Source organism: Streptomyces sp. NPDC006655, from assembly GCF_040703965.1.
Classification (GTDB): Bacteria; Actinomycetota; Actinomycetes; order Streptomycetales; family Streptomycetaceae; genus Streptomyces.
Genome location: NZ_JBEYJU010000051.1, coordinates 1 through 57671 on the forward strand (window position 1 = coordinate 1; position 57671 = coordinate 57671).

The 57671-nt window shown below is 73.0% G+C and carries 45 protein-coding genes (1 of these 45 running past the window's edge); 17 read left to right on the forward strand and 28 right to left on the reverse strand.

The features are described 5' to 3' along the window. Nucleotides 1-90: 90 nt before the first annotated feature. The gene (locus tag AB0958_RS26790) at nt 91-561 is read right to left on the reverse strand and encodes a DUF3017 domain-containing protein (RefSeq protein ID WP_366893013.1); all 471 of its coding nucleotides are present in this window, start codon (nt 559-561) and stop codon (nt 91-93) included. Next, nucleotides 551-1405 (reverse strand): bifunctional methylenetetrahydrofolate dehydrogenase/methenyltetrahydrofolate cyclohydrolase, encoded by an 855-nt coding sequence (locus AB0958_RS26795; protein WP_366893014.1) that lies wholly within the window; start codon nt 1403-1405, stop codon nt 551-553. Before AB0958_RS26795 ends, AB0958_RS26790 begins: the two co-directional genes overlap by 11 nt. Before the next feature lie 230 nt (nt 1406-1635). On the opposite strand from AB0958_RS26795, the gene AB0958_RS26800 reads away from it, so the two are divergent. Next, nucleotides 1636-2235 carry an RDD family protein gene (locus AB0958_RS26800; protein WP_366893015.1) on the forward strand — a complete coding sequence of 200 codons (600 nt, stop codon included), beginning with the start codon at nt 1636-1638 and terminating at the stop codon, nt 2233-2235. Between the two features lie 80 nt (nt 2236-2315). Here AB0958_RS26800 and purH read toward each other — a convergent pair whose 3' ends face one another. Then, on the reverse strand, nt 2316-3899 hold the full coding sequence (purH, locus tag AB0958_RS26805; protein WP_366893016.1) for a bifunctional phosphoribosylaminoimidazolecarboxamide formyltransferase/IMP cyclohydrolase: 1584 nt from the start codon (nt 3897-3899) through the stop codon (nt 2316-2318). Beyond that, a complete protein-coding gene (gene purN / locus AB0958_RS26810) occupies nt 3896-4525 on the reverse strand; it encodes a phosphoribosylglycinamide formyltransferase (protein WP_366893017.1) in 630 nt (209 codons plus the stop codon). The genes purH and purN overlap by 4 nt, the downstream gene beginning before the upstream one ends. 360 nt (nt 4526-4885) lie before the next feature. On the opposite strand from purN, the gene AB0958_RS26815 reads away from it, so the two are divergent. After that, nucleotides 4886-5653, forward strand: coding sequence for a hypothetical protein (locus tag AB0958_RS26815; RefSeq protein ID WP_366893018.1), 768 nt, complete (start codon nt 4886-4888; stop codon nt 5651-5653). A gap of 12 nt (nt 5654-5665) precedes the next feature. Here the strand turns inward: AB0958_RS26815 and AB0958_RS26820 are convergent, their stop codons facing one another. Next, a complete protein-coding gene (locus tag AB0958_RS26820; protein WP_366893019.1) occupies nt 5666-7273 on the reverse strand; it encodes a DUF6350 family protein in 1608 nt (535 codons plus the stop codon). 101 nt (nt 7274-7374) lie between these two features. On the opposite strand from AB0958_RS26820, the gene AB0958_RS26825 reads away from it, so the two are divergent. Continuing rightward, complete coding sequence (locus AB0958_RS26825) at nt 7375-8220, forward strand: sigma factor-like helix-turn-helix DNA-binding protein (RefSeq protein ID WP_366893020.1); 846 nt, start codon at nt 7375-7377, stop codon at nt 8218-8220. Between the two features lie 245 nt (nt 8221-8465). Here AB0958_RS26825 and sucD read toward each other — a convergent pair whose 3' ends face one another. From sucD to AB0958_RS26860, 7 genes are all read right to left on the reverse strand, one after another. Beyond that, a complete protein-coding gene (sucD, locus tag AB0958_RS26830; protein WP_046733150.1) occupies nt 8466-9350 on the reverse strand; it encodes a succinate--CoA ligase subunit alpha in 885 nt (294 codons plus the stop codon). Between the two features lie 27 nt (nt 9351-9377). Then, nucleotides 9378-10559 (reverse strand): ADP-forming succinate--CoA ligase subunit beta, encoded by a 1182-nt coding sequence (gene sucC / locus AB0958_RS26835; protein ID WP_046733149.1) that lies wholly within the window; start codon nt 10557-10559, stop codon nt 9378-9380. 415 nt (nt 10560-10974) lie between these two features. Next, on the reverse strand, nt 10975-11565 hold the full coding sequence (locus AB0958_RS26840; protein WP_366893021.1) for a hypothetical protein: 591 nt from the start codon (nt 11563-11565) through the stop codon (nt 10975-10977). Between the two features lie 224 nt (nt 11566-11789). Continuing rightward, nucleotides 11790-12641: a hypothetical protein gene (locus tag AB0958_RS26845; RefSeq protein WP_366893022.1), complete on the reverse strand. Its 852-nt coding sequence runs from the start codon at nt 12639-12641 to the stop codon at nt 11790-11792. Between the two features lie 236 nt (nt 12642-12877). Beyond that, nucleotides 12878-14080, reverse strand: a complete 1203-nt coding sequence (locus AB0958_RS26850) for a VWA domain-containing protein (protein WP_366893023.1) — start codon at nt 14078-14080, stop codon at nt 12878-12880. Next, a complete protein-coding gene (locus tag AB0958_RS26855) occupies nt 14077-16539 on the reverse strand; it encodes a DUF5682 family protein (protein ID WP_366893024.1) in 2463 nt (820 codons plus the stop codon). Before AB0958_RS26855 ends, AB0958_RS26850 begins: the two co-directional genes overlap by 4 nt. Next, complete coding sequence (locus tag AB0958_RS26860; protein WP_366893026.1) at nt 16536-17654, reverse strand: AAA family ATPase; 1119 nt, start codon at nt 17652-17654, stop codon at nt 16536-16538. The genes AB0958_RS26855 and AB0958_RS26860 overlap by 4 nt, the downstream gene beginning before the upstream one ends. 132 nt (nt 17655-17786) lie before the next feature. Here AB0958_RS26860 and AB0958_RS26865 point away from each other — a divergent pair, with 132 nt between their 5' ends. Continuing rightward, nucleotides 17787-19142, forward strand: a complete 1356-nt coding sequence (locus tag AB0958_RS26865; protein WP_366893027.1) for an SWIM zinc finger family protein — start codon at nt 17787-17789, stop codon at nt 19140-19142. Between the two features lie 50 nt (nt 19143-19192). Beyond that, nucleotides 19193-20809, forward strand: a complete 1617-nt coding sequence (locus AB0958_RS26870; protein WP_366893028.1) for a DUF5691 domain-containing protein — start codon at nt 19193-19195, stop codon at nt 20807-20809. Nucleotides 20810-20899: 90 nt separating this feature from the next. Here the strand turns inward: AB0958_RS26870 and AB0958_RS26875 are convergent, their stop codons facing one another. Continuing rightward, on the reverse strand, nt 20900-21316 hold the full coding sequence (locus tag AB0958_RS26875; protein WP_366893029.1) for a cobalamin B12-binding domain-containing protein: 417 nt from the start codon (nt 21314-21316) through the stop codon (nt 20900-20902). Nucleotides 21317-21562: 246 nt separating this feature from the next. Here AB0958_RS26875 and AB0958_RS26880 point away from each other — a divergent pair, with 246 nt between their 5' ends. Together AB0958_RS26880 and AB0958_RS26885 are read left to right on the forward strand one after the other, a co-directional pair. Next, nucleotides 21563-22453, forward strand: a complete 891-nt coding sequence (locus tag AB0958_RS26880; protein ID WP_366893030.1) for an alpha/beta fold hydrolase — start codon at nt 21563-21565, stop codon at nt 22451-22453. A gap of 186 nt (nt 22454-22639) precedes the next feature. Continuing rightward, nucleotides 22640-24097 carry a M23 family metallopeptidase gene (locus AB0958_RS26885; protein ID WP_366893031.1) on the forward strand — a complete coding sequence of 486 codons (1458 nt, stop codon included), beginning with the start codon at nt 22640-22642 and terminating at the stop codon, nt 24095-24097. Nucleotides 24098-24171: 74 nt separating this feature from the next. Here the strand turns inward: AB0958_RS26885 and pcrA are convergent, their stop codons facing one another. Beyond that, entirely contained in the window at nt 24172-26658 is a 2487-nt protein-coding gene (gene pcrA / locus AB0958_RS26890; RefSeq protein WP_366893032.1) for a DNA helicase PcrA, read from the reverse strand. 482 nt (nt 26659-27140) lie between these two features. Here pcrA and AB0958_RS26895 point away from each other — a divergent pair, with 482 nt between their 5' ends. After that, nucleotides 27141-28301, forward strand: coding sequence for an NlpC/P60 family protein (locus tag AB0958_RS26895; protein ID WP_366893033.1), 1161 nt, complete (start codon nt 27141-27143; stop codon nt 28299-28301). A 67-nt stretch (nt 28302-28368) separates the two neighbouring features. Further along, complete coding sequence (locus AB0958_RS26900) at nt 28369-29337, forward strand: tellurite resistance/C4-dicarboxylate transporter family protein (protein WP_366893034.1); 969 nt, start codon at nt 28369-28371, stop codon at nt 29335-29337. A gap of 16 nt (nt 29338-29353) precedes the next feature. On the opposite strand, the gene AB0958_RS26905 is transcribed toward AB0958_RS26900, so the two are convergent. Continuing rightward, on the reverse strand, nt 29354-29707 hold the full coding sequence (locus tag AB0958_RS26905) for a hypothetical protein (RefSeq protein ID WP_366893035.1): 354 nt from the start codon (nt 29705-29707) through the stop codon (nt 29354-29356). Between the two features lie 466 nt (nt 29708-30173). On the opposite strand from AB0958_RS26905, the gene AB0958_RS26910 reads away from it, so the two are divergent. Beyond that, entirely contained in the window at nt 30174-31250 is a 1077-nt protein-coding gene (locus AB0958_RS26910; protein ID WP_366893036.1) for an NlpC/P60 family protein, read from the forward strand. Nucleotides 31251-31421: 171 nt separating this feature from the next. Here AB0958_RS26910 and AB0958_RS26915 read toward each other — a convergent pair whose 3' ends face one another. Continuing rightward, nucleotides 31422-32135, reverse strand: coding sequence for a response regulator transcription factor (locus AB0958_RS26915; protein WP_366893037.1), 714 nt, complete (start codon nt 32133-32135; stop codon nt 31422-31424). After that, a complete protein-coding gene (locus tag AB0958_RS26920; RefSeq protein WP_366893038.1) occupies nt 32132-33424 on the reverse strand; it encodes a PspC domain-containing protein in 1293 nt (430 codons plus the stop codon). Before AB0958_RS26920 ends, AB0958_RS26915 begins: the two co-directional genes overlap by 4 nt. A gap of 209 nt (nt 33425-33633) precedes the next feature. On the opposite strand from AB0958_RS26920, the gene AB0958_RS26925 reads away from it, so the two are divergent. Next, nucleotides 33634-35064, forward strand: coding sequence for a PspC domain-containing protein (locus AB0958_RS26925; RefSeq protein WP_366893039.1), 1431 nt, complete (start codon nt 33634-33636; stop codon nt 35062-35064). Further along, a complete protein-coding gene (locus tag AB0958_RS26930; RefSeq protein ID WP_366893040.1) occupies nt 35051-35275 on the forward strand; it encodes a hypothetical protein in 225 nt (74 codons plus the stop codon). The genes AB0958_RS26925 and AB0958_RS26930 overlap by 14 nt, the downstream gene beginning before the upstream one ends. Nucleotides 35276-35300: 25 nt before the next feature. On the opposite strand, the gene AB0958_RS26935 is transcribed toward AB0958_RS26930, so the two are convergent. After that, entirely contained in the window at nt 35301-35834 is a 534-nt protein-coding gene (locus AB0958_RS26935) for a DoxX family protein (protein WP_366893041.1), read from the reverse strand. A gap of 188 nt (nt 35835-36022) precedes the next feature. Beyond that, nucleotides 36023-37300 (reverse strand): hypothetical protein, encoded by a 1278-nt coding sequence (locus tag AB0958_RS26940; protein ID WP_366893042.1) that lies wholly within the window; start codon nt 37298-37300, stop codon nt 36023-36025. Nucleotides 37301-37488: 188 nt separating this feature from the next. On the opposite strand from AB0958_RS26940, the gene AB0958_RS26945 reads away from it, so the two are divergent. Next, nucleotides 37489-38376 (forward strand): DUF4429 domain-containing protein, encoded by an 888-nt coding sequence (locus AB0958_RS26945; protein ID WP_366893043.1) that lies wholly within the window; start codon nt 37489-37491, stop codon nt 38374-38376. Between the two features lie 5 nt (nt 38377-38381). On the opposite strand, the gene AB0958_RS26950 is transcribed toward AB0958_RS26945, so the two are convergent. Continuing rightward, on the reverse strand, nt 38382-39176 hold the full coding sequence (locus AB0958_RS26950) for a class II aldolase/adducin family protein (RefSeq protein ID WP_366893044.1): 795 nt from the start codon (nt 39174-39176) through the stop codon (nt 38382-38384). A gap of 139 nt (nt 39177-39315) precedes the next feature. Here AB0958_RS26950 and AB0958_RS26955 point away from each other — a divergent pair, with 139 nt between their 5' ends. Next, the gene (locus AB0958_RS26955; RefSeq protein WP_366893045.1) at nt 39316-39795 is read left to right on the forward strand and encodes a pyridoxamine 5'-phosphate oxidase family protein; all 480 of its coding nucleotides are present in this window, start codon (nt 39316-39318) and stop codon (nt 39793-39795) included. Between the two features lie 28 nt (nt 39796-39823). Here AB0958_RS26955 and guaA read toward each other — a convergent pair whose 3' ends face one another. Then, nucleotides 39824-41404, reverse strand: a complete 1581-nt coding sequence (gene guaA, locus AB0958_RS26960; protein ID WP_132892992.1) for a glutamine-hydrolyzing GMP synthase — start codon at nt 41402-41404, stop codon at nt 39824-39826. Nucleotides 41405-41687: 283 nt separating this feature from the next. On the opposite strand from guaA, the gene AB0958_RS26965 reads away from it, so the two are divergent. Continuing rightward, complete coding sequence (locus AB0958_RS26965; protein WP_366893046.1) at nt 41688-42011, forward strand: chorismate mutase; 324 nt, start codon at nt 41688-41690, stop codon at nt 42009-42011. A 756-nt stretch (nt 42012-42767) separates the two neighbouring features. Beyond that, nucleotides 42768-43793, forward strand: a complete 1026-nt coding sequence (locus tag AB0958_RS26970) for an LAETG motif-containing sortase-dependent surface protein (protein ID WP_366893047.1) — start codon at nt 42768-42770, stop codon at nt 43791-43793. A gap of 130 nt (nt 43794-43923) precedes the next feature. On the opposite strand, the gene AB0958_RS26975 is transcribed toward AB0958_RS26970, so the two are convergent. The 3 genes from AB0958_RS26975 to AB0958_RS26985 form a co-directional block, all read right to left on the reverse strand. Continuing rightward, the gene (locus tag AB0958_RS26975; RefSeq protein WP_366893048.1) at nt 43924-45702 is read right to left on the reverse strand and encodes a GMC family oxidoreductase; all 1779 of its coding nucleotides are present in this window, start codon (nt 45700-45702) and stop codon (nt 43924-43926) included. A gap of 106 nt (nt 45703-45808) precedes the next feature. Continuing rightward, a complete protein-coding gene (locus AB0958_RS26980) occupies nt 45809-47434 on the reverse strand; it encodes a succinic semialdehyde dehydrogenase (RefSeq protein WP_366893049.1) in 1626 nt (541 codons plus the stop codon). 104 nt (nt 47435-47538) lie between these two features. Then, nucleotides 47539-48462, reverse strand: coding sequence for a serine/threonine-protein kinase (locus tag AB0958_RS26985; RefSeq protein ID WP_366893050.1), 924 nt, complete (start codon nt 48460-48462; stop codon nt 47539-47541). 133 nt (nt 48463-48595) lie between these two features. On the opposite strand from AB0958_RS26985, the gene AB0958_RS26990 reads away from it, so the two are divergent. Further along, complete coding sequence (locus tag AB0958_RS26990) at nt 48596-50509, forward strand: glycosyltransferase family 2 protein (RefSeq protein ID WP_366893051.1); 1914 nt, start codon at nt 48596-48598, stop codon at nt 50507-50509. Nucleotides 50510-50566: 57 nt separating this feature from the next. Here the strand turns inward: AB0958_RS26990 and AB0958_RS26995 are convergent, their stop codons facing one another. The 4 genes from AB0958_RS26995 to AB0958_RS27010 all read right to left on the reverse strand — a co-directional run. Continuing rightward, entirely contained in the window at nt 50567-52174 is a 1608-nt protein-coding gene (locus tag AB0958_RS26995; RefSeq protein WP_366893052.1) for a serine/threonine-protein kinase, read from the reverse strand. Nucleotides 52175-52268: 94 nt separating this feature from the next. Beyond that, nucleotides 52269-54092, reverse strand: coding sequence for a serine/threonine-protein kinase (locus AB0958_RS27000; protein ID WP_366893053.1), 1824 nt, complete (start codon nt 54090-54092; stop codon nt 52269-52271). Between the two features lie 181 nt (nt 54093-54273). Further along, nucleotides 54274-57078, reverse strand: coding sequence for a protein kinase (locus AB0958_RS27005; RefSeq protein WP_366893054.1), 2805 nt, complete (start codon nt 57076-57078; stop codon nt 54274-54276). A gap of 137 nt (nt 57079-57215) precedes the next feature. Continuing rightward, on the reverse strand, nt 57216-57671 hold the 3' portion of the coding sequence (locus AB0958_RS27010) for a serine/threonine-protein kinase (protein ID WP_366893057.1). It continues 1692 nt past the right edge of the window; only the last 456 of its 2148 coding nucleotides appear in the window; its start codon lies beyond the right edge, outside the window; its stop codon occupies nt 57216-57218.

A 57671-nucleotide genomic window follows, 5' to 3' on the forward strand; every position in this document is an offset into this window, starting at 1 on the left:
GGTGGCTCCGCCACATGACCCGCCACCCCGCACGCCGATCGCACGCACCGAACGCCGCTCCTTCTTCCACGGAGATCCATCAGAAGGGCCCTAGCTCTTCATCGTGAAGTGCAGGGTGTCCTTCAGATAGGGGATCACCAGCCACGGCTTCGGCTGCGCCATCAACGCCAGCAGCACGATCACCAGCCCCAGCACCCCGTACGTGGCGATGTCGGTGAACCGCGACCGGACGGCCAGCATCCCGACGCTCGGCAGCACCCACCGCAGCACGCCCCCGGCCAGCAGCGCCGCCCCGATCAGCAGCGCCCCCACCCGGAACTGGTCCAGCGAGGTCAGCAGCAATCCGACCGCGACGGTCGCCAGCACGATCAGGATCGGCCACTGCCGGGCCGGCGCCGGCAGATCCCCCGACGCGGCCCGGCCGCCCCCTTCGGGGCGCGCCGTGTCCCGGGTGAACAGCGGGAAGCGGCGCGTGGTCCGCCGGGGCCGCCCCTGCGCGTCCGGGGCGCTGATCGCGTCGCGGACGGTCAGCTCGTCGTCGTGCGCCTGCTCAGCCGACACTGCGCTCCGCCGCCTCGACCACGTTGACCAGCAGCTGCGCCCGGGTCATCGGCCCGACGCCGCCGGGGTTCGGGGAGAGCCATCCGGCGACCTCGGCGACTCCGGGGTGGACGTCGCCGACGATCTTGCCGTCCGCGGCGCGGGAGACACCGACGTCGAGGACGGCGGCGCCCGGCTTGACGTCCTCGGGACGGATCAGGTGCGGGGAGCCGGCCGCGGCGACGATGATGTCCGCGCGCCTGAGGTGCGAAGAGAGGTCGCGCGTACCGGTGTGGCACTGCGTGACCGTCGCGTTCTCGCTGCGCCGGGTGAGCAGCAGCGGCATCGGGCGCCCGATGGTCACGCCGCGGCCCACGACCACGACCTCGGCACCCTTGATCTCGACGCCGTGGCGGCGCAGCAGGGTGAGCACGCCGTTCGGGGTGCAGGGCAGCGGGGCGGGCTCGCCGAGCACCAGCCGGCCGAGGTTCATCGGGTGCAGGCCGTCCGCGTCCTTGTCCGGGTCCATCAGCTCCAGGATGCGGTTCTCGTCGATGCCCTTGGGCAGCGGCAGCTGGACGATGTAGCCGGTGCAGGCGGGGTCGTCGTTGAGTTCGCGGACGACCGCCTCGATCTCCTCCTGGGTCGCGGTGGCCGGGAGTTCACGCTGGATGGAGGCGAGGCCGACCTGCGCGCAGTCGCGGTGCTTGCCGGCGACGTACTTCTGGCTGCCGGGGTCGTCCCCGACCAGGATCGTGCCGAGGCCGGGCGTGACGCCCTTCTCCTTCAGGGCCGCCACGCGGGCGGTCAGATCGGACTTGATCGCGGCTGCGGTGGCCTTGCCATCGAGAATCTGGGCGGTCATGGGTCCATCCTCGCGGATGCCGGTCTCCCGGTTCCAGTCGGGTGTGCGGTCATGATCGATGATGTTGCACTTGCACAACACATCGCTAATCGGACTGGACAACCACTCCGCGGTACTTGACGATGAGCGGCGCAGTATCGCGGTCCGGTTGGGGGGCAAACCGCTCAGTTCGTGACGTACCTCCGTCCCTGTCCGCGTCGTCCCCGCAGGTCCAACGGAGGAAGACCGCCATGAGTTTCGGCTCGCCCAACAACCCCTACGGTCAGCCGCAGAACCCGCAGCAGGGTCAGCCCGGCTACGGCTACCCCCAGCAGGGTCAGCCCGGCTACCAGCAGGCCCCGCAGGGCGTGCCGCCGCAGCAGGGCTACGGCTACCCCCAGCAGCAGCCCGGCTACCCGCAGCAGGGCGGCTACGGCTACCCGCAGCAGGGTTACGGCGCGACGCCGCCGTACGCGAACTGGGGCCAGCGCTTCCTGGGCACCCTGGTCGACGGTCTGGTCTTCCTGGTGCCGTACATCCTGGTGCTCTTCAGCAGCAAGGCGGCGGTGCTGGGCGTCATCGGCGGTCTCGCGTTCCTGGGTCTCGCGATCTGGCAGCTGATCCAGGAGGGCCGCACCGGCCAGACGATCGGCAAGAAGGCGCTGGGCATCCGTCTGCTCAAGGAGGCCACCGGGCAGCCGATCGGCGTCGGCATGGCCTTCGTGCGCCGCATCGCGCACGTCCTGGACAGCCTCGCCTGCTATCTGGGCTGGCTGTGGCCGGCGTGGGACTCCAAGCGCCAGACGTTCGCCGACAAGGTCTGCGGCACGATCGTGATCCGCAGCAACTGAGCGGCCGTCCGCACGTCGAGGGCCGTGTCTTCCGCAGGGGAGACACGGCCCTCGTGTTTGTGTGGCCGGGCGACCGCGGCTCAGTGGAAGAAGTGCCGCGTCCCCGTGAAGTACATGGTGACGCCCGCCTTCTCCGCGGCTTCGACGACCAGTTCGTCGCGGACCGAACCGCCGGGCTGCACCACGGCCTTGACGCCGGCCGCGGTGAGGATCTCCAGGCCGTCGGGGAACGGGAAGAAGGCGTCGGAGGCCGCGTAGGAGCCGCGCGCCCGCTCCTCACCGGCCCGCTCGACCGCCAGCTTCGCGGAGTCGACGCGGTTGACCTGGCCCATGCCGACGCCCACCGAGGCGCCGTCCTTGGCGAGCAGGATGGCGTTGGACTTCACGGCCCGGCATGCCTTCCACGCGAAGGCGAGCTCGGCCAGCTCCTCGGGGCTGAGCGCCTCGCCGGTCGCGAGGGTCCAGCCGGCCGGGTCGTCGCCGTCGGCCTGGAGGCGGTCGGTGACCTGGAGCAGCACACCGCCGTCGACGGGCTTGACCTCGACGGGGTTCGCCGGGGCGCCCGGTGCCTTCAGGACCCGGATGTTCTTCTTCTTGGCGAGGGCTTCGAGGGCGCCGTCCTCGTAGTCGGGCGCGACGATGACCTCGGTGAAGATCTCGGCGACCTGCTCGGCCATCTCCCGGCTCACCGGCCGGTTGACGGCGATGACCCCGCCGAACGCGGACAGCGGGTCGCAGGCGTGCGCCTTGCGGTGCGCCTCGGCGACGTCCGAACCGATCGCGATGCCACAGGGGTTGGCGTGCTTGATGATCGCGACGCACGGCTCGTCGTGGTCGTACGCGGCACGGCGCGCGGCGTCCGTGTCCGTGTAGTTGTTGTACGACATCTCCTTGCCGTGCAGCTGCTCGGCCCTGGCGAGGCCGCCGCCGCTCGGGTCGACGTAGAGCGCGGCGGGCTGGTGCGGGTTCTCGCCGTAGCGCAGGGTGTTCTCGCGCTCCCAGGTGGCGCCCAGGAAGTCCGGGAACCGCGACTCGTCGACCGGCGCGTACTCCGAGGCGAACCAGGAGGCGACCGCCACGTCGTACGACGCGGTGTGCTGGAACGCCTCGGCGGCGAGCCGCTTGCGGGTGGCGAGGTCGAAGCCGCCCTCGGCGACGGCGGCGAGGACGTCGGCGTACCGCTGCGGGCTGGTGACGACGGCCACCGAGGGGTGGTTCTTGGCGGCGGCGCGGACCATCGAGGGACCGCCGATGTCGATCTGCTCGACGCACTCGTCCGGGGTGGCGCCGGAGGCGACGGTCTCGCGGAACGGGTAGAGGTTGACGACGACGAGGTCGAACGGCTCGACGCCGAGATCCTCGAGCTGCTTGCGGTGGCTGTCCAGACGCAGGTCGGCGAGGATGCCGGCGTGCACCCTCGGGTGCAGGGTCTTGACCCGGCCGTCCAGGCACTCCGGGAAGCCGGTGAGCTCCTCGACCTTGGTGACGGGGACGCCGGCGGCGGCGATACGGGAGGCGGTGGAGCCGGTGGAGACGAGCGCGACACCGGCCTCGTGCAGTCCACGGGCGAGCTCTTCGAGTCCGGTCTTGTCATAGACGCTGACGAGCGCGCGACGGATGGCCCGCTTGCCGCTCTCGGCCGTGACAGTGCTCTCGGCGGTCACTGGATAACTACCTTTCGTCCCTCAATGCGGTGGCCGTTGCGGGCGATCCGCCCCACGACCTCGACGAGCAGCCTTCGCTCGACGTCCTTGATGCGCTCGTGCAGAGCGCTCTCGTCGTCCTCGTCCCGGACCTCCACCACGCCCTGAGCGATGATCGGCCCGGTGTCGACGCCGTCGTCGACGAAGTGGACGGTGCAGCCGGTGACCTTGGCGCCGTACGCGAGCGCGTCGCGTACGCCGTGCGCCCCCGGGAAGCTGGGCAGCAGGGCGGGGTGGGTGTTGACGGTCCGCCCCCCGAACCGCGCCAGGAACTCCTTGCCGACGATCTTCATGAACCCGGCGGAGACGACGAGGTCGGGCTCGTGGACGGCGACGGCCTCGGCCAGCGCGCGGTCCCACTCGTCCCGGGTCGCGAAGTCCTTCACCCTGGTCACGAAGGTCGGGATGCCGGCGCGCTCGGCACGCGCCAGTCCCTCGATGCCGTCGCGGTCGGCGCCCACGGCGACGACCTGGGCGCCGTAGGCCTCGACGCCGGTCTCGGCGATCGCGTCGAGCAGCGCCTGGAGGTTGGTGCCGGATCCGGAGACCAGCACGACGAGGCGCTTGGCCACGGGCTTGGCGGCCACGGTGGGGCCCTTTCTCGGGGGAGCGTCGGTACGGCGGCCGGTCTCGCAGCGAGTTTGTACATTCGTACGAGTGCTTCGCGCCCCGGGATACGGGGAAGTCTACGAAGCAGCCGACCGTCAGCAACGATACCGGCACACCGGGCGGCCCCCACGGGACGGGGGCGTGGCCGGAAGGTAGCGTCTGCGGGGGTGCTGCGGCGGGAACGCGTCCGGGGCACGACGCGTTCATCAGGTGACCGGCGTTCCTCCGCCGTACTGCTCAGCCGTACCGAGCAGCCGTGTTCGTCCGTCGCGCTCACCAGCCGTACTCACCAGCTGTACTCACCAGTCGTAGTCGATCTAGGGGAAGACGCTCAGTTGATGCCGGACCGCAGCCTGGGACTTCGCATGCTCCCCCCGCAGTCGGTACAGGACGGGACGCGTTCCGCCGTGCTGTTGCGGGAGCGGCCGGCCTCGCCGCCGGACGCGCCCTCGGACCGGCCGAAGGGCGATCAGCAGGACGACAACCCGTTCGCACCGCCCCCCGAGGGCACACCGGACTCGCCGTGGCGGCCGCGCCGCCCCGCCGGTGACGGTGACGGTGACGGTGAGGGCGGTCAGGGACCGGGATCGCCCTGGGGCAGCCAGTGGAGCGACCGCCAGCCCGGACGGCAGTCCGGCGGCTTCGGCGAGCGCCGCCCCGAGGGCGGCGGGCCCGGCGGGGGCGGTCAGGACGGCGGCCCCGGCGGGCCCGGTATGCGCTGGGACCCCACGGACCCGGTCCAGCGGCGCGCCCGCTACGCGCTGCTGTGCGGCATGTGGGCCTTCTTCTTCGTGCTCTTCGGCTGGCCGTACGTGGCGCTGCTGCTGGGGGCGCCCGCGGTCTACTGGGGCGTCAGCGCGCTGCGCGCGAAGCCGCGCGGCGACGACGGGACCACCGCCGGCCGCCCCCAGACGACGGCGGCGATCAGCGGCCTGGTCACGGCGTCCCTGGCGCTCGCCCTGGTGGCGGCGAACTTCACGGTCCAGATGGTCTACCGCGACTACTACACCTGCGTGTCGGACGCCCTGACCAACGAGGCCAGACAGTCCTGCGACCACCTGCTCCCCGAGAACCTCCGCCCCTTCCTGGGCAGCGCGAACAGCTGACCCCGCTGCCGCTCAGGCGGACGGGTCGGGTGGTTCGGCGGACGTGCGGGGCGCTTCGGTGGGCGTGCGGGGCGCTTCGGTGGTGGGGAGGGGCGCTTCGGTGGTGGGGAGGGGCGCTTCGGTGGTGGGGAGGGGCGTGGGCAGGGGGAGGGGGTCGTCGGCAGGGTCGGCGGGAAGGAAGTCGTAGGCGTCTTCCGGGTCCGACGGCGGGATCGGTGCCGGTCTCGGGGTCGAGGTCGGCGCCGTGGGCGCGGTCGCTGTTCCTGTCGCCGTCGGCCCGGCGGGGTCCGGCTTCGGGGGGCGCGAGGTCCGGACGCGCCATGCCCTCAGTACCGGCGCCGTGGGGAGGCCCACCGCGAGGAGCCAGGCCCCGGTCGCCGCGCCCGTCTGCCACCACAGGGGGCCGAAGCGGGCGAGCGCCGCGACGCCCAGCGGACCGCCGGCCAGTTCGGCGAGCGCCGCCTGCGACAGTCCGCACAGCAGCGCCGCCAGCGTCACCACCCCGGCCGTGCGCCCACCCGTCCACCCGCGCCGGACCGCCCTGCCCACCACGAACCACGTCACCGTCACCCCGGCCGCCACCGGCACCGCCACGGCCGGCCAGTCGGCCGGCGTGCCCGGCCCGGCGTCCGGCACCGCCGCCAGCAGCGGGAAGGGCGGCAGAAGCGGCGCCGGATGCGACGCCAGCGGGTTCACCAGGTGCCCGGCGCCGAGCGCGAAGCCGGGACCGACGGCGTACGACGCCGACCACACCGCCGCGTTGGGGACGAGGCAGACGCAGAGCAACAGCACCGCGAAGCGGCCCGTCCACCCCTCCGTCAGCTGCAGGAACGACGTCCGCGCCGCATCCCCGTGCCCCACCAGCGACACCGCGAGCAGCAGGGTCCCGCCGCCGAAGAACACGGCCGTCCCGGCGAGGGACGCGCGCACCGCCGTACCCCACCGCACCCTGGTGTCCCGCCCGCGCAGCCGCCGTCGTACCGGGCCCGGCAGCAGCGCGGCCAGGGCCAGCAGCGGCCCGCGCGGACGGCCGTACGCCGTCCACACTCCGCCGCCCGCCGCACCCGCGACGAGCAGTGGCAGACACGCCGTCACCCAGCCCCACGCGGGCCGCAGTTCCCCGCCGGACGCGTACAGCGCGGCGCACCCCCCGACGCCGAGGTAGCCGGTGACGACCCCGGCCCACGCGGTGGGGGCGGGGACCGGCGGCGGCGCGTCGGCGGCGTCGCCGTCCGCCGGGTCCGCCGCGTCCACGGCGTCCCGCGCCCCCCGGTACACGAGCAGCACCGGCACCGCCACCAGCAGCAACGGTGTGATGCCGACCGGGGCCGGCACGCCGGAGAGGGTGCCGGTGCGGACCAGGTCGACGCCGTGGGCGAGCAGCCACAGGGCCGCCGCGACGTGCAGGGCGCCGCCCGGACCGCTGTCGGGATACGGCGAGCTGACCCAGAGCGCGATCGCCAGGACCGCGAACGCGCCGAGCCCGAGCCCGGCCGCGAGCGCACCGGCCGCCAGGCTCGCGGCGAAGCCGGGGGAACGGTCGCGCACCCGGTCGCGGACCGGGCTGAGCCACAGGGACAACGACGGTCGGCGGGCGGTCATCCGAATCACGCTCGCCATGCTCCCAACGACACGCGCTTTTCCGGCGTAACAGGCGAACCACCGTAGTGTCGCTCAATATACGTTTATGTGTTTTTTCGTAGATAGATAGGAAGATAAGCATGGTGACGCGGAGTCCTGCCCCCACCGACGAGGCCGTCTCCTCACCGGCCCTGACGCCCGCTCAGGCCTTCGACGCGCTCTACGCCTTCTGCGCCCCAGCCCTGGTACGGCAGACCTACCTGCTCACCGGACGCCGGGAACTGGCGCAGGAGGCGGTCGAACGGGCCTTCCAAGTGGCATGGCAGAACTGGCCGGAGGTGGCCCGTGACCGCGACCCGGCCGGCTGGGTGCGGGCCGTGGCCCACGAGTGCGCGCTCTCCCCCTGGCACCGCTTCCGGCTGCGCCACCGCCACCCGGAGCCCCCGCCGGCCGACGCGGCCGACCGCGCCCTGCTGGACGCGCTGCTGAAGCTGCCGCCGACGTACCGCCGGACGCTGCTGCTGTACGACGGCATCGGCCTCGACCTGCCGGAGACGGCGGCGGAGACGGAGGCGAGCACACCGGCAGCGGCCGGCCGGCTGACGCGCGCGCGGCGGCTGGTCGCCGACCGGGTGCCGGAGCTCTCCGACCCCGCCGCGCTGCACCGCCGGCTCGCCGAACTGGCCTCGACCGAGCGGTTGCGGGCGGCCCAGCCGCCCACCGTGCGGACCTGCGCCGAACGCCGGACCCGCTTCTGGACCCGCTCCGCGCTCGCCTTCACGGCGACGATCGTCGCGGCGACGACGTTGACGCTGCGGACGGCGCCGACGCACTACGAGGCACCGATCGGCCCGGCCCAGGCGATCAGCGGGGTGCCGCCGGAGGTGGGGCTGGGGCCGCTGTCGGAGGGGGAGCGTCGACTGGAGGCGAAGCTGCGGAACTCCGCGGCGAACGGACCGGAGAGGGTGGTGCCGGTGGCGAGGTAGTGCGTTCGGCCGCGGGCCGGTGGGGGTTGCTCGCGCAGTTCCTCCCCCAGCCTCCGGCCGGGGGTGCCCCCAGCGCCCCTGACGGGGCGCTGCAGTCGCGTCGGCTTCCCAGCCGCGGGCAGTCGTGCCGCTGGGGCGGCACGGGTGGGCGCGGGCGGCGCCCACCCGGCGTGGCCGGCGCAAACGCCGGTAGGCCCGCCCCCACCCCGGGGAACGGGCCTACCGGCGTACAGTCACGGAGTTGTTCAGCCGGCCAGGATCTCGCGCGCCAGCTTCGCCGTCTCCGTCGGGGTCTTGCCGACCTTGACGCCCGCGGCCTCCAGGGCCTCCTTCTTCGCCTGGGCGGTGCCCGACGAACCGGAGACGATGGCACCGGCGTGGCCCATGGTCTTGCCCTCGGGGGCGGTGAAGCCCGCGACGTAACCGACGACCGGCTTGGTCACGTTCTTCGCGATGAAGTCCGCGGCCCGCTCCTCGGCGTCGCCGCCGATCTCACCGATCATGACGATCAGGTCGGTGTCGGGGTCGGCCTCGAACGCGGCGAGCGCGTCGATGTGCGTGGTGCCGATGATCGGGTCGCCACCGATGCCGACGGCGGTCGAGAAGCCGATGTCGCGCAGCTCGTACATCATCTGGTACGTCAGCGTGCCGGACTTCGAGACCAGGCCGATACGGCCCGGCTTCGTGATGTCGCCCGGGATGATGCCGACGTTGGACTGGCCGACGGTGATGATGCCGGGGCAGTTCGGGCCGATGATCCGGGTCTTGTTGCCCTTCTTGCCGGCGTACGCCCAGAACGACGCCGAGTCGTGCACCGCGATGCCCTCGGTGATCACGACGGCCAGCGGGATCTCGGCGTCGATGGCCTCGACGACCGCGTCCTTGGTGAACTTCTCCGGCACGAAGATGACGGAGACGTTGGCGCCGGTGGCCTCGATGGCCTCCTTGACGGTGCCGAAGACCGGTACCTCGGTGCCGTCGAAGTCGACCTTCTGACCGGCCTTGCGCGGGTTGACGCCGCCCACGACGTTGGTGCCGTCACCGAGCATGAGCTTGGTGTGCTTCATGCCAGTGGCGCCGGTCATGCCCTGGACGATGACCTTGCTGTCCTTGTTGAGCCAGATAGCCATGGTGTGTTGTGTCCTCGTCCTGAGTGCTTACTTGGCGGCGTGGGCCAGCTCGGCGGCCTTGTCGGCCGCGCCGTCCATGGTGTCGACGCGCTGCACCAGCGGGTGGTTGGCGTCGGTGAGGATCTTGCGGCCCAGCTCGGCGTTGTTGCCGTCGAGGCGGACGACGAGCGGCTTGGAGACGTCCTCGCCGCGGTCCTCCAGAAGCTTCAGGGCCTGCACGATGCCGTTGGCGACCTCGTCACACGCGGTGATGCCGCCGAAGACGTTGACGAAGACCGACTTGACGTCGGGGTCGCCCAGGATGATCTCCAGGCCGTTCGCCATGACCTGGGCGGACGCGCCACCGCCGATGTCGAGGAAGTTGGCGGGCTTGACGCCACCGTGGTTCTCACCGGCGTACGCGACGACGTCCAGGGTGCTCATGACGAGACCCGCGCCGTTGCCGATGATGCCGACCTCGCCGTCGAGCTTGACGTAGTTGAGGTTCTTCTCCTTGGCGGCGGCCTCCAGCGGGTTGGCCGCGGCCTTGTCGTGGAGCTCCTCCCAGTCCGCGTGGCGGAACTCGGCGTTGTCGTCCAGCGACACCTTGCCGTCGAGGGCGATGACGTCACCGGAGGCGACCTTCGCGAGCGGGTTGACCTCGACGAGGAGGGCGTCCTCCTTGATGAAGGTGTCCCACAGCCTGACCAGGACGTCGGCGACCTTGTCGGCGACCTCGGCGGGGAACTTCGCCGCGGCGACGATCTCCTTGGCCTTGGCCAGGTCCACACCGTCGATCGCGTCGATCGGCGTCTTGGCGACGGCCTCGGGGCGGGTGGCCGCCACCTCCTCGATCTCCATGCCGCCCTCGACGGAGGCGATGGAGAGGAAGGTGCGGTTGGCACGGTCGAGGAGGAAGGAGACGTAGTACTCCTCGAGGATCTCCGGGGCCGTCTCGGCGATCATCACCTTGTGGACCGTGTGGCCCTTGATGTCCATGCCGAGGATGTCCGTCGCACGGGCGACGGCCTCGTCCGCGGAAGCGGCCAGCTTGACGCCACCGGCCTTGCCGCGACCACCGACCTTCACCTGCGCCTTGACGACGGACTTGCCGCCCAGCCGCTCGGTGATCTCGCGCGCCGCCTCAGGCGTGTCGATGACTTCACCGGCCAGCACCGGTACATCGTGCTTGGCGAAGAGGTCCCTCGCCTGGTACTCGAACAGGTCCACGCGCTTCCGTCCCTATCAGTGATCTCGCGGTTCGTTGGATGCGTGGGCGTGCCGCGAAGGGCAACGTGACGTCCGCATGGGTCACAGGGGAAGCGCACACGGTGTCCGAGCGCGCGGCATGTCCGTCTCGCAGGTTATCGCCGCTTGCAGGGGGTCCCTAAATCGAGGGTCACACCTGAGCGGTGATACCTGTCACATGATGCCGGGTATCCCAGGTTTTCCTGGCACGGCGTGCCGCTTCGGTGATGTGCGAGGCCTCACCGGGTTGGGGTTGGCCCGGTGAGGCCTCAGCCCCCTCCTCAGGGGGTGGGCGGCCGGTCCCTGCCCAAAGGGACCGGCCGGCCCGTCCCGAGGGGCGCCCCGGCCCGGACGGACCGACGGCGTTCGGCCGTCCGGGCCGGGCGCCCCACGGAGATCAGAGGGAGTGGGTCCGGGCCTGCTGCGGCCCGTGGACGCACTCCGGGACGGCCGGGAACGCGAGCGGCCCGGTGGCCGCCACGACCGGCTGCGCGTCGCCGCCGCCCAGCACCGGCCCGGCCAGATCCTCGGCGTACGTGGCCACCTGCCCGCCCACCGGCCGGACACCGCCCGACGCCTGCTCGTCCTCGGGGGCGAAGGGCTGCGCGGCAGCGACGACGGGGGCGGCGGGCTGCGCCGGGGCCGGGGCAGAGACGGGGCGCGCCGGGGCCGGAGCCGAGGGGTGCGGCGGGGCGGGGGTGGATGCGGGGGTAGCGGCGGGGGTGGATGCGGGGGTAGCGGTGGGCGTGGGGTGCGGGTGTGTGGGTGCCTGGGTCGCGGCCGCGGCCTTCGCCGCGCGGGCGGCTCGGGCTCCGTTGATGGCCTCGGCGCCCCTGATCCTGGCGGCGAGGGCGTGCCGGGCCGGGTCGGTGCCGGTGGCCGCGGTCCCGGTGGCGCGCAGGGCGGACCGGGGGGCGGCCTGCACGGTGCTCCTCACGCCGAAGACGTCGGCGGCTGTCACCACGGGACGGTCGATGTTCTTGTTCATACGTGCGTCAGTCCTTCAGGGCTCCGATGCGCTCGGCAGGCGTGCGCCGGAGCCGGGAGGGCTTCCGGTGCGTCCGGAAGCGCGGCTGGGGACAAGGCCGTCCGGAAGAGTCCGAGGGGGCCGAGAGAGAGGGGGCCCTCGGGAGTCCTCGGGGTCCGGACGGACGGGCAGACCTGTTCCGCCCCCGCGCGCCAGGTCTGTGCGGGGTGAGGGGGTCGCCGGTCCTAGCCGGGGAAGACGGGGATGTCCCGGTACCGGTCCGGGGTCCCGGCCGCGTCGACGCGCGCGACGGCACCGGGCACGAGCCGCAGCGGCGCCCGGTCGACGAAGGTCACGGCGTACATGTCACCGTGCCGGAAGGCGGTGCCGTCCACCGCCGACTTGCCCAGCACGCCGTCCGGATCCCCGGTGGGCGCGGGACGTTCGGGAGCCCCGCCGGCCCGGGCGGCACGATGACCGGCGTGGTGCGTCACCTGCTCCGCGGCGGCGGGCACGACGCCGTACCGCGGCCCGTACGACACCGCACCGGCCACCGCCGCCACCGCCGACGGCCGGGACTTCTCGTGCCCGGCGGCGTGCGTGACCGGCTGCCGCGGCTCGACGGGGCGAGGCACCGAGGTGACCGGTGCCGGGAGCGACGACCCCGGTGACCCGGAGACGACGGGCGGCTCCGGCACCTGGACCACCGGCGTGGCGGGCAGCGTGACAGGGAGCGTCGGCAGCCGCGTCGGCAGCTCCGAGACCTGCTGCAGGGTGTCACCGAGCGTCTGGGTCAAGGTCGAGGCGACCGAACCGGTCACCGTCCGCACGACGTCGCCCACGCCGTCCACCACCGGCACCACCGCCACGGGCACCACCGGCACGCTCCCGGTGACGGGTTTCCGCGGCGGGGTCGCCCGGTGCGGCGTCAGCAGCTCGTGCGGCGGCGCCTCCTGCGTCACGACCGGCGTCGACGACGGTGTCCCCTCGGCCGCCTGCGCCCGCCCCCCGCAGAGGAAGCCCAGCGCGAGCAGCCCGCCCACCAGCAGCGCCAGGTGCAGCGCACGCCGTCCCGTCACCGTGCGCAGCACACGCACGGCGGCACCGGACAGAACTGCTGGCGAGGTCAAGGCGGGGAGGACCCTCCCGTGCGGCGGAACGGAGCAGAGGTCACGCATGGCGTGAAGACCGGTGAAAGACCGGTGGAGACGTCGATCCTTGCACGGGACTCCCGCGATCGCGCAAGCCCCCCGTTACCGATGGGTACTCATGTCCCGTTTGATGCCGGGAGACCGCTGTCACCGAGTCGACAAGTCCCCCGCGGGATCCGGCCTCACGCGGTGTCCGGAACCGGTAGGGGCCGCTTCTCGATCGCCGCCGCCATCACCTCGGGAAAGAGGTCGGGCGTGCACGCGAACGCCGGTGCCCCCAGCGCCGCGAGTGCCGCCGCGTGCTCGCGGTCGTACGCCGGCGCCCCCTCGTCGGACAGTGCGAGCAGCGCCACGAACTGCACCCCCGACGCCCTCATCGCCGCCACCCGCTTGAGCATCTCGTCGCGTATGCCGCCCTCGTAGAGGTCGCTGATGAGCACGACGACGGTCTCCGCGGGCCGGGTGATCCCCGACTGGCAGTAGGCCAGCGCCCGGTTGATGTCGGTGCCGCCGCCGAGTTGGGTGCCGAACAGCACGTCCACCGGGTCGTCCAGCTGGTCGGTGAGGTCGACCACCGCGGTGTCGAAGACGACGAGTCGGGTGTCGATCGACCGCATGGACGCCAGCACCGCTCCGAACACCGACGCGTACACCACCGACGCGGCCATCGATCCGGACTGGTCGATGCAGAGCACGACTTCCTTCTTCAGCGACTGCGACGCCCGCCCGTATCCGACGAGCCGCTCCGGCACCACCGTCCGATACTCCGGGAGGTAGTGCTTGAGGTTGGCCGAGATCGTGCGGTTCCAGTCGATGTCGTGGTGGCGGGGCCGGTTGATCCGGGCGCTGCGGTCGAGGGCGCCGGTGAGGGTGGCCCGGGTGCGGGTGGCGAGTCGCTTCTCCAGGTCCTGGACGACCTTGCGCACGACCGCCCGTGCCGTTTCCTTCGTGGTCTCCGGCATCGCCTTGTTGAGCGAGAGCAGCGTGCCGACCAGGTGGACGTCGGCCTCCACCGCCTCCAGCATCTCCGGCTCCAGGAGCAGCGAAGCCAGCCCCAGCCGGTCGATGGCGTCGCGCTGCATGACCTGGACGACGGAGGACGGGAAGTACGTCCGGATGTCGCCGAGCCAGCGCGCCACCGACGGCGCCGACGCCCCCAGTCCCGCCGACCGCTCCCGCCCCGACTGCGGTCTGTCCCCCTTCCCGTACAGCGCGGCCAGCGTCCCGTCCATCGCCGCGTCCCGCCCCGCCAGCGCACAGCCGGTACCGTCCGCGGCCTCGCCCCCGAGCACCAGCCGCCACCGCCGCAACCGCTCCCGCGCGGCGTCGTCGCCACCCGGTCCGATGCCCGGCGCGGTGCCGGTGTTCGTCGCGTCGGTGGTCATCTGCCCGCCCCCACAAGGTCGTCGTCCGAAGTCGTGTCGTCGAGGCCGAGCAGCAGTCGCAGCACCGGCAGTACGGCGTCGGCCCGACCGGCGTCCGTGTCGGCACCGAACCCCGGCGTCCCGCCGGTCCGCCCAGGCCCCCGCAGCCGGTCCCCCGGTCCCCGGCGCACCAGTTCGCCGATGGTCCTGCGCACCCCCGGCTCGTACACCGAGAACGTCCGCCGCAGCAGCGGCAGTACGTCCGTGAACGCCTCCGCCGGCACGCCTGTCAGCCAGGCGTCGACCAGACCGAGCAGCCGCTCGTCGTGCACGAGCAGCATCCCGCCCCCGCCGCCGCCCCCGACGAACCCCTCGATCCAGGCGGCCGCGTCCGAAGGAGGCGTCCCGGGCGAGAGCACCAGCCCCATCAGCCGGGCCGCCTCCGCCGGCCCCAGCTCCCCCTCGTCCAGCAGCAGCCGCACCGCCCGGCCGCGCAGTACCCCGGGCACACTGTCCCGCCCGCACAAGGTCCGCAGCACGGCCCGCCAACGCCGACGAAGGCCACGGGGCCCGGAATCGGCCCCCGCCGCAGTCGCAGCCGGCGCCCCGGTCGCCGTCCCCTTCCCCTTCCCCATCCCCGCCCCCGCCCCCGCCCCCAAGCCCGTCTCGCCGAGCAGCCCCACCGCCGTGTGGACCGCGTCCACGTGCCCCCGCATCTCCTCGGCCGCGTCGGCGTCGAGGGCGGCGCAGGCCGGTGGGAGCCCGACGAAGACCCGTTCCGCGAGTCCCTCGGCGACCTCGGCGAGGGCTCCGACGTCGGTGCCCCGGACGTCGCCGTAGCGCAGCGAGCGGACCAGGGCGGGCAGGGCCTGAGCCAGTCGGCCGACGTCCGTGTCCAGGGCTGCCCGGTCGGCGAGCGTCCGCATCACGACCGGCAGCGCCTCCGGCAGCCCGGCCAGCAGGCAGTGCTCGGCGAGCGCGGTGACCTCGGCGAGCGCGGTCGCGCCCACCGCGTCGGCCTCGGCCCTGGCCGTCGCCGCGCCGTGCACGGTCGTCCCCCACACGCCGGCCTCGGCCACCCGCACCGACAGCTCCGGCTCCCAGCACAGCCGCCAGGTCTCCCGGAACGTGCCCCTACTCCCCCGGGACCGCACCTGCTCCCCCCATCCGACGCCGAGCAGCCGCAGCCGGTGCAGCAGCCGACTGCGCCCGGCGTCGGTCTCCTTGCGCAGGTCGAGATCGACTTCCCGCTCCAGGGCCTCCGGCTTGAGCCTCAGCCGGCGCTGCTCCCGGGCCAGGTCCCGCTGCAACGGCACCGCGGGCGCCGCCTCCGGCACCTCCCCCAGCGCGTCCCCGACCACCAGCCGGTCGTGCACCAGCGCCAGCGGGACGTCCGAGCCCTCGCACAGCACCGCCCGCACCGCGTCGGTCGTCTCGCCCAGGCCGGGCAGCGGTCGCCCGCGCATCACCGCCAGCGTCTCGGCCAGCCGCACGGCCTCGATGACATGGGCCGTGGAGACGATCCGGTCCTCCTCACGCAGCAGTCCGGCCACCGTGGTGAGCCAGCGCTCGACGGGCCGGTCCGGGGCGCGGAACAGGTGCCCGTACCAGCCCGGCGAGTCGATGCCCGCGCCGTATCCGCTCGCCCGGGCCAGCCGGCGGTTGGTCCACGGCACCCAGGTCATGTCCGTCCGGAGCCTGGGCAGCCCCCTGAGCAGCTCCCGGTCAGCGGCGACGGAGCTCCTCGCTCGCAGCGCCGGCACGTGCCAGGCCCCGCACACCACGGCGACCTCGTCACCGAACTCACGCTGTGCCGCGCGCAGTCGGATCCGCATGTGAGCCTCCCGCACGGGGTCGCGGTCCCGCCCCTCGTCCCCGTACCTCTCCCGCAGCGCCGTCATCGCCTCCTCCACCGCGGCGAACGGCGCGAACACGTCCCGTTCCCCGGCCCTGCCCCGGTGCTCGACGACGTCCTCCCACCAGCGCTCGGGGTCGTCGTGACCGGCGGCCTCGGCGAGGGCCCCGAGGGGGTCGACGCGCACCCGCGGTCCGGCGCCGCGCTCCCCGGGACCGGGCTCGTCGCCGGCCGGTTCCTCGCTCTCGGCGCCGGGGAACGCGGCCGCCTCCTCCGCAGCCTTCCGCAGCGCCAGCGTGTGCGTGGCCGGCAGGTCGATGAAACGGGCCGGGACCTCGTGCTCCAGGGCCCAGCGGACGGCCACCCACTCGGGGCTGAAGTCGGCGAACGGCCAGAACGCCGAGCGGCCGGGCTCGTCCACGGCGTGCGCGAGGAGCGCGACCGGTGGCCGCATCCGCGGGTCGGCGGCCAGCGGGATCAGCGCGTCCGCCTCGGGCGGCCCCTCGATCAGCACCGCCTTGGGCCGGGCGGCCGCCAGCGCGGCCCGCACCGCCCGCGCGGAGCCGGGCCCGTGGTGCCGCACCCCCAGGAGCAGCGGACCGGGCCGCCGCGCGGTGTCGCTCACGCGCTCACCTCCCGGCAGGCGCGGTAGAAGTCCTTCCAGCCGTCGCGCTCGCGGACGACCGTCTCCAGGTACTCCTGCCAGACGAGCCGGTCGGCCGCCGGGTCGCGGACGACCGCGCCGAGGATGCCGGCCGCGACGTCACCCGCCCGCAGCACACCGTCCCCGAAGTGGGCGGCGAGCGCGAGGCCGTTGGTGACGACGGAGATCGCCTCGGCGGTGGACAGCGTGCCGCTGGGCGACTTCAGCTTGGTGCGGCCGTCGGTGGTGATGCCGTCGCGCAGCTCGCGGAAGACGGTGACGACGCGGCGGATCTCCTCGATGCCGTCCGGCGCGGTCGGCAGTTCGAGGGAGCGGCCGATCTGGTCGACGCGGCGCGCGACGATGTCGACCTCGGCCTCCGGGCTGTCCGGCAGCGGCAGCACCACCGTGTTGAAGCGGCGGCGCAGGGCGCTGGAGAGGTCGTTGACACCCCGGTCGCGGTCGTTGGCGGTGGCGATGAGGTTGAAGCCGCGGACCGCCTGCACCTCCTCGCCCAGCTCCGGGATGGGCAGGGTCTTCTCGGACAGGATCGTGATCAGCGTGTCCTGGACGTCGGCCGGGATCCGGGTCAGCTCCTCCACTCTCGCCGTCATGCCCTCCGCCATGGCCCGCATGACCGGGCTGGGCACCAGGGCGTCCCGGCTCGGGCCGTGGGCCAGCAGGCGCGCGTAGTTCCAGCCGTAGCGGATCGCCTCCTCGGGGGTGCCGGCCGTGCCCTGCACGAGCAGGGTCGAGTCGCCGCTGACGGCGGCGGCCAGGTGCTCGGACACCCAGGTCTTGGCGGTGCCGGGCACGCCGAGCAGAAGCAGGGCTCGGTCGGTGGCGAGGGTGGTCACGGCGACCTCGACGATGCGGCGCGGGCCGACGTACTTCGGCGTGATCACCGTGCCGTCCGGCAGCGTGCCGCCGAGGAGATAGGTGGCCACCGCCCACGGCGACAGCTTCCAGCGGGCCGGGCGCGGCCGGTCGTCCTGCCCGGCCAGCGCCGCGAGTTCGGCGGCGAAGGCGTGCTCGGCGTGCGGTCGCAGCGCACTCCCGACGGTCGTCGGATCGGTCGGTTCCACGGACACAGTCATGGCTGAGGCCCCCTCCAGCTCGGCCGGTTCGGATCTGGTGTCCACCGTGCACCACACCACTGACAATCGCTCTGACCTGCACAGACACTCTCGTCGGGGCGATTGTCAGTGGCGGGATCTACCTTCGATGGCATGACTCAGCAGGGGGTGCGCTGGAGTGCGGACCAGGTGCTGGCCCTGGCGCCTGACACCGCGTCACGCAAGGCGGGAAGCAAGCTCGGGGCGGCGGGGCCGTGGTCCGGGGCGGGGAGCAGCGAGGAGGGGACGGTATGGGGACTGTGCAAGGGCAGCGGCAGCAAGCCGTACCAGACGATCGTCGATCTGGCGGACCCGGCGGGGGCCGCGTACAAGTGCAGTTGTCCGAGTCGGAAGTTCCCCTGCAAGCACGCCCTCGGACTGCTCCTGCTGTGGGCGGGCGGGGACGACACGGTGCCCACGGTCGAGCGGCCGCCGGACTGGGCCGAGCAGTGGCTCACCGGCAGACGACAGCGTGCAGAGGACAAACGCCCGGCGGGCGGCGGGAGTTCCGCGGCCGCCGCTGACCCCGAGGCGGCCCGGCGGCGGGCGGAGAAGCGGGCCGAGCGGGTCACGGCGGGTGCGACGGAGCTGGAGCAGCGCCTGTCCGACCTGCTGCGCGGCGGCCTGGCCGCGGCCGAGCAGGCGGGGTACGGACTGTGGGAGGAGACGGCGGCCCGCATGGTCGACGCCCAGGCCCCCGGACTGGCCGCCAGGGTGCGCGAGTTGGGCTCGATACCGGCCTCCGGCCCCGGCTGGCCCGTGCGGTTGCTGGAGGAGTGCGCGCTGCTGCACCTCCTCGACCAGGGCTGGCTGCGCCGCGAGCGGCTGCCGGACGAACTCGCGGCCACGGTCCGCTCCCGGGTCGGCCTGCCCACGGCCGCGGACGGCCCGCCGGTGCGTGACCGCTGGCTGGTCCTCGCCCAGTACGACACGGTGGACGCCAAGCTGACGACCCGCCGGATCTGGCTGCACGGCGCGGACTCGGGCCGCACGGCGCTGCTCCTCTCCTACGGCGCGGCGGGCCGTGCTCCCGAACTGACGCTGCCGGTCGGCCTCGCCCTGGAGGCGGAGCTGGCCGCTTATTCGGGGGCGGCGCAGCACCGGGCCGCACTGGGCGAGCGGTTCGCCGCGCCCGCACACCTGCCGATACGGCCGCCGGGCGTGACCACGGCACAGGCGGCGGCCCGGTACGGCGAGGCGCTGCGCGAGGACCCCTGGCTGGAGTCGGTGCCGGTGACGCTGGACCGGGTCGTCACCGTCCCGGACGGAGACTCCTGGCAACTGGCGGACGCCGACCAGGAGTCGGCGCTGCCGCTCACCTCCGCCGCCCGTTCCCGCCCCGGTCTGTGGCGCCTGGTCGCGCTCTCGGGCGGCGCCCCGGTCACCGTCTTCGGCGAGTGCGGCCACCGGGGCTTCACACCCCTGACGGCCTGGCCGCAGGGAGCAGGCGAGGCGGTGCCGCTGTGCTGACCCGACCGCGTTGCGGCGACGACCGGCCCGACTCGCAGAAGGGAGACCCCGTGACCGCTTGGGAAGATCTCGTCACCACGGCCCTGCTGGGCACGGACCGGCGGCCGGCCGTCACCGGCGGGTCCGGCCGGGAGGCCCCGGCGGCCCTGCTGGACGAGGCCGCCGTCGCGACCGTACGACGACGGGCCGGGCTACGTCCGGCGCCGCCCGCGCAGCGCCTCGAGCCGGCCCCCGAGGACCCGCGCCCCGCGCTCCCGGCCGCCGCGGCACGCAGACTGACGATGCTGCTCTCCGACCGTCCCGGCACCGGGACCGGCGGACGCCGGGGCACCTCGCCCGACCTGATGGAGCTGCTGCCGCAGTGGCTGGCGGCGGCCGACGCGCGCGGGTTCGCGGCACCTCCGGAGACCCTGCCCGCGCTGCTGGACGCGGCCCGGGGCCGTACCGACCTGCGACCGGCCGTGCTGGCCTTCGCCGGGCCGCGGGCCCTGTGGCTGGCCCGGCTCAACCAGGAGTGGCGGTTCGCCCTGCGCGCGGCGCCGGGCGGTGGCGCGGCTCTGCCCGATCCCGAGGACGCCGCCGCGGTACGGCGGTTGTGGCAGGAGGGGTTGTTCGCCGAGCGGGTCGCGCTGCTTTCGGCGCTGCGCGCCCGTGATCCCGAGGGAGCGCGCGAGCTGCTGGCCGGGACCTGGGCGACGGAGCGGGCCGAGGACCGGCTGATGTTCCTCGACTCGCTGCGCACGGGACTGGCCGCCGGGGACGAGCCGTTCCTGGAGCACGCGCTGTCGGACCGGAGCCGTAACGTGCGGACGACGGCTGCGGAGTTGCTGTCCGCGCTGCCCGGCTCGGCGCTTGCCGGGCGGATGGCGGTGAGGGCCGCGGCGTGCGTGGCGGTCGATCACACCGGAGACGGGCCGGTGCTCGCGGTGGAGGCGCCGCCGGAGTGCGATCCGGGGATGGAGCGCGACGGGGTGGTGGCCAGAGCACCGACCGGGCGTGGGGAACGGTCCTGGTGGCTGGGTCAGTTGGTGGAGGCGGCCCCGCTCGCCACCTGGGCGGCGCGGCTCGGTGGGCGTACGCCCCAGGAGATCGTGGCGCTGCCGGTGGCGGACGGCTGGCAGGCCGAGTTGCACGCGGCGTGGTGCCGGGCCGCGGTGCGGCAGCGGGACGGCGCGTGGGCGCGCGCCCTGCTCGGGGCGCCGGCCGCGCCGGAGGCGGGCGGCCCGGGGGCGGTGTCCCTGGCCGAGCGGGCCAAGCTGTTGGGCACGCTGACGGCGGCGGAGCGGGCCGACTGGGTGGCCGGCTTCATCGCCGCCCATGGTCTGTCGGAGGCGTTCCAGTTGCTCGGCATGTGTGCCCTGCCGTGGTCCGCGCCGCTCGGGCAGGCCGTGGTGGACGCGCTCGACATCGCGCGGGACGCGGGCAGTTACCCGTGGAGCTTCAGCGGGGTGATGGGGCTGGCCGAACGCTGCCTGGACCCCGCGGAAGCCGGCCGTCTCGACGCGCTGCTGGCGATACCGGACGAACGGGAGGACGCGGCGCCGGGGGCCGGCGGGTACTGGGCGGAGGCGTTCCAGCGTCTGGTGACGACACTGAGACTGCGCGCGACGATGCTGGCGGAACTGGACGGCACCTCATCGACGAACGCAAGAACCAGCGCCCCCTGAGGGGCGCGGGGAACTGCGCGACGAGCCACGACGGCGCCGCACTCGACCACACACCCCAGCTCTGAAAGCTGGCGCACCGCGAACCCGGAATTAGGCCTCCGTCGGCTGCCGGACGTTGCCCCGGACCCACTCCACGATGGACGTCGTGGTCGCGCCCGGTGTGAAGATCGCGGCGACACCCTTCTCCTTGAGGGGGGCGATGTCGTCCTCGGGGATGATCCCGCCGCCGAACACCAGGATGTCCTCGGCTTCGCGCTGCCGGAGCAGGTCGAGGACCGCGGCGAACAGGGTGTTGTGGGCGCCGGAGAGGATGGAGAGACCGATGGCGTCGGCGTCCTCCTGGATGGCCGTGTCGACGATCTGCTCGGGCGTCTGGTGGAGCCCGGTGTAGATGACCTCCATACCGGCGTCGCGCAGCGCCCGCGCGATCACCTTCGCGCCGCGGTCATGACCGTCGAGCCCCGGTTTGGCCACCACCACGCGGATCGGACCGGCTGCCACACCCATCACTGCCTCCATGACCAGAAGTGAACGAACGTTATCTCCAGCATCCCGCAACCGGCAGTTTCGCGGAGGTTACCGAGGGGGAAATCACACACAGTGGGACACGTCAGGGAGCCGCAGCGTGGTCCGCGGGGGCGACAGGGGCACGCGACGCGGCCTGCCGTCGTACCCGCGCGACCTCCGCCCGGCCTCCCGCAAGGGCATACGGGGGACGGAGCCGCCCTCCGCGTGCCGACAGGAGGTCGGCCGATGAAGGTCACCGGGGTCTTCGACCCCTTTCTCCCGCTCTGCCGCCGCCTCCTGCCGGGCAGACTCGCCGGACTGTCGGTGGCCCTGCTGAAGTCGACCGCCCTGGAGGCGGCGATCCTCGCCGGGCACCTGCTGCTCTATCCCACCGGTCTCACCCCGGAGCGCCGCCCACCCGCTCCCGTCACTCCCGCGGCTCCCGTCACTCCCGCCGCTCCGCCCGCCGAGCACGACGGCACCGCCCGGCTGCCGGTCCGCGCGGTCCCGCCGGTCGTGCTGCTGCACGGCTTCATCGACAACCGCTCGGTCTTCGTCCTGTTGCGCCGCACCCTCGCCCGGCACGGCGGCCAGCGTGTCGAGTCGCTCAACTACTCACCGCTGACCTGTGACATCCGCACCGCGGCGGAACTGCTCGGCAGGCACATAGAGGAGATCTGCGAGCGCACGGGCAGCCCCCGGGTCGACATCGTGGGGCACAGCCTCGGCGGGCTGATCGCGCGCTACTACGTCCAGCGCCTCGGCGGCGATCTGCGCGTGGGCACCCTGGTGACGCTCGGCACCCCGCACTCCGGCACCCGGGTGGCACCGCTCGCCGACGCGCACCCGATCGTGCGCCAGATGCGCCCCGGTTCCGAGGTGGTCGAGGAACTGGCCCGTCCGGCGCCCGGCTGCCGCACCCGGTTCGTGAGCTTCTGGAGCGACCTCGACTCGCTGATGGACCCGGTGGAGGCGGCCCGTATCGAGCACCCGGACCTCCTGGCGACGAACGTGCGCGTGACCGGGATCGGCCACCTCGCCCTGCCCGTCCATCCGGCGGTCGCCGTCGGCATAAGGGAAGCCCTCGACGAGGCGCACTCGGAGGAGCGGACGGCCGGCGGTCTGACGGTGGCGTGACCGGCCCCAGCCTCGAACACCCCTCGAACACAAGGCCAAACCCGCGCCCGCCGTCCCCCGAAACACGGCCGAATGCCCCTTTCCCGCAGCCACGAAACCTGTTGAAGATTGTCGCGCCCGTATACCGCCGGGTACAGTCGCCGCACTGCTCTGCCAGCCCCTGTTGTCGAGGCGAAAGAGAAGTTGGTGAACGACCGTCACCCGTCGGGGACCATGACCACCCCGGCTCCGGCTTCCGACGCCGGCCCGGCGCACTACGCGTCGTACGGCACCCAGGAAGCCCAGTACGGGGACTTCACCACGTACGGCGACCACACCGCCACCGCGTTCCACAGCGACCCGCTCTTCGGCAACCTGCCCGACCAGGGCCAGGGCACCGGCGCGTACGACACCACGCAGTGGCGGACGGCCGACGACCGGACACCCCCCTACGACACGTACGCGGCCCAGCACCACGCCGCCTACGACTCCGGTGCCTACGACAGCACCGCCTGGACCGTCCCGGCACAGGGCACGCAGGAGTCGGTCACCGACACCAGCGGTCACTGGGACGCGAACGCGTGGCTCCAGCCCGACCAGTCAGGCATGGCAGGCGCCACCCAGCAGTGGGAGTGGGGCACCCAGACCTTCGACACCGGCGCGTACGACGCCACGCAGTGGAACTCCGACGGCACCCCGGCGCAGGCCGCCGAGCCGGCGCAGGAACCGCACACCACGGGCTCCTTCGAGCAGCTCCCCTACGAGGAGGGCGCCTACGACGAGCCGGCGTACGACGAGGCCCCGGCCGCCGAGGGGGAGTTGTCGGCCACCGGTGAGCTACCTGCAGTAACGCCACTGCTGGAAGACCAGGAAGAGGTCACCCCGGCGGTCGCGGCGTCCGCGACACGCGCCGGCTCCCGTGCGGGGGCGCGTTCCCGTCGTCGTACGCCCCCCAAGCGGTCCGCGCTGCTGACCGTCGCCGTGCCGTCGGCCTGTGTGATGGGGGTCGCCGGGATCGCGGTCGCCTCCGTCGGGGGTCTGACCGACGACGGCAAGGACACCACGGCCTCGGCCTCCGACGCGCAGACGGTGAAGCCGTCCGCCGCCAACAGCACACTGGACGCCCAGCTCAGGACCCTCTCGGCGGGCGCCGACGACTTCGCCGACCGGGCCAGCCGGACCCAGGAGCGCATCGACCTCAAGGCCCAGCAGGAGGCCGAGAAGAAGAAGGCGGCGGCGGAGGCGGCCCGCAAGGAGCGGCTGCGCCCCAAGTACGTGCTCCCGGTCACGCAGCGGGGGCTCAGTGCCTACTTCGGCCAGGCCGGCGTCAACTGGATGTCCGTCCACACGGGCATCGACTTCCCCGTCTCGTACGGCACGACGGTGATGGCCGCCACCGACGGCGTCGTCTCCACCAAGTGGAACAGCGCCTACGGCAACATGATGATCGTGACGGCGAAGGACGGCACGGAGACCTGGTACTGCCACCTCTCCTCGTACCGCGTCGCCTCCGGTACGACCGTGAAGGCCGGCGATCCGATCGCGTACTCCGGGAACTCCGGCAACTCCACCGGCCCGCACCTGCACTTCGAGGTCCGGCCGGCGGGCGGCGCCGCCATAGACCCGCTGCCGTGGCTGCGCAGCCACGGACTGGATCCCACCTGATCGCCCGCTGAGCCCCCGTCCACGGCGGGGGCTCAGGCGTCCACGGCTTCCCGGCGCCTACGGCTTCCCGGCGTCTACAGCTTCTCCACCGGCGCGTACCGCAGGAGCAGGCGCTTCGGCTTGTCGTCGCCGAAGTCGATCGTCGCCTCCGCGTTCCCGCCGGTGCCCTTCACCGCGACGACCGTGCCGAGGCCGAACTGGTCGTGGGTGACCCGGTCGCCGACGGCCAGCGAGACCACCGGCTTCTCCGCCGTCCGCCGGGTGGCGAAGCCCGAGGCGCCCGACGCCGAGGAGCGCGAGCGGGTCGAGGACAGCGAGGCGGCCACGCCCGACGCCGGTCCCGATGACACCGGCGCCATCGCCCCGGTCCGCTTCCACTCCAGATAGGCGCCCGGGATCTCCTCCAGGAAACGGGAGGGCGGGTTGTACGACGGCTGGCCCCAGGCGCTGCGCATCGACGACCGGGTGAGGTACAGCCGCTCCCGCGCGCGCGTGATGCCGACGTACGCGAGACGCCGCTCCTCCTCCAGTTCCTTGGTCTGCCCGAGGGCCCGCATGTGCGGGAAGACGCCGTCCTCCATGCCGGTGAGGAACACCACCGGGAACTCGAGGCCCTTCGCGGTGTGCAGGGTCATCAGGGTGATGACGCCGTCGCCGTTCTCGTCGTCGTCCGGGATCTGGTCGGAGTCGGCGACCAGGGCGACCCGCTCCAGGAAGTCGGCGAGCCCGCCGGTCGCCTCGCCCTCCTCGGACTCCTGCTCGAACTCCAGGGCCACGGAGGCGAGCTCCTGGAGGTTCTCGATACGGGTCTCGTCCTGCGGATCCGTCGAGTTCTGCAACTCGGCCAGGTACCCGGTGCGTTCGTAGATCGCCTCCAGGACCGTGGCCGGTCCGGCGCCGGACTCCACGACCGTACGCAGTTCCTCCATCAGCGTGTTGAACCGCTTGACCGCGTTCGTCGACCGCGCGGCCATGCCGTACGCCTCGTCGACGCGCCTGAGCGCCTGCGGGAAGCTGATCTTCTCGCGCTGGGCGAGGGCGTCGATCATCGCCTCCGCGCGGTCGCCGATCCCGCGCTTGGGGACGTTGAGGATCCGGCGCAGCGGGACGGAGTCCTCCGGGTTGGCCAGCACCCGCAGGTAGGCGAGTACGTCCCGGACCTCCTTGCGCTCGTAGAAGCGGACACCGCCGACGACCTTGTAGGGCAGGCCGACGCGGATGAAGATCTCCTCGAAGACACGGGACTGGGCGTTGGTGCGGTAGAAGACCGCGACATCGCCCGCCTTCGCCTCGCCCGCGTCCGTCAGCCGGTCTATCTCGTCGGCGACGAACTGGGCCTCGTCGTGCTCGGTGTCGGCGACGTAACCGGTGATCTGCGCGCCCGCGCCCGCGTTGGTCCACAGGTTCTTCGGGCGGCGGGACTCGTTGCGCTCGATGACCGCGTTGGCGGCGGAGAGGATCGTCTGCGTGGAGCGGTAGTTCTGCTCCAGGAGGATCGTCGTCGCGTTCGGGTAGTCCTCCTCGAACTGGAGGATGTTGCGGATCGTCGCGCCCCGGAAGGCGTAGATCGACTGGTCGGCGTCACCCACCACGCACAGTTCGGCGGGCGGCAGGTCGTGCTCGGCGGGCGGCACGTCCTCGGCGTGCGCACCCGTGCCGACCAGCTCCCGCACCAGGGCGTACTGGGCGTGGTTGGTGTCCTGGTACTCGTCGACCAGGACGTGCCGGAAGCGGCGGCGGTAGTGCTCGGCGACGTCCGGGAAGGCGCGCAGCAGGTTGACCGTCGTCATGATCAGGTCGTCGAAGTCGAGGGCGTTCGCCTCGCGCAGCCGCGACTGGTACAGGGCGTAGGCCTGGGCGAGGGTCTTCTCGAAGCCGTCGCTCGCGCGGGCGGCGAAGTCCTCCTCGTCAACCAGCTCGTTCTTCAGGTTGCTGATCTGGGCGCTGAAGGACTTCGGCGGGTAGCGCTTGGGGTCGAGGTCCAGGTCACGGCAGACCAGGGCCATCAGGCGCTTGGAGTCGGCCGCGTCGTAGATCGAGAAGGAGGAGGTGAAGCCGAGCTTCTTGCTCTCCCGGCGCAGGATCCGCACGCAGGCGCTGTGGAAGGTCATCACCCACATCGCGTTCGCGCGCGGGCCGACGAGCTGCTCGACGCGCTCCTTCATCTCGCCCGCGGCCTTGTTGGTGAAGGTGATCGCGAGGATCTGGCCCGGGTGGACGTGGCGCTCGCCGAGCAGGTGGGCGATGCGGTGGGTGAGCACGCGCGTCTTGCCGGAACCGGCGCCGGCCACGATGAGCAGCGGGGAACCGGCGTGCACGACGGCCGCGCGCTGGTTCTCGTTCAGCCCCTCCAGGAGGGCGGCCGCGTCCAGGGCGGGGCGGGCGGCGCCGTCGCGGTAGTAGGCGTCCCGGTCCGGGGGCGTGTCGAACCGCCCGCCGAACAGGTCGTCCGGAACCGGCTCGGGTCCCTGCTCGTCCTCGGGCGGCGGCGGGGGTTCCTCCTCGTGGCCGCGGGGGGGCTGGAGGCTCGCCAGGAAGCTGTCGTCAAAGAGGCTGCTCATCGCTCTCCGAGTCTAGGGCGCCCCACCGACAACCGGCCCCCGCCCCGGAAACTCGCCCCGGCCACCCGAAGGACTCGGCCCCTTACCATCAGTGATTCCGACAGGTCGCCACACATCGACGCGAACCACCCGCAGCCGGGGGACTCAACACTCAGGTCACGAAAATGTATCGGGCATATCGCACATCAACCTTCACACGGAGCACACGAGTTGGCTACCGTGCCGGGCAGGCCGCACGACCCCCACCGGCGAACGTCGCCGGGCCGCGCGGCCTCCGCCGAGTCCGGGATGCCGCCACGCATCCGGAGCCGGGGACCCACACCGACCTTGGGGTGAATCGGTCCCACCTCCTCTCCGGGGGAGGAACACCGTAGGGCAACCCTTCCGAACCACCCGCCCGAACCCTCCCCCAGAGCCTTAAGGGCCTGGGGGTGCCCCCACCGCCAACCCGGTAGGCGGAACACTGGAAGGAGTCGCCTCCCTTGGCGTCGCACCGCAGGTCCCGCCCCTCCGCAACGCGCGCAGCGGGCATACGCACCCCCGCCCTGGCCACCGCCGCCCTCACCTCCGTGGCCCTCCTCTCCCAGACGGCCGACGCGGCGCCCTCCGAGGACGGCAGGCCGAGCCTGGAGGAGGTGGAGAAGAAGGTCGACGACCTCTACCGGCAGGCGGAGTCGGCGACCGAGAAGTACGACGCGGCCAAGGAGCGGACCGGCAAGCAGCGCAAGCGCGTCGACACCATGCTCGGCGACGTGGCCGAGCGCACGGACCGGCTGAACAGAGCACGTGAGGAACTGGGGTCGTTCGCCGCGGCGCAGTACCGGACCGGGACCGAGGTCCCCCGGACGGCGACCTTCCTGCTCGCGAACGACCCGCAGGACTACTTCGACCAGTCGCAGCTGATGAACCGGCTGACCTCGCGCCAGAAGGACGCGGTCGACGACTACGTCACCCAGCAGTCCGCGACCATGAGGAAGCGGCAGGAGGCCGCGAGGAGCCTGGAGACGCTCACCGAGACCCAGGACGACCTCAGGACCGCCAAGGCCACCGTCCAGTCGAAACTGGCCGCCGCGCGGCAGCTGCTGTCGAAGCTGACGGCCGAGGAGAAGACGCGCCTCGCGCAGATCGAGAAGGAGAGGCAGGAGGAGGCGGCGCGCAAGGCGGCGGAGCTGGCGAAGCAGCAGGCGGCGGCCGCCCGGCAGGAGGCCGCGTCGTCATCGGCCGGCAGCTCCTCGTCCGCCACCTCGTCGCCCGCGTCCTCGTCCTCCTCCGACGCCGCCTACGCCACGAAGGCCGCCAAGGCGATCGCCTTCGCCCGCGCGCAGATCGGCAAGCCGTACGTCTGGGGCGCGACCGGCCCCGGTTCCTACGACTGCTCCGGCCTCTCCCAGGCCGCCTGGAAGGCGGCCGGCGTATCCCTGCCGCGCACCACCTACGACCAGGTGACATCCGGCACCACCGTCTCCCTCGCCGACGCCCAGCCCGGTGACCTGGTCTTCTTCTACGACGACATCAGCCACGTGGGTGTCTACACCGGCAACGGGATGATGATCCACGCCCCCAAGCCCGGCGCGTACGTCCGGGAGGAGTCGATCTACTACGGAGGCGAGTCGATCATCCACAGTGTGGTGCGACCGGCCTGAGGAACCCACCCACGCGCCTGCGCGTGGCCCGCCGGCACGGCGCCCGGCGCTCCTTAGCATCGGCACCATGTCCGGCATCTCCTCCGTTCGCGCCTGGTGGGCGCGGCGTCCGCCGGCGGCCGGGGCCGCCGTGACGGCCACCGGCATCGTGTCGGTGGGGTTGCAGCAGGCGGGGGCGGAGACCCTGTCCCGGGTCGCGCTGGTGCTGGCCTGTGCGGCGTGGGTGGGACTGGCCGCGGACTTCGTCGTACGGTTGCTCGCCGACCGCCGGCGATGGCTGACGGAGGCGAGGAAACCGAGCGCCCTCACGGCCGTGGCGGCGACGAGCGTACTGGGGACGCGGTTCTCGCTGCTGGGCCGGCAGCCCCTCGCCGAGGCGCTGCTGGCGCTGGCGACGCTGCTGTGGCCGCCGCTGCTCGTCCTCGTCGTACGGCACTGGAAGAAGCGGATGCCCGGCTCCGTGTTCCTGGGCTGCGTGGCCACCGAGGGGCTCACCGTGCTCGGCGCGACGCTGGCGGCGGCCCTGGGCACGGCGTGGCTCGCGCACCTGGCACTGGTGCTCTTCTGGCTGGGGCTGGCACTGTACGGGCTCGCGGTGCCGCATTTCGCGGGGCGGCAGGTCGTCGTGGGGCCCGGCGACCAGTGGGTGGCCGGTGGCGCCCTGGCGATCTCGGCGCTGGCCGGGGCGGAGCTGCTGGCCGCCGACAGCGCCCGGCCGTACCTGTGGAACGACGACGACCAGGGCGTCCTGCGCACGGTCACCGTGGCGCTGCTGGTCCTGGCCCTGGCCTGGTACGCCGTCCTGCTGGCCGCGGAGGTGGCCCGGCCCCGACTCCGTTACGACGAACGGCGCTGGGCGACCGTGTTCCCGATGGGGATGACGGCGGCGGCCGTGCTCTCGGTGGCGACCGCCGTCGGCGTCCCGTTGCTGACCTGGCCGGGGCGGGTGCTGGTGTGGATCGCGGTGGCGGCCTGGCTCGCGGTGGCCGCCGGGGCGGCGGTGACCGCCCGTGCCGCCCTCGGGACGGCGTCCTGAGAAGGCTCCGGGACGGTCACGTCCACAGCACGGCGATGAAGATGTTCGCCGTCGTCAGCAGACCCACCAGCCCGAAGGCGTTCTTCGCCACCTTCTCCTCGTCGCGCTGCACGTAGACCAGCCCGAGGATCACGATCAGCAGGGCGAGCTTCACGCCGATCTTGACGGTGTTCACGTGGTGGCCGTCGGCCTCGTTGAGGCCGACCAGGATCACGCCGGTCGCGAGCATGGTGAACGCGCCGTGCAGCATCCCGGGGACGAACCGGGCCGTGCCCCGGCCCATCGCCTTCATCTGGGTGAGGAAGCCGCCGAGCAGCGCGGCGATGCCGATGATGTGCAGGCCGAGGAAGAGATGGATGAGTACGTCCATGGCTCCGGAGCCTAATCAGGGCCCCGGACGGCGCTGTCCCCGGCCCCGCCCCGGCCTCGCCCCGGCCCCACCTCGGTGCCGTCTCGTACCGCCTCGGTACCGCCTCGGTGCGCGCGCGTCGTCGCATATATGCACCCCATAGCAGCCCGCGGCCCCCGCCCGCCCCGGAACCGCCACTTCGGTCATCCCGCCCCGCTAAGCCGACGGCTCCGGATCGGAACTCCGGCCACATACCGTCAGGTAACGATCCGGTCACGCCAATTCCGTGCATCGCGTTACCAGGCCGACACATCCGGGCCTAGCGTCCTCCCCCAGGTGACCGACTCCCCACCGCCGCCCGGACCAGGGGCGGCCGTCGGGCACCACCGCCGAAAGGTGTCCGGCGGCGGCCCGCTCCCCTGTGCGGCCCGCCGCCGGACGCGCACCCGCTCCCCCGCGGCCGGACGAAAGGACGTGAACAGCCCAGGTGGCAGCGCACCGCAAGCCCCGGCAGAGTCCCCTCAGCGGTCATACGGCCCGCGCGGCCGTCACCGTCGCCCTCGCGGGCGCGGCCACCGCGACGTGCTTCGACGGGACCGGACACGCCGAGCCGCGACTGACACCCGCGCAGGTGAAGGCCAAGGTGGACCGGCTGTACCAGGAGGCCGAGGCGGCCACCCAGAAGTACGACGGCGCCAAGGACCAGGCCGACGCGGCCCAGCGACGGCTGAAGTCGTTGCAGGACCAGACCGCCCGCCGGCAGGAGCAGCTCAACTCCGCCCGGGACGCGCTCGGGGCGACGGCGGCGGCGCAGTACCGCGACGGCGGTATCGATCCGGCCTGGCAGCTGGTGCTGTCCGGCGATCCCGACCGGTACCTGGACGACGCCGCGTTCGCCGAACGGGCCGGTGACCGGCAGGCCGCCGCGGTGGCGCGGGTGCGCGGGCAGCTGCGCGAGATCGAGCAGCTGCGCGGTGCGGCGCGTGTCGTGCTGACGGGACTGCGGTCACGGCAGGCCGAGCTGAAGCGGCAGAAGGCCACGGTCGACGCCGAACTCGGCGAGGCCCGGCGGCTGCTGTCCGGCCTGTCGCCCGCGCAGCGGGCCGCCGTCACGGCGGACGGCACCGGCCGCGCCTCCCGCTCGGCGTCCGACGGCCGCGACCCCCTGACCCAGGGCGGTGTCGCCGCCCCCGACGCCCGCGCCGCCGCCCCCGACTCCCGCGCCGCGGCCGCCGTCGCCTACGCCTACTCGAAGCTCGGCAGCCCCTACGTGTGGGGCGCGACGGGCCCCGACGCCTTCGACTGCTCGGGCCTGGCCCAGGCCGCCTACCGCTCCGCCGGGGTCTCCATCCCGCGCACCACCTACGCGCAGATCAACGCCGGCCACCGCGTCTCACGCTCCGAACTCCAGCCGGGCGACCTGGTGTTCTTCTACTCGGGCATCAGCCACGTGGGCATCTACATCGGCAACGGCCAGATGATCCACGCCCCCAACCCGTCGGCACCGGTACGGATCGCCCCCGTCGACGAGATGCCGTTCGCGGGGGCGACGCGGGTGGCGTGAGATGCCTCTCGAAGCTCGAGCGCCGCTACGGGCGCAGGCGAGGGAGACGGTCCAGGAGGCCCCTGTGTCGGCGAAACGGGGGCTTCGGGAGCGGGGGTGCGGGATCGGGAAGGAGGCGCGGTCCGAACGCTCGCGGTACCCGCCGTGATCGTCAACGCGCCCGGCGGACGGTCACACCAGGCGGCGTGCCGTCGCCCAGCGGGTCAGTTCGTGCCGGTTGGACAGCTGCAACTTGCGCAATACCGCCGAGACATGGGACTCGACCGTCTTGACCGAGATGAACAGCTGCTTGGCGATCTCCTTGTAGGCATAGCCGCGGGCGATGAGGCGCAGGACCTCGCGCTCGCGCTGGGTGAGGCGGTCCAGGTCCTCGTCGACCGGCGGGGCGTCCGTGGAGGCGAAGGCGTCCAGGACGAACCCGGCGAGCCGTGGGGAGAAGACCGCGTCGCCCTCCTGGACCCGGAAGATCGAGTCGACCAGGTCGGTGCCGGTGATCGTCTTGGTGACATAGCCGCGGGCACCGCCGCGGATCACGCCGATCACGTCCTCGGCCGCGTCCGACACGGACAGCGCGAGGAAGCGCACCGGCTGCTCGGCGTCCGCCATCAACGGGGCGCACCGGCGCAGCACTTCGACCCCGCCGCCGCCCGGCAGATGCACGTCGAGGAGGACCACCTCGGGCCGGGTCGCGGTGATCACGGAGACCGCCTGGTCGACGTCGGCGGCCTCACCGACCACCTGGACGCCGGTCTGCTCGGTCTGGCCGATCTCGGCCTGGACACCCGTACGGAACATCCGGTGGTCGTCGACGAGGACCACCCGCACGCGGCGGCCCGCCTTCTCCGCGCCCTCCGCCGGACCCTTCGCCTCGGTCGCGTCGCTCATGACGTGTTCTCCACCCTCTCCATCTCCAGCTCGACCTCCGTGCCGCCGCCCGGTACGGACCGCAGACGTGCCGTGCCGCCGTGGCGCTCCATCCGGCCGATGATCGATTCTCTGACACCCATGCGGTCGGCGGGTATCGCGTCGGGATCGAACCCGGGTCCGCGGTCGCGGACGGACACGAACACCGTTCTTCCCTCGACTTCGGCGTAGACCTGGACGGCACCGCCCTCGCCACCGTACTTGGCGGCGTTGACCATCGCCTCGCGCGCGGCCTGCATCTGTGCGCCGGTCCGTTCGTCCAGCGGGCAGTCCCCGACCACCACGACCTCGATGGGGACGCCGTGCTTGTCCTCGACCTCGGCGGCGCTGCGGCGGACCGCGTCGGCGAGGGTGGTGGGTTCGTCGGCCTCGTCCTTGCCGGTGCCCTCCGGTTTGTAGAGCCAGGTGCGCAGGTCGCGCTCCTGGGCGCGGGCGAGACGGCGCACCTCGCCCGCGTTCTCCGCGTTGCGCTGGATCAGGGTGAGCGTGTGCAGCACGGAGTCGTGGACGTGGGCGGCGACCTCGGCCCGCTCCTGGGCGCGGATGCGCATCAGCCGCTCCTCGGAGAGGTCCTGGGTCATCCGCACCAGATACGGTCCGGCGAGCAGGGTGATGCCGACGACCACGGCGAGCGCGGCCTGGAGCACCGCGCCGATGTGCGCGGCGGAGCCCTGCATCAGGAAGACGCCCGTGACGCCCGCGGTGACGAGGAGGACGCCGAAACCCGCCCGCAGCAGGCTCAGTGTCCGCCGCCGGCTGCCGACCTCGACCCAGCGGGCCCGGCGGGCGTTGTCCGCCTGGCGCCAGACGAGGGCGACACCGGCGGCGACCAGGACCACGGGCAGGAGATAGGCCTTGGCACCGTTGGTCAGGTTGACGCTGCCCACGAACACCAGGGACACGACGACCATGAGCAGCAGGGCGACGATCTGGCCCCGGTCCGGTCTGCGGGCGACGAGGCGGCGGCGGCCGTCCGCCGAGGTCTCGGTGGCCACCAGGGAGGGCGGCTTCTGACCGCCCACCCCGCCCACGCCGAGCGGCACGAAGAACCAGAACGCCGCGTACAGCAGTGCGCCGAGGCCGTTGGCCATGAACAGGCCGACGAAGACGAGCCGGACCCACACGACGGGCAGGCCGAGATGCCCGGCGAGGCCCCGCGCCACTCCGCCGAGCCAGCGGCCGTCGCTGCTGCGGTAGAGCTTGCGCGGCGGCCGCGGGCCGTCGAGGGGCACTGCTGCGGCTTCCGGCATGCCATCGATGTTCACACGCCCGCAGGTGCGAAGCATCAGGGTCGACCCCCGAGACTCCCCTGATCTTCGGATTTCCCCGTGGCGACGCACGTTTCCCATGGCTCCGGGACCTTTCGAACGTTTCCCGGTCCGGTCTCGGGGCGGATTTCAGGGTTCGGCCAGGGTCATCCCGACTGCCGCCGGGGCGGCACGGCCGTCACCATGGACTCATGACTGATCACGAGCACGCCGCGACGGGTCCGGGACCCGGCCCCGGCCCGCGGCCCGCCCCGGGCTCCGGACCGCCGGATGCCGCGCCCGCCGCGACGGACACCACGGCGCCGGGAGCCGACGTCGGTGCGTCGACGCGGACCGTCGACGAGGCGCTCCCCCGGTTCCGGCGGGACCGCGGGCACAAAATGATCGCGGGCGTGTGCGCGGGGCTCGGGCGCCACACCGACCTGGACCCGGTGATCTTCCGCATCACCCTGGCCGTCCTGGCGGCGACCGGCGGCGTCGGCCTCCTCTTCTACGGCTTCGCCTGGCTCTTCGTGCCGTACGAGGACGACGAGGAGAACGAGGTCCGCAAGCTGCTGACCGGCCGGGTCGACGGGCAGGCCCTGGCGGCCGTGCTGTTCGCCCTGGTCGGCTGCGGAGTGCTGCTGACGATGATCAGGAACGGCGGGGTGCTGGCCTTCGCGGTCGTCCTGTCCGTACTCCTCGCGGGCGCCGGGTACTGGTCACGGCGCCGGGGCGCCCCCGACCCCGATCCGCTGTCCGCCCAGGCGGTCGCCGACGCCCCGCCCGAGGCCCAGGCCCCGCCGATCCCCGTCTCCTTTCCCTCATGGTGGCGCGACCCGATCGTCAAGGACGGCACCCATGTCGGAGGCACCGGCTACCTGTGGGGGCCGGCCGACGTGCGCGGCCCCGACGCCCCGGGGTTCGACTTCCGGCTCGGCACCCCATGGATCCACGGCCAGGACGTCTCCGCCCGGCGCGGCACGCCCCCAGGACCGCGCGCACCACGCGGACCGCACTGGATCAGCGGCTGGATCTTCCTGCTCGCGCTGCTGGTGGGCGTCCTGGGCACGAGCCTGACGTGGGGCACGCACCCGTTGGGCACCAGCCTCCAGACGGGTCTGGCCGGTGCGCTGATCGTCTTCGGACTGGGCACGGCACTCAGCTCCTTCCTGGGACGCACGGGAGCGGGCTCGCTGTTCCTGGCGCTCCTCACGGCGGCGCTGCTCGCGGGGGCGACCGCCATGCCGTCCGACATCAGCACGCACTGGACACGCGTCTCGTGGACCCCGGCCACGGCGGCACAGGTGGCCCCGGCGTACGACCTGGGGACCGGCGTCGGCACCCTGGACCTGCGGCACATACGCGTGGCCGACGGACGGACGGTGTCGACGTCGGCCGAGGTGGGCGCGGGCCGGCTGAGGATCGTCGTGCCGGCGGACGTGACGGTGCGGATGAGCATCGACGTGGGGGTGGGCGACATCCAGTTGCCCGGTGACGACAAGAAGGACGTGGATGTGGAGCCGGGCAGGCACAAGGACGTGACCCTGCCGCCGGTGAGCGGCGCGAAGCAGGCGGGCACGCTGGACCTGGACCTCCAGGTCGGCGCCGGACAGGTGGAGGTGACCCGTGCTGCGGCATGAGTTCCAGCCGGGGCGGCTGATCGTCGGTGTCTTCCTGACGGCCGCGGGGATCGCCTACGCCGGTGACGCGGGGGGCCTGTGGGAGACCGAGTGGTTCGCGGTCATCCCCATCATGGTGGCCGGCCTCTTCCTGGCGGCGGTGACGGCGTCCATGACCCGGGCGATACGCAAACGCCGCCGCCCGGGCGCTCGACCGGACGGGACGTCATAGCGCCGCGGCACCGAGCCCGGACGGCTCAGTGGCCCAGTCCCCCGGATCGCTGCCGTCGCCGGGCTCGGAGCATCGCGTCCAGGGAGAGGTAGGGGGCACCGGCGAGGACCAGGGGAAGCCAGGCCATCAGGTAGGCGAGGTCGTTGCCGTAGTAGTAGGGGGAGTTGGCCCAGCTCACGGTCAGCCAGAGGCTGAGCGAGATCAGCGCGCCGCCGAGGGCGGCGAGGCGGGCCAGCAGGCCGAAGAGGGTGCCGAGGCCGACGGCCACCTCTCCGATGGCGATCGCGGTGCCGAAGCCGACCGGGTTCTTCAGAGCCAGGTCGACCAGGGCCGGGATGGCCGCGGTGTCACGGACGGCGCGCATGGTGTCGCCGATGGAGCCGGAGCCGCCCGACTTCAGGAAGGCACTGTCGGTCAGTTTGTTCAGCCCGGCGTAGACGAAGGTGACGCCGAGGAAGATCCGCAGGGGAAGGAGGGCATATCGGGTGGCGACGTCCCGCAGGCCGCGGTCACCGTCGAGATAGGAGGAGTGCGTGTCCGTACGAATGCTGTGAGTCATCGCCAGTAGCCGCCTCTCGCCGCTGTGCCCAGGCCCTCACCAGACCATACGTACGACATCGGCGCCCGGCTCAATCCTTCTCCGGACGTTTTTCCGATTTTCGGCTGGTCTCCGTCACCCAGGACAGGGGGAAAGGTGGGCAAGACGGGTCAGAGGTGAGGGTGCCCGCCGATCCGCTCCGCTCGTCCTCAGTCTGCCACCTCGACCACGCACCGGTTCGTGGCCACTCCGGCCGCCGTGACCACCTGGACCTCCACCGATCCCGGCTCCACCTCGGCGGGTACGGGGACGGTCAGGACGTCGTCCGCGGGGTTGCTGAAGCCGCCGGTGACGGGGACCAGGGGGACGTGGACGTTGACGGCGCCGATGCGGACGACCATGCGGGAGAGGCGGTCGGCCGTCTGGGCGCCGGGCGGCACGAAGCCGGTGCCGCGGATCTCGATGTCGTCTCCGGTGCGGATCGGGCCGTCCAGGTCACCGGCCTCGCGGGCGCGGACGACGGAGAGGATCACCGGGCGGCCGCCCTCGGCGTACTTGCCGGCCAGGTAGGTCGCGGCGGAGATCAGTACCACCGCCGCGAGGCCCCAGGGCAGGTCGGGGAGCTGGTCGGGACGGCGGGCGAGACGTACGGCGGCGAAGACCAGGGCGACGACGCTGATCACGACGTACTGGATGTCGGCGAAGGTCCCCCGGCCCGCGTCGTCGGTCAGCAGGTCGGCGGCGCGGGGGCGGTGGGCGCGGACCTTCTGCAGGCGCTGGCCGAGGATCCGCAGCCCCACCACCCGGCGCACCAGGACGGCGATGCCGCTGACCGCGGCGAGGACGGTCACCACGCCGGCGCCACGGGCCAGGTCGAGGCCGGAGACGAGGGCGTCGCGTTCGGCGGGAGAGGAGGCGGCGGCCAGGCGGCCGGCCAGGACGAGGACGGCGTAGGCGACGAGCAGGACCCAGGAGGCGGCGACGGTGCGGGAGGTGGACATGCGGTTGTCCTCGCCGATGACGGGGGCGAGCACCCCGCCGCGCGCCCGGTGGAACCAGGAGGCGGCGCTGACGGCGAGGGCCACGGTCACGGCGGCGAGCAGCCCTGCGGTCCGGGCGCTGGTCCAGCCCGCGCCGATCGCGGTGAGGGCCTGGACGAGGAGCAGTACCAGGACGGCGCCCCACACGGTGGCCACGGTGCGCAGCCAGAGGCGGGCGAGCCAGGCCTCGCCCTCGGCCCGGCCGCGGTCGGCGACGACCTCGGCGGACTGGGTCAGTTCCTCCGAGACCCATTGGCGGGAGGCGGAGACCGAGTGGGCCACCGCCGCCGGCAGCCCCTGGCCGGCCGCGAACTCGTCGCGTTTGAGGAGGAACTCGGCGACCGCCCGCCGGTGCCCCTCGCGGGCCCCGTGCGGGCAGTCCCCGCACGCGCAGCCGCCCGTGTGGACACCCGGACCGGTGCCCTGCCTCGCCTCCTGCACCGCCACGCCCGACGCCTGCCTTCCCCACGCCCGGGGCACGGCGCGCAGGGCCCTCCCCGGGGCCGGGCGACGCCGTGCAACTCCCTTGTGTCGAGAGCGAATTGTGCCCTACCTCAGGGCGTTTTCGGTCAGTGGGCTGGTCACGACGAGTGAAGGTACGGAAGACACGTTGACCCGGCTGCCAGAATTCCCCCATGGCCGAGATCATCCAGCGGGACGGGACCTGGGCCTTCGACGGCAGCACGATCCGGATCACGCCGGGACGCCACCGCTCCGTACCGCTGTTCCGGCAGACCTACGGGGAGATCGCCGTACCCCTGGAGGCGGTGTCCGCGGTGGTGTACGAGCCGGAGCGCAGGCGGGGGCGGCTGAGGATGCGGCTGCGCGAGGGCGCGGACCCGTTGTTGCAGGCGACCGGCGGGCGGCTGCCGGAGGCCGCGGATCCGTACCGGCTGACGGTGGACGGGGACCGGTCCGGGATGGCCGAGTACGTCGTGGCGGAGATCCGGCAGTCGCTGCTGCTGGACCAGGTCCCCACGGAGCCGACGAAGGGGTATCTGCTGCCGGGGCCGCCGGTGCCGGTGTCGGTGCGGTCCTCGGACGGGACGGTGTCCTTCGACGGTACGCAGGTCCGGGTCGACTGGGCGGACACCTCGGACCGGGTGAAGCGGGCGACCGGGCCGCGGATCATCGGCATGGGCGACCTGGTGCGGGTGGAGTGGCTGCCCAACACCGGTTACGAGGACGGTTGCCTGCGGTTCGTGACCCGGGAGACGGCGTTCTCGAAGCTGCCGGCGGAGCGCGACCCGTACGCGCTCGACCTGTGGGGCAGTGTCCGCCGCGATCTGCTGACGGCGCTGGTCGCGGCGGCGGTCACGGCCCGGCTGCCGCATCCGTCGACCCGGCCCGGCGCGGCGTGCGCCGACCGGGACCGGCCGCCGGTGGCCGCGCCGCGCAGGCCGGCCGACCACCACGACCTGCTGCTGCGCCGGCTGCGGGAGCTGGGCGAGCTGCACCGGGACGGGGTGCTCACGGACGAGGAGTTCGTGCTGACGAAGGCGGCGGTGCTGAGGGGGTTCTGAGCGGGTCAGGTGAGCAGGTCCGGTTCGCTGCGGCTGATGTCCTGCCACAGGGGCTGGTAGTTGATCCAGGCCACCAGGTCGCCGCCGAGTTGTTCGCGGGTGGCGGCGGCGAGCTTGTGGTCGATGAGCAGCGGGCGGCCGGCCGCCTTCGCGGTCAGCTGGACCTGCGCGGAGCGTTCCATGGACAGGAACCACCAGGCGGCCGCGTCCACCGAGTCGCCGACGGTCAGCAGGCCGTGGTTGCGCAGCACCAGCGCCTTGTGCGAGCCGAGGACGGCGGCGATCCGGCGGCCCTCCTCGGCGTCGACGGCGACCCCGGTGTAGGCGTCGTAGAGGGCGTGGTCCTCGTAGAAGGCGCAGCTCTCCTGGCTGATGGGGTCGAGCAGGTCGCCGAGGGCGGACAGGGCGCGGCCGTGCACGGAGTGGCAGTGGGCGACGGCGACGACGTCCGGGCGGGCCGCGTGCACCTGGGCGTGGACGGTGAAGGCGGCCTGGTTGACGTGGTAGCGACCCTCGATGACCTGGCCGTCCTGGTTGGCCAGGACCAGGTCACTGACGGTGACGTGCCGGAACGGCATGCCGAAGGGGTTGACCCAGAAGCAGTTCGAGTACTCGGGATCGCGGGCGGTGATGTGCCCGGACACCCCGTCCTCGAACCCGGCCCGGCCGAAGATCCGCAGCGCGCCCGCGAGCCGCTCCTTGCGGTGCCGGCGCTCGTCGTCGAGCGAGTCGTGCATCGGCGGCATCGCGAACCGGAGCTGATCGGTGGGCAGCGGCAGGGGCGGGGTCGGCCCGTGCATAGGTCCTCCAGCACTGGGTGTGTCTTACGGGCGGAAGTTACCGCCGGTCAGTGCAGGAAAACAGAGCTGTTCCGTAAAGATGACGCACGCGAGCAATACACGACAGAAGATGTCGGGTATCACCAGGAGACTGGCACTCATGACGCGTACGAACTGGGCGGCCTTCGCCGCCGCCGCGCCCGAGCTGGCGCGCACCGCACAGGAGCGCTTCGCCCCCTATCGCCACCACGTCCTCGCCACCCTCCGCAAGGACGGCTCCCCCCGCACGTCGGGCCTGGAGGTGCAGTTCCTGGACGGGGAACTCCGGTTCGGCATGATGCCGGACTCGGTGAAGGCGCTGGACCTGTTGCGGGACCCGAGGTTCGCGCTCCAGGCCAACCCCGGGGAGGGCACCGCGATGGGCGGCACCGGGGACGTACGGATCAGCGGCCGGGCGTACGAGGTGACGGACCCGGCGGTGAAGGGGCCGTACGCGGAAGAGGTGAAACCGCCCGAGGGGCCGTTCCACCTCTTCCGTACCGAGCTGACGGAGGTCGTCCGGACCTACGTCGAGGACCCGTACCTGGTCGTCGAGACCTGGCGGCCGGACGGGCCGGTGCGCACGGTCAAGCGCACCTGAGCCCCGGGAAGCCCCGCGGGAGCGGGGCCTACTCCCACTCGATGGTGCCCGGCGGCTTCGAGGTGACGTCGAGGACGACGCGGTTGACGTCACGGACCTCGTTGGTGATCCGGGTGGAGATCTTCGCGAGGACGTCGTACGGCAGGCGCGACCAGTCGGCCGTCATGGCGTCCTCGGAGGAGACCGGGCGCAGCACGATCGGGTGGCCGTAGGTGCGGCCGTCGCCCTGGACGCCGACGCTGCGGACGTCCGCGAGCAGGACCACCGGGCACTGCCAGATGGAGCGGTCGAGGCCGGCGGCGGTGAGCTCCTCGCGGGCGATCGCGTCGGCGTCGCGCAGGAGGTCCAGGCGCTCCTTCGTGACCTCGCCGACGATCCGGATGCCGAGGCCGGGGCCGGGGAACGGCTGGCGCTGGACGATCTCCTCCGGCAGGCCCAGCTCCTGGCCGACCATCCGGACCTCGTCCTTGAAGAGCTTGCGGAGCGGCTCGATCAGCTTGAACTCGAGGTCTTCCGGCAGGCCGCCGACGTTGTGGTGCGACTTGATGTTCGCGGTGCCGGTGCCGCCGCCGGACTCCACGACGTCCGGGTAGAGGGTGCCCTGGACCAGGAACTCCACGGCCGGACCCGCGTCCGCGATGATCTCGGCCTGGGCCTGCTCGAAGACCCGGATGAACTCGCGGCCGATGATCTTCCGCTTCTGCTCCGGGTCGGAGACCCCGGCCAGCGCCTCGAGGAAGCGCGCCTCGGCGTCGACCACGACCAGCTTGACGCCGGTCGCGGCCACGAAGTCCTTCTCGACCTGCTCGGTCTCGCCCTTGCGCATCAGACCGTGGTCGACGTACACGCAGGTCAGCTGGTCGCCGATGGCGCGGGCGACGAGGGCGGCGGCCACGGCGGAGTCGACGCCGCCGGACAGCCCGCAGATCGCGCGCTTGTCGCCGACCTGCTCGCGGATCGCCGCGACCTGCTCCTCGATGACGTTCCCCGTGGTCCACGAGGGGGTGAGCCCCGCGCCGCGGTACAGGAAGTGCTCCAGGACCTGCTGGCCGTGCGTGGAGTGCATGACCTCGGGGTGGTACTGGACGCCGTAGAGCTTCTTCTCGTCGTTCTCGAAGGCGGCGACCGGGACCACGTCGGTGGACGCGGTGACGGCAAAGCCCTCGGGGGCGGCGGAGCAGGCGTCGCCGTGCGACATCCACACGTGCTGCTCGGCGGGGGTGCCCTCGAACAGGGTGGAGGCCGACTTGGAGACGTGCAGGTCGGTACGGCCGTACTCACGGGCGCCGGTGTTGTCGACGGTGCCGCCGAGGACCTGGGCCATCAGCTGGAAGCCGTAGCACATGCCGAAGACGGGGACGCCGGCCTCGAAGAGCTCGCGGTCCAGGCGGGGGGCGCCCTCCTCGTACACGGACGAGGGGCCGCCGGAGAGGATGATCGCCGCCGGGTTCTTGGCGAGCATCTCGGCGACCGGCATGGTGCTGGGCACGATCTCGCTGTAGACCCGGGCCTCGCGGACGCGACGGGCGATGAGCTGGGCGTACTGCGCACCGAAGTCGACGACCAGGACGGTGTCGGGAGCGGCGGCAGCGGGAGTCGCTGATGACACGGGGTGCCTTCCGGCGGTCTGGGCGGGGGTCTGTGCCATCGATTCTAACGGGGCACGGTGGGACGGCTCCCGGATCGGGGTTGTGTGGCATACTCGCCCCCATGCTCACCCAGACGACCTTCCTGTTTACCTATGGCGACCGGCCCACCGGCTGCCATGGTCGTGCTGCTTGAGCAACTGACAAGCGACTTCCCCAGGCGCCCCGGGCCGACAAGGTCCGGGGCGCCTGCTGTTTCTCCGGATCGTGCCGGCCGGGGCGCCCCCGCAGACGAGGAGCCCCGACATGACCGCCGCCGACACCACCGCCACCACCACCACCACGACCGCCACCGCTCTCGATGTGACCGGTGCCCGTACCTCGGAGGCCGCCGGTGTGATCAGCGGTGCGCGCGAGCGCATCGACGCGCTGGACGACCGGATCATCGGCCTGATCCAGGAACGGATGGCCGTCTCCGCCGTCGTCCAGGAGGCCCGGATCACCTCCGGCGGCCGGCGCGTGAACCTCTCCCGGGAGATGGAGATCCTCAGCCACTGGAGCGACGCTCTCGGCAAGCCCGGTACGGCCCTCGCGATGACGCTGCTGGAGCTGTGCCGTGGCCGTATTTGAACGGGCCGGAACTGAGTTCGGTGCGGCTCTCACCCGTACGGCGCGTGACCGGCATGCCGGCCGCCTCGTTGGTGGGGTGTCCGTGCCAGCCAGGGGCGGGCCCGAATAGAACCACGCGTGGCTCGCTGGGGCGATGAGACGTATGGAACGTGCCGTGCGTCGTGGGACCTCGCTCCAGTCAAGTGACCGGACGGCAGGGGACAGCAGCCCGGTCACCCAAAGACGGCCGGCTCCGGGGACGCCCGGGGCCGACCGGCGGAAAATTGCAAAAATGCACCAGGGCTGGGTCAAACGGTTGCGGAGGCCGCGGACATCCAGCACGATGCAGAGAAGGCCACCGAGACCTTCGCGGTTCCCAAGTCCCATTCCAGGCAAGGGAATTGCCGCGTGCCGGCCGTCCAGCCGAAGGTCGGGACCTGCCGTACGTCCCGCGTGCGCCGGGGCGCCGACCCGAGTACGGACGGTGGTACAGGGCACAGAGACCAGCGGCGCAACCCCCCGGCGCCGCTTCCAGGCACCGGCGCTGCCCTGACGTCGGTGCTGACCGAAGAAGGGCCCCGCGGCTCCGTCCCGCGGGGCCCTTCGCCCGTGTGCGGAGACGTGAGAACGACCGCCTCACCTCACGGCGAAGTGACGTGACGACCGTCACATAAGAATTTGGTGAATGTGGAGGCAACCATTCACAGGATTCACGGGTCACATCACCGGAACCAGCGGTCACATCCGCCCGCCGCATCTGAGTCAACGGGGTCCTTCATGAAGCTTCGTCGCGCCATGGCCGCAGCAGCCGCCACGGCTGCCCTCGCACCGCTCGCCCTGCTGTCCGCGCCGGCCGCGTTCGCGGAGGACACCGCGTCGCCGTCGGCTTCGGAGAGCGCGCCCAGCGAGATACCCAGCGACTCCGCGTCGCCCACCCCGTCCGACTCCGTCCCCCCGAGCGGGAGCGCGTCGCCGTCCGAGTCCGCGTCGCCGTCCGCCCCGCCCAGCGACAGCGCGAGCCCCAGCGCCTCGGCCTCGGCGTCCGCCTCGACCCAGCCCTCCGAGTCGGCCGAGCCCAGCGAGGACCCGTCCGACCCGGACGTGCCGTACTGCGAGGACCTCGACGAGGACTTCGGCAACGCCAAGGTGTCCGCCGACATCAAGGGCCTGCCCGGCAAGATCGTCGCGGGCGACGGCTTCCACGCCTTCAAGCTGACCGTGACGAACAAGTCGAAGGCCGACGTCGACGGCGTCGCCTTCTACGCCGAGATCGAGAACTACGAGCTGGACGAGTCGAAGTACCTCAGTCCGTACGTCGAGCTGGAGTTCAAGAACCCCGACAGCGGCACCTGGGACCGCATCGGCAGCGACGACTGGGCCGGCGACTACTTCTTCTACGTGGAGAAGCTGAAGTCGGGCGCGAGCAAGTCGGTCGACCTGCGCGTCGCCGTCGACGCCAAGGCGCCCGCCGGTGACGCCTACTCCTTCGGCTCCGGTGCCTACCTCGACAAGGTCGACGGCCAGGACTGCATCGCCGAGGGCTGGGCGCAGTACGACTTCACGGTCCTCAAGGCCGGCTCGTCCAACCCCGACCCGGGCACCGCCAAGCCGGGCGACGACGGCGGCAAGGACTCCGTGAAGAAGCCGCAGGGCAACGTCGCCGACCTGCCGACCGGCAACCTCGCGGAGACCGGCTCCAGCTCGGCGCTCCCGGTCATCGGCCTGGTCGGCGGGGCCGCCGTGGTGGCCGGCGCGGCCGCGGTGTTCGTGGTGCGGCGCCGCAAGGCGGGCGCCGACGCGTAGGCAAGGTCGCGTGACCGCCGCGGCGCGGCGGTCACGCACCGATGAAGAGGGACCTGGGCTCGGAGGGGGGCTCAGGTCCCTTTTCGCTGCACGGCCGCTCCTCTTCAGGACGGCTGCTTGTTCGGGACGGCTACTTCTTCGGGGGGACGGCCGGGATGCCGAGGAACGGCAGGCGCAGGGCACCGAACGCCCCGGCCGGGACCGCCGGTTCGCGCGGCTCCACCGGGCGCAGGCGCCGGTACGCCTCGCCCTGCCGCGGACGCGGGTCCGGCTCGCCCTTGTTGGGCCAGTACGACATCGCGCGCTCGGCCTGCGCCGTGATGGTGAGGGACGGGTTCACCCCCAGGTTCGCGGAGACGGCGGCGCCGTCCACGACCGAGATGCCCGGGTGGCCGTACAGCCGGTGGTACGGGTCGATGACCCCGGTCTCGCGGGAGTCGCCGATCGGGCAGCCGCCGAGGAAGTGGGCGGTGAGCGGGGTGCCCATCAGCTCGCCGACGTTGCTGCCGGGGAAGCCGTTGATCTCGGCGGCCAGCACGGTGGCCGCCTCCGAAGCGGCCCTGATCTGCTTGGGGTTGGGTGCGCCGTGGCCCTGCCGGGCGGTGAGCAGGCCCTTGCCGACGCCGTCCGGTTTCAGGTACGTCGTCAGGGAGTTGTCCAGCGACTGCATGACCAGGCCGATGATGGTCCGCTCCGACCAGCGCCGGTTGGAGAGCGAGCGCAGCACGAGGAGCGGGTGGCGGGCCGCGTTCGCCAGCCAGCCGAGGACCCGGGAGGTGCCCTCCGCGTAGGGCACCTGGAGGATCGACAGGCCGCCCATCGCGTTCGACCCCTTGCCGTACCGGACCGGCTCGATGTGCGTGTTCTCGTCCGGGTGGATCGAGGACGTGATCGCGACGCCCTTGGTGAAGTCGGCCCTCGGGACGCCGTGCGCCCTGCGGTAACGGCGGTCGTCGGTCTGGGCGCCCACCAGGGCCTCGGAGTTGGTGCGGGTGAGGTCGCCCAGCCGGTCCGAGAGGTACGGGAGCCGGCCGCCCGCCTTCATCCGGTGCAGGAGGGTCTGGGTGCCGTACGTGCCGGCGGCGACGACCACCCGGCGCGCCTTGAAGACCCGGCCCTTCGCCTTCCTCCGGTCGTCCGTGGGGAGGGTCGCGACCGCGTAGCCGCCCTGCGAGTCGTCGGTGACGGAGACGACGGTGGTCATCGGGTGGACGATCGCGCCGGCCTGCTCGGCGAGGTGCAGGTAGTTCTCGTTGAGGGTGTTCTTCGCGCCGTGCCGGCAGCCGGTCATGCACTCGCCGCACTCGGTGCAGGCGTTGCGGGCGGGACCGGCGCCGCCGAAGTAGGGGTCGGCGACCTGGTCGCCGGGTGCCGCCTTGGCCTCGCCGTCGGCGTCCTTGCCGTCGCCGAAGAAGACGCCGACCGGGGCGAGGTGGAAGGTGTCGCCGACGCCGAGTCTCTCCGCGGCCGCCTTCAGGTGGACGTCGGAGGGGGTCATCGTCGGGTTGAGCCGGACGCCGAGCATGCGCTGGGCCTGGTCGTAGTAGGGCGCCAGCTCCTCCTGCCAGTCCGTGATGTCACGCCACTGGGGGTCGTCGAAGAAGGGCTTCGGCGGGACGTAGAGGGTGTTGGCGTAGTTGAGGGAGCCGCCGCCGACGCCTGCGCCGGCCAGGACCATGACGTTGCCGAGGAGGTGGATGCGCTGGATGCCGTAGCAGCCGAGCCGGGGGGCCCAGAGGTAGTTCCTGAGGTCCCAGGAGTTCTTGGGGAGGGTGTCGCGGGTGAAGCGGCGGCCCGCCTCCAGGACGCCGACTCGGTAACCCTTCTCTGTGAGGCGCAGGGCGGTCACGGAGCCGCCAAATCCCGAACCGACGACTATGACGTCGTAGTCGTAGGCATCCTGGGGCACGATTTCTCCTCTTCGAGCGTACGTGCGGGTAGTACGTGGTTGCTCGCGCAGTTCCTCCCCCCAGCCTTCGGCCGGGGGTACCCCCAGCGCCCCTTCGGGACGCGTCTCAGCGCAGCCTCAGTGCCTTCATCACCTTCAGACTCGTGCTCATGAACTGGGCGTACTTCTCGTCGTCCATCCCCAGCGAGGGCGCCATCGGGAGCAGGCGCTGCTGGGCGACCGTCTGCGCCTCCGTGTACTTGAGGATGCCCTCCGAGCCGTGGCGGCGGCCCAGGCCCGAGTCCTTCATGCCGCCCATCGGGGACTGGACGCTGCCGTAGGCGGGGGCGTAGCCGTCGTTGACGTTCACCGTGCCGGTGCGCAGGCGGGCGGCGACGGCGCGGCCGCGGCTGCCGTTCTTCGTCCAGACGGAGGAGTTGAGGCCGTACGGGGTGCCGTTGGCGTGTTCGACGGCTTCGTCGTCCGTCCTGAAACGGTAGATCGAGACGACCGGGCCGAAGGTCTCCTCCGTGCAGACGGCCATCGCGTCCTCGACGCCGTCGAGGATGGTGGGCTCGTAGAAGTAGGGGCCGATGTCGGGGCGCGCGGTGCCGCCGGCGACGACGGTGGCGCCCTTCTCGACGGCCTCCGCCACGTGCCGGGTGACCGTCTCCAGCTGCCGTTCGCCGACCAGGGAGCCCATGTCGGCGCCGTAGGCGAGGGAGCGGCCGAGCCGCATGGCCCGGGTGCGGGCGGCGAAGCGCTCGACGAACGCGTCGGCGATCGACTCGTGGACGTACAGCCGCTCGATGGAGATGCAGAGCTGGCCGGCCGAGGAGAAGCAGGCCCGGACCGCGCCGGCGGCCGCCTTCTCGACGTCGGCGTCGTCCAGGACCAGCATCGCGTTCTTGCCGCCGAGTTCGAGGGAGACGCCGACCAGGCGGGCGGCGGCGCCCTGGGCGACCTCGCGGCCGGTGCGGGTGGAGCCGGTGAAGGAGACGTAGTCGGCGTGCCGGACGACCTCGGGTCCGACGACCGGGCCCTCGCCGAGCACGACCTGGAAGACGTCCGCGGGCAGGCCGGCCTCGATGAGCAGGTCACGCGCCCACAGGGCGGTCAGGCAGGTCTCGGTGTCCGGCTTCATGACGACCGCGTTGCCCGCGACGAAGGCGGGCAGGGCGTCGCCCACGGAGAGTTCGAGGGGGTAGTTCCAGGGGGCGATCTGGCCGACGACACCGCGCGGGTGGCGCAGTTCGGTGACCTTGGTGAGGGTCGGCATGGCGCCGGCGTGCCGCTTGGGCCGGAGGTAGGAGGGGGCCTTGCGGCCGTAGTGGCGGGCGGCGACGGCGACGGCCTGCACCTCCTCGTGGGCGTGCAGACGGGCCTTGCCGGTCTCCAGCTGGATGAGGTCGAGGACCTCGGCCTGCCGCTGGAGGACCAGGTCGTGGAAGCGGAGCAGCACGGCGGCACGCTGCCGTACCGGCACCTTCGCCCACACGGCCTGGGCGGCGCGGGCCGCTTCATAGGCCTTCGCCACGTCCTCGGGGGTGGACTCGGGCAGGTCGGCCAGCTTCTCGCCGGTGAAGGGCGTGTGGTTGGCCGTGCGTCCGGAGCCGACGACGCCCTTGGTGAGCTGGGCGACCAACTCGGGCGTGACCACGTCGGCGGCCGTTCTGACCCCTTCGGGGGCGGGAGCGAGGGGGTTCGTGCCGGTGGGGGCCGGTGCGTGCGCCGGGGCCTGCGAGTCCGTCATGTGCCGCAGGGTATGCGGCGGCGGGGGCCTTTGGGTACCCGTGGGTAACCGGGTTTCCCAGGACCACCCACGCTGCCAGTGACCACTGGCAGCGAATGCGCTGATCAGGAGGTGGGGCGGGGACGATCAGCGCGCTCCGGTTTTTTGGCGAGGAGCAGGCCGAGGGCGGCGAGGGGGGTGAGGCGGCGGGGTTCGGCGGTCTCGGGGTCCGGCGCGGCCGGGGGCGCCGGGGCGGGGTCCGGGGCCGGTGCGGGCGCCGCCGGGGACTCGGTGACCCACTGCGGGAGGTCCACTCCGGCGGCCCGGGCCAGCACCTCGGCGGCGTCCGCGGCCGCCGGGCGGGCCTCGGGGGCCGGCGCGAGGAGTCGGTCGAGCAGCGCCCCGAGGGCGCCGTCCGCACCGTCCGCGCCGCCCACGGCGGCACGGAGCAACGCGCCCAGGGACCACAGGTCGGAGGCCGGCCCGGCGGCCCCGCGCTCCTCGCCGTACTCGGGGGCGACGAAGCCGCCGAGCTCCTGCCCCGATCCGGTGCCGAAGTCGGTGACGACGACACGCTCGCCGTCCGCCGCGAGGAGCACGTTGGACGGCTTGAGGTCCCGGTGCACGATCCCGACGCAGTGGGCGGCGTGCAGCGCGCCGAGCACGGCGAGCCCGATGCGGGCGGCCTCGGCGACCGGCAGCGGCCCGTCGGCGGCCAGCACCTGGTCGAGGGACCGCCCTGCCACCAACTCCATGACCGTCCAAGGGACTTCGCCGTCGAGGAGTACGTCGTGAAGGGCCACGGCGGCCGGATGGTCGACGCGGGCGGCGGCGCGGGCCTCGTGCAGCAGACGGTGGGCGGCGCGCTGCCGTTCCTCGTCGTCCGCGCCGCCGGGCAGCCGGAGCTCCTTGACGGCGACGTCCCGCCCGTCCTGCTCGTCACGGGCGCGCCACACGGTGCCGGCCGGCCCGGAGCCGATGGGCCCGGCGAGCCGGTAACGCCCGCCGATCAGACGTCCCTCGACCGGCTGTTCGCCGTCTTCGCTCATGTCACATGAGTACCTTGCGCACCATGCCCTTGTCGAAGCGGCGCGGTCAGCGGGCCGTGCGCCGACGCGGGCGCCGCCACCACCGGACGACGCGCCCCGACCCGCGCCGCGACCGGCCGGTAAAGTCCCATGAATGCCGAGAGTCAAGGTCAGCGTCATCGTTCCCACCTACAACACCGGGAAGTACGTCGACGAGTGCGCGCCGTCGCTGCTGGGGCAGAGCCTGCCCGCCGACGAGTACGAGGTCATCTACGTCGACGACGGCTCGACCGACGACACACCGGCCCGGCTGGAGCGGATCGCCGGCGAGCACCCGAACGTCCAGGTGCACACGCAGCCCAACTCCGGCTGGCCCGGCGCCCCGCGCAACCTCGGGATGCGGCACGCCAAGGGCGAGTACATCCAGTTCGTCGACCACGACGACACGCTCGGACCCGAGGCCCTGGAGCGGCTGTACGAGCACGCGAAACGCAACGACGCCGACGTCGTGCTCGGCAAGATGTCCAGCACCATGGTCCGGCCCCGCCGCCTGTTCCGGCACACGATCGACGCCTGCACCATCGAGAACGACGAGCTCATGCAGAGCATGTCGCCGCACAAGATGTTCCGGCGGGCCTTCGTCGAGGAGCACGGCCTGCGCTTCCCCGAAGGGCCCTGGATCCTCGAGGACCTGCTCTTCGTCAGCGCCGCCTACCTCAAGGCCGAGCGCATCTCCGTGCTCGCCGACTACCCCTGCTACTACTGGATGAAGCGGGACGACGGCGGCAACAACACCCAGCACCGTTTCAACCCGCGGCACGGCTTCTGGGACAACGCCCGCACCATCGTCCGCCAGATCAAGGACGGCACCCCGCCCTCCGACGACCTCGACGCCCTCCAGAACCGTCTCCTGCACCGCCTCTACCACGTCGAGGTCCTCTCCCGTACCCGCGAGCCGGAGATCCTCCGCGAGGACCCCGCCGAGCAGCGCCCGCGTTTCGAGGCGGCCCGCGAGCTGGCGGTGACGGAGTTCCCCGCGGCCGTCCGTGAGGGGCTGCCCGCGGTCTCCCGGCTCCGTGCCGACCTCCTCGAACGCGGCGACTTCGACGGAGCCGTCGCCCTCGCCGAGCGCGTCCGCCAGATCACGGCGCGTTGCGAGGTCGGGGCGCCCGCCTGGGAGGACGGCCGCCTCGTCGCCGACGTCACCCTCGGCCTCGTGCGCGGCGACGGCGAGCCCCTCGTCCTCGTCGAACGGGACGGGAAGCGGTGGCTCGACCCGGAGCTGCTGGCCGGGGTGCCGGGGGCCGAAGACGGCTGGGAGGTCCCCGATCCCTTCCGGCTGGCCTACGCAGAACTGGTGGTCAAGGACCGGGACCGGGAGGACTGGTGGTACCCCGAGGGCGAGCTGGAGGTGGGGCTCCGGCCGCTCGGCGACGGGCGCGGTCAGCTCGTCGCGGCCGGGCGGCTGCGCCTCGATCCCGAACGGCTCGCCGGTGGGCGGCCGTTGGAGCGCGGGGTGCACGACGTGTGGGCGTACGCGCAGCTGCTGGGCATCGACCGGATGGTCCGGGTGACGGGCGGGGGCGCGCCGGGGACCCCGGCCGCCGGTGCGGCGGTGACCGGCGGGCGGCTGGCGCTGCCGTACTGGACGGGGAGCGGTCAGCTGGCCCTGGACATCGACCAGCGGCAGCGGACGGTGGGGGCGGACACGGCTCAGGCGGCGGCGGCGAACCCGGCACGCGGGGAGGGTGCTTCGCTCGCGCTGCCCTACGTCGCGGCGGCGACCGGCGCTCCGGCCCGGGTCAAGGTCGGCGTGGGCACGGTGACGGTCCAGGCCGAGCTGGTCCCCGAGGCGGGGACGGCCCGGCTGCGGCTGCCGGCGCGCCTGCAACTGCCCGCCGGACGGCACCCGGTCACGTTCCCGAAGGCGTCGGCGCCGATCGCGTACGCGGTGGTCAGGGGTGGTGCGGTGCGGCGCCTGGAGGGTCCGGCGTACCGGCCCCACCCGACCCGCCGCCTCATGGACGTGGCGACGGACGGGATGCGGCGGGTACGGCGCGCCCCCTGAGCGATCCGGGCCCCTGCTCCGGGCCCCTGCTCCGGGCCCCTGCTCCGGGCCCCGCCCTCACCCCGCCGCGAACGTGTCCACCGCGACGTCGAAGTACTCCCGCGCCTCCCGCACCTTGCCGACCGGCGCCGACACCCACACGTCGTACAGCCGTCCGTTCTCCTCCCAGCAGAGGTCGTAGGTGTGCCGGGGGCCCTCGGTCGCGCTGAAGCCCTTCCAGGTGAACTCCCAGAACGCGGCCGGGTGTCCGGAGTGGGTGGTGTCGGTGACCCGGCCGTCGTGGTAGCCGGGGTTGGTGCTCGGCCCCTCGGCCGCCGCCCGCCGCATCACCGTCCCCGGTCCCCCGGTCACCGGCTCGGACACCTTGATGCCGAGCCGGAAGGTCTGCCCCGGCGACAGGTAGAAGACGCGCTCGCCCTGCGGATCGCGGGTGAAGCCCTCCGGCACGGCCAGCGAGAAGCCGGCCGGGTCCCGCGCGAAGCGGTAACCGGAGGGCGCGGTGCGGTTGCCGGAGGCGGAAGGGGTGGGGGTGGAGGTGGGGGAAGGTGCCCCCGACGGGGCGGGTGCGGCCGTCGACGGGTAGGAGGCGGAGACGGCCGTCGTCGCGCCGGGACCCGGCGTGCCGCCGTCCCCGCCGCCGTGGAACAGCAGCGTCGCCGCGGACACACCCGCCCCGGCCATCGCGGCGACCAGCAGGGCGGCCACCAGCAGCCCGCGCGTGGCGGAGGACTGCGGCGCGCCGCCCGGCACCGGCGGCCGTGGCACGTCCCGCTGGGTCGGCGTGTACGACGCCACGCCGGCGCTCCCGGTCGTGGCCGGTGCTGCCACGGCCCCCGTGTCCAGGTACTCGCGCAGCATCCGCTCGGCCTGTGCCGCCCCCAGCCGCCGCTCGGGATCCCGCTCCAGCAGCCCTCGTACGACGGGCAGCAGCGGCTCCGCCTGGGCCGGTGGCCGGATCTCGTCGGAGACCACGGCGTGCAGGATCCCGCCGAGCGAGTCGCGCCGGAACGGCGACTCGCCGCTGAGCGCCGCGCACAGCAGCGCCCCCAGCGACCACAGGTCGGAGGCCGGGCCGGACCGGGAGCCGGACATCCGCTCCGGCGCGGTGTACTCGGGCGAGCCGACGAAGGAACCGGTCTCGGTGAGCGTGGTGGCGCCCGACACCTGGGCGATGCCGAAGTCGGTGAGCACGACCCGCCCGGTGCCGGCCTCGACGAGCACGTTCGCCGGTTTGATGTCCCGGTGCAGCACTCCGGCCTCGTGCGCCGTGCGCAGCGCGCCGAGCAGGGCGACCCCGATCCGCGCGGCCTCGGCGACGTCCACCGGGCCGCCCCGGGAGATCCGGTCGGCGAGCGAACCGCCGTCGATCAGCTCCATGACGATGTACGGGCGGCCGCCGTCCTCCACCACGTCGTGGACGACGATGATGTGCGGGTGGTGCAGCTGCGCGACCGCCTGCGCCTCACGCAGGGTGCGGTCGCGGCGCAGCCGGGCCTCGTCGTCGGAGAGGGTGTCGTCGACGGTGAGCTCCTTGACGGCGACCTCCCGCCCCAGGAGCTGGTCGGTGGCCCGCCACACGACGCCCATGCCCCCGCGCCCGAGCCGCGCTCCCAGGCGATACCGCCCCGCGACCAGCCGTACGGCGTCGTCCCCCGGATTCACCATGAGCCCCATGATGCCGCACCGGACGCCCGGCTTCCGGACCGCGCCCGGCCAAGACGCCCGGCGGGGGCGCAGGGGCCGGGCGCCCGCGGGCTGTTCAGCCCGACGTCCCCGGATCCCAGGTCTGCAGCACCCACTTGAACTGCTTGCTCGCCGTCGCCCAGTCCTTGGCCGGCGACGACATGTAGATCGCGTACTCGACGCCGTCCCGCGAGTAGTACGTCTCCTCGATCGCGCGGCGCGGCCCCGGCACGTAGGGCGGATCCTTCTTCAGCGCGGTCCAGGTGTACTCCCACACCGCCCCGGGCCGGTCCCGGTACAGGTTCTTCTCCATGGTCACGCGGTGGTAGCCGACCAGCTTGTGCAGCTGCTGCTCCAGGTCCTCCTGGTGGGCGAGCGCGTCGGAGAAGTCGGGTGAGCCGTCGACGGCGATGCGCACGAAGTGCTTGCCGCCGTCGGGCGTGTAGTCGATCTGCTTGAGGTCGCCGTCGATGCCGTAGACGCTCCGCTTCCAGCCCTTGGGCAGGGAGAGGCTGAAGCCGAGCGGGTCGTGCTTGGTCACCCAGTCGGTGGGCACCGCGCCGTCCGGGGCCGAGGTGGCACCCGGCGAGGACGAACCGGACGTGGCCGGTGCGACGTTGCCGGAGTCGTCCTGGCGCTGTCCGGAGTCCCACTTCTGCAGCGCCACGGCCGCGCCGCCGCCGATCAGCGCGGCCAGGGCCACGACGAGCGCGAGCGTGCGCAGCCGATGCCGCCGGGGCTGCGCGGCGACCGGCACGGGCGCCCCGCCGACGGCCGTCGGCCCGTTCACGGAGCTGCCGCCGACGGGCGGCCGGACCTCGTACGAACCGCCGTACTGGCCGCCGCCGTACGAATCGCCCGGGGAGCCCCCGTGGGAACCGCCGTACGCGTCGCCCGGGAACCCGCCGTGCGCGCCGCTGGGCGACCCCCGGTGGGAGCCGCTCCCGTACCCGGTCTCCCGGGGACTTCCCTGGGCCACCTCCCACGCGCTGTCGTACGACGACGCCCCGGCCGTCCCCGTGGCCGGCCGGGTACCGCCACCGAGCTGTGACTGCGTCGGCACGTACGCCTGGGCCGCGCTGGGCCGCCGGCCCTCCGCCGCCTCGGCGAGCATCTGCTCGGCCTCTTCGGGGGTCGGCCGCTGGGCCGGTTCCTTGCGCAGCAGCGCGGTGATGACCGGCTCCAGCGGACCCGCCGCCCGCGGCTCGGCGGCCTCGTCCTCGACGACCGCCTGCATGGTGGTCAGCGGCGAGGTGCGGCGGAACGGCGAGCGGCCCTCGACCGCCGTGTACAGCGTCGCGCCCAGCGCCCACAGGTCGGAGGACGGCCCGGGGTCGTGCCCGCGCACCCGCTCCGGCGCGAGGTAGTCGACGGAGCCGACGACCTCTCCGGTCCGGGTGATGGTCGTGTCGCCCTCGATCTGCGCGATGCCGAAGTCGGTGAGCAGGACCCGGCCGTCCCGGCCGAGCAGCACGTTGCCCGGCTTGACGTCCCGGTGCAGCACCCCGGCGCTGTGCGCGGCGCGCAGGGCGCGCAGCACCCACAGCCCGATCCGGGCGGCCTCCCGCGGCTCGATGCGCCCCTGCTCCTTGACCGCGTCGGCCAGCGAGTGGCCCTCGACCAACTCCATGACGATCCACGGCCGGCCGTCGTGTTCGAGTACGTCGTGGACGGTGACGACGGCGGAGTGGTTGATGCGCGCCGCGGCCCGGGCCTCCGCCCGGGTGCGGGCCAGCAGGACGGCCTGGTCGGCCTCGGAGACGTAGAGCGCAGCCGTCAACTCCTTGATGGCGACCGCCCGGTGCAGCACTTCGTCATGGGCGCGCCACACCCGGCCCATGCCGCCGCTGCCGATGGTGTCGGCGAGCCGGTAGCGGCCCGCGATGAGCAGGCCCTGCATCTGATTCACGTTGCCCCGCAATGCTCTTGTCAGGGCCAGACTAAGGACCGGCCTGCGGTCATGGAACCAGTGGGGTCCCACGGAGACAGCACTGTGACGGTTTTCGCCTTCCTTACGGGATGTGAACGAAATCCCCTCACCGTGGCGGGAACCGATCGCCTCGGGACGGCGTTCACGTCACTCAGCCCGTGTACCTGTACGACGACGAGGCCTGCTCGTACACCTTGGTGACCTCGTCCCGCTCGGACTCCGGACCGCGCACCTGCACGATGTGGTAGCGCCCGCCGATCAGGAAGACCATGTTGCGTACGAACAGGTCGCCCTGCCCGCTGTCCGTCCAGGTGAACTGGCCCTCGGCGGACACCTGCTGACCGACCGTGATGGTCCGCAGGCCGCCGGCCGTGGCCCAGCTGGAGTCCCGGTACGGCTGCAACTCCGGTTCCTTGTCCCGCTGGTACGCCATCGGGTCGCTGCCGTAGGTCGCCGCGCCGTCCCGGCCCGCCACCACGATCAGCTCGAACCTGCCCTGTGAGTAGATCACCTGGCCGGCGCTGTTCTTCGGGGTGCGGCTCCAGCCCTTGGCGACGGCGATCCGGAAGCCGTTCGGGTCGTTGCGCAGGGTGAAGCCGTCGCCCACGGAAGCGCCGTCCGTCGAGCCGGCGGTGGTCTGGGTCTGCGTGGCCGGAGTCGCCGTCGGGCTGCGGGTGGGGGACGCGCTGGAGCCGGGCGCCGTGCTGACCGTCCCCGCCGATCCCGTCCGGTCGCCGCCGTTGTCGTCCGTGGCGCCCTTCTTCGGCAGGAACAGCATCGCGTACGCGACCGCCGCGGCCAGCAGGAGCAGGACCAGCAACAGCAGCGTACGGCCCAGCCTGCGCGGGGACCTGGCCTCCTCCCGGGCCCGCTTGTGCCGGCCGTGGGTCGCCGGGAGCCCGGCCCTGCGCCTGCGCACCAGCTCACCGCGGCGCCGGACGATCGGCAGCCGCCGGGGGTCGGGCGGGGCGGCGACGACATGCGTACCGGCGTCCGGCTCGGGCGCGGAGCGCACCAGCGAGCGCAGCCAGCCGCGCAGCTCCTCGAAGTCCAGCCGCTCGGTGGGGTCCTGACGCAGCAGCGACTCCACGACCGGCCTGAGCGAACCGCACTCCTCCGCGAAGGCGGGCGGCTCCGAGCACACCAGTTGCACCAGTTCGGCGGTCGACTCCTCCGGGTACGGTGCGTGTCCCTGCACCGCCCGGAACAGCAGCGCGCCCAGCGCCCACAGGTCGGTGGCCGGTCCGATGGGCGCCGCCAGCTGCCAGTTCTCGTGCACGGGAACGGCCTGCTCCGGCGCCCAGCGCTCGGTCACCGGCCCCACCACGGTCATCCGCACCTGTCGGGCCCGCTCGGCGGCCAGCGCGGTCGCGGGACCCCGCCGGCCGGGCAAGGCGGCACCGGCCTCGTCCCAGCGGGGGGCGGAACCGGTCCCCTGCGCGGGTACGACGGCGGGCGGGCCGCCCTGAGCGCCGGGCAGTTCGAATCGGGGTCCGCCGGCGCCGGGAGCGGCGGGCGGCAGCGCGGACCGTTCCCGCCCGGGGGCAGCCGGAGCCGCTCCGGGTTGCGGGCGCGGTGCGGCGCCGTGCCAGGGCGCGGGCGCGCCGCGCACCCCGTACGGATCGGCGATCTGGCCACGCGGCACCCCACCGGCGGCCGGCTGCTCGGCACCCGCCCCCGGCACCTGCGCCCGCCCGTTGCCGTACGGCGACGGCACCACACCGCCGGCCTGCCCCGGGGCGTACCCGGGCTGTGCCGCCCCGTTGGCGTGTCCCTGGCCGTATGGCGGAGGTGTCGCGCCGCCGGACTGTCCCGGGATGTGGGGCGCGGGGGGCCGGGTGTCGCCCTCGGTGGGTGGCCGGGCGCCGGGCAGTGCGGCCCGGCCGCTCTGCTGGGCCTCCTGGACCCGGGCGGCGGCCCTGGCCCCCGCCTGGTACGCGGCGATCGCCCCGGCCCGGGCGGCCCGGATGTCCGCGCCGGTCTCCAGGGCGCGCCGCTCCACCGCGCCCGTACCGGTGCCGCCCGGCCCCTCGTCCGGTCCGGCCCCCGGCAACCCGCCGGCCGCCCGCGCCTGTATCGCGGCGCGCCGCGCCGCCTCGGGATCCGCCTCCGACGCGCCGGGCGCCGTCTGTGCGCCGCCCGTACCACCGAACGCACCACCACTGCTTCCCGTGCCCCCGACGGCAACGGCTCCCGAACCGCCGGAACCACCCGAACCGGGCAGAACGGGCGGCGGGACGGGCACGGGCGAACCGCCGAGCGTGCCCGGCGCCCCGGAACCTTCCGCCTGCCCGGGGCCCCGCGGTCCCCCGGGCCCCTCGCCGCCCTCCCCCTCGGGCAGCGGCACCGGGTCGTACCCGCTCAGCGCCTCCTCCGCGGCCCCGACCGCGAGGCCGGTCAGCATCACGCGGCCGTCGTCGCAGACGAGGACCGTGCGGGCGGTGATGTTGCGGTGCACCCAGCCGTGCGCGTGCAGGACCCGCAGCGCCATCAGCACGTCGGAGGCGACCTCGGCCGCCCGGTACGGCGTCAGCGGCTGCTCGGCCAGCAGCGCGGCCAGCGGCCGCGCGGCGACGAACTCGCTGACGATCCAGAGCGAACCGCCCTCGGCGAACACGTCGAAGACCTGGTCGAGGCGGGGGTGGTCGGGGATACGGGCAGCGGCCTGCGCGGCCTCCACGGCGCGCCGCACCGCCGGATCGCTGGGCCGGCGTGTCGCGGTCCTCGCCGACGGCGGCCGGCGCCCGCCACGGTCACGGGCTGTGAACCCGTCGGGCAGCCCCTCCGCGTCGAGCACCTCCGCCTCGACCACCTCCGGCAACGGCACCTGGCGGACGAGCACTTCCTGCCCGCTGTAGGTGTCGAAGGCCCGGGTCTCGGTGAGTTCGTACTCGTCGGAGGGGGGCAAGGGCAGGCGGTAGCGGTCGGCGAGCACCCGACCCGCATAGTCGTCCACGTTGCCTCCCCCGGCCGCCCGGTCGGTCAAATCCGTTCGTTGGGCGGGCCGTTCCGCATGCATACCTGCATGCGTACGGTCCGCAACCACTCACGATACGTGCCGGAGGCAATTCGTATTGTGGGGATGCGAATTTGTCACTTCGGCTCGAAGGACGCGGCGAGCGTCTTCCAGGTGGCCTCGCGCAGTTCGCTGCTCCAGTCGTCGGCCTTCGCGGTGTACATCAGCGCGTACCCCTGCGTGGAGCTGACGACGAACCCCCGGTCGATCGTGCGGTACTTGGTCCCGTCCTCGACGTAGGTGAACTCCCAGTCGGCCGCGTTCCAGCCCCGGTAGCTCACCGCCGCTATGCGGATCTTCTGGTATTCGGAGCGCACCATGTAACGCTCCTGGTTCCGCCAGTCGGCCACCGGGTCGTCCTTGGGGGTGCTCGTCCAGGCGATCAGCAGCTTCTGCCCGTCGGGCCCGGTGAACCGGTCCCCGGCGGAGCTGCCGGTCTGGAACTTCCAGCCCTTGGGCAAGCCGATCGAGTACCCCTGGCCACCGGTGTACTTCTTCACCACGGGCGCGCCGTCGTCGCCGCTGCCACTGGA

Excerpts from the sequence above, each read along its gene's own strand:
- AB0958_RS26935 (WP_366893041.1), bottom strand. The coding sequence starts at position 35,834 with ATGACTCACAGCATTCGTACGGACACGCACTCCTCCTATCTCGACGGT.
- AB0958_RS26950 (WP_366893044.1), bottom strand. The coding sequence starts at position 39,176 with ATGCACGGGCCGACCCCGCCCCTGCCGCTGCCCACCGATCAGCTCCGG.
- AB0958_RS26850 (WP_366893023.1), bottom strand. The coding sequence starts at position 14,080 with ATGACCACCGACGCGACGAACACCGGCACCGCGCCGGGCATCGGACCG.
- AB0958_RS26955 (WP_366893045.1), top strand. The coding sequence starts at position 39,316 with ATGACGCGTACGAACTGGGCGGCCTTCGCCGCCGCCGCGCCCGAGCTG.
- AB0958_RS26905 (WP_366893035.1), bottom strand. The coding sequence starts at position 29,707 with ATGGACGTACTCATCCATCTCTTCCTCGGCCTGCACATCATCGGCATC.
- AB0958_RS26995 (WP_366893052.1), bottom strand. The coding sequence starts at position 52,174 with ATGGTGAATCCGGGGGACGACGCCGTACGGCTGGTCGCGGGGCGGTAT.
- AB0958_RS26820 (WP_366893019.1), bottom strand. The coding sequence starts at position 7,273 with ATGGCGAGCGTGATTCGGATGACCGCCCGCCGACCGTCGTTGTCCCTG.
- AB0958_RS26945 (WP_366893043.1), top strand. The coding sequence starts at position 37,489 with ATGGCCGAGATCATCCAGCGGGACGGGACCTGGGCCTTCGACGGCAGC.
- AB0958_RS26985 (WP_366893050.1), bottom strand. The coding sequence starts at position 48,462 with ATGAGCGAAGACGGCGAACAGCCGGTCGAGGGACGTCTGATCGGCGGG.
- AB0958_RS26980 (WP_366893049.1), bottom strand. The coding sequence starts at position 47,434 with ATGACGGACTCGCAGGCCCCGGCGCACGCACCGGCCCCCACCGGCACG.
- AB0958_RS26865 (WP_366893027.1), top strand. The coding sequence starts at position 17,787 with ATGACTCAGCAGGGGGTGCGCTGGAGTGCGGACCAGGTGCTGGCCCTG.
- AB0958_RS26970 (WP_366893047.1), top strand. The coding sequence starts at position 42,768 with ATGAAGCTTCGTCGCGCCATGGCCGCAGCAGCCGCCACGGCTGCCCTC.
- AB0958_RS26800 (WP_366893015.1), top strand. The coding sequence starts at position 1,636 with ATGAGTTTCGGCTCGCCCAACAACCCCTACGGTCAGCCGCAGAACCCG.
- AB0958_RS26840 (WP_366893021.1), bottom strand. The coding sequence starts at position 11,565 with ATGAACAAGAACATCGACCGTCCCGTGGTGACAGCCGCCGACGTCTTC.
- AB0958_RS27000 (WP_366893053.1), bottom strand. The coding sequence starts at position 54,092 with ATGCAGGGCCTGCTCATCGCGGGCCGCTACCGGCTCGCCGACACCATC.
- AB0958_RS26875 (WP_366893029.1), bottom strand. The coding sequence starts at position 21,316 with ATGGGTGTGGCAGCCGGTCCGATCCGCGTGGTGGTGGCCAAACCGGGG.
- AB0958_RS26915 (WP_366893037.1), bottom strand. The coding sequence starts at position 32,135 with ATGAGCGACGCGACCGAGGCGAAGGGTCCGGCGGAGGGCGCGGAGAAG.
- AB0958_RS26825 (WP_366893020.1), top strand. The coding sequence starts at position 7,375 with ATGGTGACGCGGAGTCCTGCCCCCACCGACGAGGCCGTCTCCTCACCG.
- AB0958_RS26920 (WP_366893038.1), bottom strand. The coding sequence starts at position 33,424 with ATGCCGGAAGCCGCAGCAGTGCCCCTCGACGGCCCGCGGCCGCCGCGC.
- AB0958_RS26860 (WP_366893026.1), bottom strand. The coding sequence starts at position 17,654 with ATGACTGTGTCCGTGGAACCGACCGATCCGACGACCGTCGGGAGTGCG.
- AB0958_RS26815 (WP_366893018.1), top strand. The coding sequence starts at position 4,886 with ATGCCGGACCGCAGCCTGGGACTTCGCATGCTCCCCCCGCAGTCGGTA.
- sucD (WP_046733150.1), bottom strand. The coding sequence starts at position 9,350 with ATGGCTATCTGGCTCAACAAGGACAGCAAGGTCATCGTCCAGGGCATG.
- AB0958_RS26925 (WP_366893039.1), top strand. The coding sequence starts at position 33,634 with ATGACTGATCACGAGCACGCCGCGACGGGTCCGGGACCCGGCCCCGGC.
- AB0958_RS26880 (WP_366893030.1), top strand. The coding sequence starts at position 21,563 with ATGAAGGTCACCGGGGTCTTCGACCCCTTTCTCCCGCTCTGCCGCCGC.
- AB0958_RS26990 (WP_366893051.1), top strand. The coding sequence starts at position 48,596 with ATGCCGAGAGTCAAGGTCAGCGTCATCGTTCCCACCTACAACACCGGG.
- AB0958_RS26965 (WP_366893046.1), top strand. The coding sequence starts at position 41,688 with ATGACCGCCGCCGACACCACCGCCACCACCACCACCACGACCGCCACC.
- AB0958_RS26900 (WP_366893034.1), top strand. The coding sequence starts at position 28,369 with ATGTCCGGCATCTCCTCCGTTCGCGCCTGGTGGGCGCGGCGTCCGCCG.
- AB0958_RS26795 (WP_366893014.1), bottom strand. The coding sequence starts at position 1,405 with ATGACCGCCCAGATTCTCGATGGCAAGGCCACCGCAGCCGCGATCAAG.
- pcrA (WP_366893032.1), bottom strand. The coding sequence starts at position 26,658 with ATGAGCAGCCTCTTTGACGACAGCTTCCTGGCGAGCCTCCAGCCCCCC.